This window comes from Glycomyces albidus, from assembly GCF_009451885.1.
Classification (GTDB): Bacteria; Actinomycetota; Actinomycetes; order Mycobacteriales; family Micromonosporaceae; genus Glycomyces; species Glycomyces albidus.
The window spans coordinates 1-57,671 of the sequence record NZ_WIAO01000004.1 but is presented as its reverse complement, the minus strand read 5'-3'; the positions used below and the strand labels follow the sequence as shown (position 1 = coordinate 57,671).

The 57,671-nt window shown below is 72.1% G+C and carries 45 protein-coding genes and 2 pseudogenes (1 of these 47 running past the window's edge); 27 read left to right on the top strand and 20 right to left on the bottom strand.

The genetic code is table 11. The features are described 5' to 3' along the window. The 3 genes in view from GFD30_RS04890 to GFD30_RS26170 are tightly spaced (each overlapping or abutting the next) and all read right to left on the bottom strand, a layout consistent with a single transcriptional unit that may run on beyond the window. Nucleotides 1-358, bottom strand: partial view of a hypothetical protein gene (locus GFD30_RS04890; protein WP_153024100.1) — the start only. It extends 890 nt beyond the left edge of the window; the window shows 358 of its 1,248 coding nt (coding positions 1-358); the start codon lies at nucleotides 356-358; the stop codon falls past the left edge of the window. Then, nucleotides 355-1,740: a hypothetical protein gene (locus GFD30_RS04885; protein WP_194201852.1), complete on the bottom strand. Its 1,386-nt coding sequence runs from the start codon at nucleotides 1,738-1,740 to the stop codon at nucleotides 355-357. The genes GFD30_RS04890 and GFD30_RS04885 overlap by 4 nt, the downstream gene beginning before the upstream one ends. After that, nucleotides 1,737-3,428 (bottom strand): Wzz/FepE/Etk N-terminal domain-containing protein, encoded by a 1,692-nt coding sequence (locus GFD30_RS26170; protein WP_194201851.1) that lies wholly within the window; start codon nucleotides 3,426-3,428, stop codon nucleotides 1,737-1,739. Before GFD30_RS26170 ends, GFD30_RS04885 begins: the two co-directional genes overlap by 4 nt. A 192-nt stretch (nucleotides 3,429-3,620) precedes the next feature. Here GFD30_RS26170 and GFD30_RS26165 point away from each other — a divergent pair, with 192 nt between their 5' ends. Then, nucleotides 3,621-5,525 (top strand): glycoside hydrolase family 26 protein, encoded by a 1,905-nt coding sequence (locus tag GFD30_RS26165; protein WP_194201850.1) that lies wholly within the window; start codon nucleotides 3,621-3,623, stop codon nucleotides 5,523-5,525. Nucleotides 5,526-5,537: 12 nt separating this feature from the next. Here GFD30_RS26165 and GFD30_RS04870 read toward each other — a convergent pair whose 3' ends face one another. Genes GFD30_RS04870 through GFD30_RS04860 form a run of 3 tightly spaced genes read right to left on the bottom strand, consistent with a single transcriptional unit; the run spans nucleotide 5,538 to nucleotide 6,902 of the window. Next, complete coding sequence (locus GFD30_RS04870; protein ID WP_153024267.1) at nucleotides 5,538-6,110, bottom strand: DNA-3-methyladenine glycosylase; 573 nt, start codon at nucleotides 6,108-6,110, stop codon at nucleotides 5,538-5,540. A gap of 5 nt (nucleotides 6,111-6,115) precedes the next feature. Continuing rightward, nucleotides 6,116-6,655, bottom strand: coding sequence for a DUF3515 family protein (locus GFD30_RS04865; protein WP_153024097.1), 540 nt, complete (start codon nucleotides 6,653-6,655; stop codon nucleotides 6,116-6,118). A 13-nt stretch (nucleotides 6,656-6,668) separates the two neighbouring features. Then, nucleotides 6,669-6,902: an Lrp/AsnC ligand binding domain-containing protein gene (locus tag GFD30_RS04860; protein ID WP_153024096.1), complete on the bottom strand. Its 234-nt coding sequence runs from the start codon at nucleotides 6,900-6,902 to the stop codon at nucleotides 6,669-6,671. Nucleotides 6,903-7,045: 143 nt separating this feature from the next. Between GFD30_RS04860 and GFD30_RS04855 the strand changes: the two genes are divergently transcribed. After that, nucleotides 7,046-7,996, top strand: coding sequence for a thiamine-phosphate kinase (locus GFD30_RS04855; protein ID WP_322632949.1), 951 nt, complete (start codon nucleotides 7,046-7,048; stop codon nucleotides 7,994-7,996). Nucleotides 7,997-8,073: 77 nt separating this feature from the next. Here the strand turns inward: GFD30_RS04855 and rpmB are convergent, their stop codons facing one another. After that, on the bottom strand, nucleotides 8,074-8,265 hold the full coding sequence (gene rpmB / locus GFD30_RS04850) for a 50S ribosomal protein L28 (protein WP_030157716.1): 192 nt from the start codon (nucleotides 8,263-8,265) through the stop codon (nucleotides 8,074-8,076). 273 nt (nucleotides 8,266-8,538) lie between these two features. On the opposite strand from rpmB, the gene GFD30_RS04845 reads away from it, so the two are divergent. From GFD30_RS04845 to rnc, 9 genes are all read left to right on the top strand, one after another. Beyond that, entirely contained in the window at nucleotides 8,539-9,789 is a 1,251-nt protein-coding gene (locus tag GFD30_RS04845; protein ID WP_153024094.1) for a hypothetical protein, read from the top strand. A gap of 74 nt (nucleotides 9,790-9,863) precedes the next feature. Further along, a complete protein-coding gene (locus GFD30_RS04840; protein WP_153024093.1) occupies nucleotides 9,864-11,465 on the top strand; it encodes a DAK2 domain-containing protein in 1,602 nt (533 codons plus the stop codon). Beyond that, nucleotides 11,462-13,675: an ATP-dependent DNA helicase RecG gene (recG, locus tag GFD30_RS04835; protein ID WP_153024092.1), complete on the top strand. Its 2,214-nt coding sequence runs from the start codon at nucleotides 11,462-11,464 to the stop codon at nucleotides 13,673-13,675. The genes GFD30_RS04840 and recG overlap by 4 nt, the downstream gene beginning before the upstream one ends. Before the next feature lie 31 nt (nucleotides 13,676-13,706). Beyond that, the gene (gene rsmD, locus GFD30_RS04830) at nucleotides 13,707-14,264 is read left to right on the top strand and encodes a 16S rRNA (guanine(966)-N(2))-methyltransferase RsmD (protein WP_153024091.1); all 558 of its coding nucleotides are present in this window, start codon (nucleotides 13,707-13,709) and stop codon (nucleotides 14,262-14,264) included. After that, nucleotides 14,261-14,752, top strand: coding sequence for a pantetheine-phosphate adenylyltransferase (gene coaD, locus GFD30_RS04825; protein WP_322632948.1), 492 nt, complete (start codon nucleotides 14,261-14,263; stop codon nucleotides 14,750-14,752). Before rsmD ends, coaD begins: the two co-directional genes overlap by 4 nt. Before the next feature lie 62 nt (nucleotides 14,753-14,814). Then, on the top strand, nucleotides 14,815-15,327 hold the full coding sequence (locus tag GFD30_RS04820) for an SPFH domain-containing protein (RefSeq protein WP_407648972.1): 513 nt from the start codon (nucleotides 14,815-14,817) through the stop codon (nucleotides 15,325-15,327). Between the two features lie 227 nt (nucleotides 15,328-15,554). Further along, the gene (locus tag GFD30_RS04815) at nucleotides 15,555-16,124 is read left to right on the top strand and encodes a YceD family protein (RefSeq protein WP_153024088.1); all 570 of its coding nucleotides are present in this window, start codon (nucleotides 15,555-15,557) and stop codon (nucleotides 16,122-16,124) included. Between the two features lie 27 nt (nucleotides 16,125-16,151). Next, nucleotides 16,152-16,325: a 50S ribosomal protein L32 gene (gene rpmF, locus GFD30_RS04810; protein ID WP_322632947.1), complete on the top strand. Its 174-nt coding sequence runs from the start codon at nucleotides 16,152-16,154 to the stop codon at nucleotides 16,323-16,325. Between the two features lie 12 nt (nucleotides 16,326-16,337). Next, nucleotides 16,338-17,054, top strand: a complete 717-nt coding sequence (gene rnc, locus GFD30_RS04805; RefSeq protein WP_153024086.1) for a ribonuclease III — start codon at nucleotides 16,338-16,340, stop codon at nucleotides 17,052-17,054. An 84-nt stretch (nucleotides 17,055-17,138) separates the two neighbouring features. Here rnc and mutM read toward each other — a convergent pair whose 3' ends face one another. From mutM to GFD30_RS04790, 3 genes are all read right to left on the bottom strand, one after another. Continuing rightward, a complete protein-coding gene (mutM, locus tag GFD30_RS04800; protein WP_322632946.1) occupies nucleotides 17,139-17,969 on the bottom strand; it encodes a bifunctional DNA-formamidopyrimidine glycosylase/DNA-(apurinic or apyrimidinic site) lyase in 831 nt (276 codons plus the stop codon). Between the two features lie 25 nt (nucleotides 17,970-17,994). Further along, nucleotides 17,995-18,636: a helix-turn-helix transcriptional regulator gene (locus GFD30_RS04795; protein ID WP_194201849.1), complete on the bottom strand. Its 642-nt coding sequence runs from the start codon at nucleotides 18,634-18,636 to the stop codon at nucleotides 17,995-17,997. Nucleotides 18,637-18,795: 159 nt separating this feature from the next. Next, nucleotides 18,796-19,533, bottom strand: a complete 738-nt coding sequence (locus tag GFD30_RS04790) for a CAP domain-containing protein (RefSeq protein WP_153024084.1) — start codon at nucleotides 19,531-19,533, stop codon at nucleotides 18,796-18,798. Nucleotides 19,534-19,887: 354 nt separating this feature from the next. Between GFD30_RS04790 and GFD30_RS04785 the strand changes: the two genes are divergently transcribed. The 4 genes and pseudogenes from GFD30_RS04785 (at nucleotide 19,888) to GFD30_RS04770 (ending at nucleotide 25,875) form a co-directional block, all read left to right on the top strand. Next, the gene (locus GFD30_RS04785) at nucleotides 19,888-20,076 is read left to right on the top strand and encodes a hypothetical protein (protein WP_153024083.1); all 189 of its coding nucleotides are present in this window, start codon (nucleotides 19,888-19,890) and stop codon (nucleotides 20,074-20,076) included. Nucleotides 20,077-20,274: 198 nt separating this feature from the next. Then, nucleotides 20,275-23,825, top strand: a pseudogene (gene smc, locus GFD30_RS04780) (chromosome segregation protein SMC). Between the two features lie 90 nt (nucleotides 23,826-23,915). Then, nucleotides 23,916-25,058: a signal recognition particle-docking protein FtsY gene (gene ftsY, locus GFD30_RS04775; RefSeq protein ID WP_322632945.1), complete on the top strand. Its 1,143-nt coding sequence runs from the start codon at nucleotides 23,916-23,918 to the stop codon at nucleotides 25,056-25,058. Nucleotides 25,059-25,086: 28 nt separating this feature from the next. Next, the gene (locus GFD30_RS04770; RefSeq protein ID WP_125246981.1) at nucleotides 25,087-25,875 is read left to right on the top strand and encodes a phosphotransferase enzyme family protein; all 789 of its coding nucleotides are present in this window, start codon (nucleotides 25,087-25,089) and stop codon (nucleotides 25,873-25,875) included. A 389-nt stretch (nucleotides 25,876-26,264) separates the two neighbouring features. Here the strand turns inward: GFD30_RS04770 and GFD30_RS04765 are convergent, their stop codons facing one another. Next, the gene (locus tag GFD30_RS04765; protein ID WP_153024082.1) at nucleotides 26,265-27,548 is read right to left on the bottom strand and encodes a vanadium-dependent haloperoxidase; all 1,284 of its coding nucleotides are present in this window, start codon (nucleotides 27,546-27,548) and stop codon (nucleotides 26,265-26,267) included. A gap of 826 nt (nucleotides 27,549-28,374) precedes the next feature. Further along, nucleotides 28,375-29,619, bottom strand: a complete 1,245-nt coding sequence (locus GFD30_RS04760) for a transglutaminase domain-containing protein (protein ID WP_153024081.1) — start codon at nucleotides 29,617-29,619, stop codon at nucleotides 28,375-28,377. A 149-nt stretch (nucleotides 29,620-29,768) separates the two neighbouring features. Here GFD30_RS04760 and GFD30_RS28205 point away from each other — a divergent pair. Both GFD30_RS28205 and GFD30_RS04750 read left to right on the top strand, forming a co-directional pair. Beyond that, nucleotides 29,769-30,465: pseudogene (locus GFD30_RS28205) on the top strand (alpha/beta fold hydrolase). A 224-nt stretch (nucleotides 30,466-30,689) separates the two neighbouring features. Further along, nucleotides 30,690-30,893: a hypothetical protein gene (locus tag GFD30_RS04750; RefSeq protein ID WP_153024080.1), complete on the top strand. Its 204-nt coding sequence runs from the start codon at nucleotides 30,690-30,692 to the stop codon at nucleotides 30,891-30,893. Nucleotides 30,894-30,966: 73 nt separating this feature from the next. Here the strand turns inward: GFD30_RS04750 and GFD30_RS04745 are convergent, their stop codons facing one another. Continuing rightward, nucleotides 30,967-32,385: a cellulase family glycosylhydrolase gene (locus tag GFD30_RS04745; RefSeq protein WP_227995849.1), complete on the bottom strand. Its 1,419-nt coding sequence runs from the start codon at nucleotides 32,383-32,385 to the stop codon at nucleotides 30,967-30,969. Between the two features lie 137 nt (nucleotides 32,386-32,522). Continuing rightward, a complete protein-coding gene (locus tag GFD30_RS04740; protein WP_153024079.1) occupies nucleotides 32,523-33,560 on the bottom strand; it encodes a LacI family DNA-binding transcriptional regulator in 1,038 nt (345 codons plus the stop codon). 450 nt (nucleotides 33,561-34,010) lie between these two features. Here GFD30_RS04740 and GFD30_RS04735 point away from each other — a divergent pair, with 450 nt between their 5' ends. Continuing rightward, nucleotides 34,011-36,437: a glycoside hydrolase family 2 protein gene (locus GFD30_RS04735; protein ID WP_153024078.1), complete on the top strand. Its 2,427-nt coding sequence runs from the start codon at nucleotides 34,011-34,013 to the stop codon at nucleotides 36,435-36,437. A 180-nt stretch (nucleotides 36,438-36,617) separates the two neighbouring features. Then, entirely contained in the window at nucleotides 36,618-37,574 is a 957-nt protein-coding gene (locus GFD30_RS04730; RefSeq protein WP_153024077.1) for a bile acid:sodium symporter family protein, read from the top strand. A 62-nt stretch (nucleotides 37,575-37,636) separates the two neighbouring features. Here the strand turns inward: GFD30_RS04730 and GFD30_RS04725 are convergent, their stop codons facing one another. Further along, nucleotides 37,637-38,878: a nicotinate-nucleotide--dimethylbenzimidazole phosphoribosyltransferase gene (locus GFD30_RS04725; protein WP_153024076.1), complete on the bottom strand. Its 1,242-nt coding sequence runs from the start codon at nucleotides 38,876-38,878 to the stop codon at nucleotides 37,637-37,639. A 50-nt stretch (nucleotides 38,879-38,928) separates the two neighbouring features. Here GFD30_RS04725 and dapF point away from each other — a divergent pair, with 50 nt between their 5' ends. Further along, entirely contained in the window at nucleotides 38,929-39,720 is a 792-nt protein-coding gene (gene dapF, locus GFD30_RS04720; protein ID WP_407648971.1) for a diaminopimelate epimerase, read from the top strand. A 231-nt stretch (nucleotides 39,721-39,951) separates the two neighbouring features. On the opposite strand, the gene GFD30_RS04715 is transcribed toward dapF, so the two are convergent. Beyond that, the gene (locus GFD30_RS04715; RefSeq protein WP_153024075.1) at nucleotides 39,952-41,340 is read right to left on the bottom strand and encodes an NAD-dependent malic enzyme; all 1,389 of its coding nucleotides are present in this window, start codon (nucleotides 41,338-41,340) and stop codon (nucleotides 39,952-39,954) included. A 255-nt stretch (nucleotides 41,341-41,595) separates the two neighbouring features. On the opposite strand from GFD30_RS04715, the gene hflX reads away from it, so the two are divergent. Both hflX and GFD30_RS04705 read left to right on the top strand, forming a co-directional pair. After that, the gene (hflX, locus tag GFD30_RS04710; protein ID WP_153024074.1) at nucleotides 41,596-43,020 is read left to right on the top strand and encodes a GTPase HflX; all 1,425 of its coding nucleotides are present in this window, start codon (nucleotides 41,596-41,598) and stop codon (nucleotides 43,018-43,020) included. Between the two features lie 71 nt (nucleotides 43,021-43,091). Further along, entirely contained in the window at nucleotides 43,092-44,927 is a 1,836-nt protein-coding gene (locus GFD30_RS04705; protein ID WP_153024073.1) for a nucleoporin, read from the top strand. 50 nt (nucleotides 44,928-44,977) lie between these two features. Here the strand turns inward: GFD30_RS04705 and lexA are convergent, their stop codons facing one another. Beyond that, the gene (gene lexA, locus GFD30_RS04700; protein ID WP_322632943.1) at nucleotides 44,978-45,634 is read right to left on the bottom strand and encodes a transcriptional repressor LexA; all 657 of its coding nucleotides are present in this window, start codon (nucleotides 45,632-45,634) and stop codon (nucleotides 44,978-44,980) included. A gap of 394 nt (nucleotides 45,635-46,028) precedes the next feature. Between lexA and nrdR the strand changes: the two genes are divergently transcribed. The 5 genes from nrdR (at nucleotide 46,029) to GFD30_RS04675 (ending at nucleotide 53,120) form a co-directional block, all read left to right on the top strand. After that, a complete protein-coding gene (nrdR, locus tag GFD30_RS04695; protein ID WP_106364896.1) occupies nucleotides 46,029-46,493 on the top strand; it encodes a transcriptional regulator NrdR in 465 nt (154 codons plus the stop codon). Between the two features lie 63 nt (nucleotides 46,494-46,556). After that, the gene (locus GFD30_RS04690) at nucleotides 46,557-49,430 is read left to right on the top strand and encodes a vitamin B12-dependent ribonucleotide reductase (protein WP_153024072.1); all 2,874 of its coding nucleotides are present in this window, start codon (nucleotides 46,557-46,559) and stop codon (nucleotides 49,428-49,430) included. Nucleotides 49,431-49,595: 165 nt separating this feature from the next. Next, nucleotides 49,596-51,572 carry a serine/threonine protein kinase gene (locus GFD30_RS26160; protein ID WP_194201848.1) on the top strand — a complete coding sequence of 659 codons (1,977 nt, stop codon included), beginning with the start codon at nucleotides 49,596-49,598 and terminating at the stop codon, nucleotides 51,570-51,572. A 40-nt stretch (nucleotides 51,573-51,612) separates the two neighbouring features. Further along, nucleotides 51,613-52,194 (top strand): TetR/AcrR family transcriptional regulator, encoded by a 582-nt coding sequence (locus GFD30_RS04680; protein WP_322632942.1) that lies wholly within the window; start codon nucleotides 51,613-51,615, stop codon nucleotides 52,192-52,194. A 20-nt stretch (nucleotides 52,195-52,214) separates the two neighbouring features. Then, entirely contained in the window at nucleotides 52,215-53,120 is a 906-nt protein-coding gene (locus GFD30_RS04675) for an alpha/beta fold hydrolase (RefSeq protein ID WP_153024071.1), read from the top strand. A 52-nt stretch (nucleotides 53,121-53,172) separates the two neighbouring features. Here the strand turns inward: GFD30_RS04675 and GFD30_RS04670 are convergent, their stop codons facing one another. The 3 genes from GFD30_RS04670 to GFD30_RS04660 form a co-directional block, all read right to left on the bottom strand. Further along, nucleotides 53,173-54,330: an FHA domain-containing protein gene (locus GFD30_RS04670; protein ID WP_153024070.1), complete on the bottom strand. Its 1,158-nt coding sequence runs from the start codon at nucleotides 54,328-54,330 to the stop codon at nucleotides 53,173-53,175. Beyond that, the gene (locus tag GFD30_RS04665) at nucleotides 54,327-55,394 is read right to left on the bottom strand and encodes a PP2C family protein-serine/threonine phosphatase (protein ID WP_153024069.1); all 1,068 of its coding nucleotides are present in this window, start codon (nucleotides 55,392-55,394) and stop codon (nucleotides 54,327-54,329) included. Before GFD30_RS04665 ends, GFD30_RS04670 begins: the two co-directional genes overlap by 4 nt. A 12-nt stretch (nucleotides 55,395-55,406) precedes the next feature. After that, nucleotides 55,407-57,671 (bottom strand): serine/threonine-protein kinase (locus GFD30_RS04660; protein ID WP_227995848.1); only part of this gene is annotated, 2,265 nt, incomplete at its 5' end.

Below are 57,671 nucleotides of genomic sequence, written 5' to 3'. Positions count from 1 at the left end.
CCTCGTGGCCGAGGACCGCGGCCAGGTGGTCGTCGATGCCCTCGGCGCCGCCGACCTTGACGCGGTGCGGGAGCAGGATCCGGTCGAGGCCCAGGCGCAGGGCCAGGACCGCGGCGTCGCGCTTGAGGCGGGCGCCGCGGGCGGCCGGGCGCGCGTACCGCGACAGGGCCGCGGCGGCGACCTTCCGGTCGGCGGCGGGGATGAGCACGCGGGGCCTGCGCCGCCCGGGCACGACGATGTAGGGCCGCTCGGGTGCGCCGTCCGGCCCGCCCGCGCCGGGGTAGAGCTGGTCGACCACCTCCGCGAGGTAGGTCGCCCGCCTGCGCAGGTCGTCGGCGGTGTTCAAGGCTCGACTCATCGGTTCTCCGTCTCTGGACCCGCGGCGAGGGCCCCGGGCGCTGGTGTGCTGTTGGCGGCGAGGAGGACGTAGCTGAGCAGGGTGAGCAGCAGGGGCGTGACGAGGGCGTTGTAGTAGAACATCGTCAGCAGCGAGAACCCGACGACCGCGCTCCCGGCGATGCCGACGGGGGAGTGGTCGGACCTGAATCGCCACAGGACCGCGAGCGCGAACCCGAGGTACGTGACCGTCCCGGCGATGCCGTGCGCGAACAGGACCTGCCAGAGCTGACCGTTCCCGCCGAGCGTGCGCCCGCCGCAGCGGGGGCACTCGGGGGTCGGTCCGACGGCGATCGACTCGCCGGATCCGAGGGTCTTCCTGGTGGACCCGAACCCGGTCACCGGCGAGTGCTCGACGACGAGCTCGACGGCCCGCTCGGAGGAGAACGCCCGGCCTTCGTCGGAGTGGCCGTTGTCCATCCGCGCCTGCACGACCGTGCCGAGCGGGGTGAGGACGACGAGGAGCACCGCGGCGCACCCGGCGCCGCCGAGCGCGAGCATGCCGCCGGGCCGGCCGGAGACGAGCAGCCGGAGGGCGGTGAAGACGGCGATCGCGGCGAGGCCGAGCCACAGGCCGCGGTTCATCGAGTAGACGGCGGGCACGAGCGAGACGGCCAGGAGCGCCACCGCGGCGACCCGCCACTTCGTCTTGAGCGGCATGCAGAACGCCGCGACCGTGAACCAGACGGCGGTGATCGCGAAGTTGTTGCCCCACGTGTTGGTGTAGCCCCACGGGGCGGCGGGGCGCGGCGTCTCGTAGCCGAGGAAGTCCATCGTCTGCGCCGCCGCCGGGTGCACCAGCGACTGCACGAACCCGTCCTTCGCGACCGCGTTCGGCAGCAGCGCCTCGACCGGGGAGGTGTACTCGAAGCCGCCGGCGAACGTCCCGAGCAGCCCGCCGGCGACGGTGACGGCGAACAGCCACGCGAGCAGCCGGATCAGCCGCTCGCGGCGGAGCGCCCCTTCGAGCACGAGGTTGTACGCCCACAGGGCGATCAGGGTGACGCAGCAGTAGAACCCGAACCGGTAGGTCGCGCCCGCGAGGCTCGACACGAACGTCTCGGGGATCACGCCGGGCGGGTCCACGCCGAGGTTCGCGAGGCTGAGCACCACCGCGAGCAGGAACAGCAGCCACCACCCGAACGCGGGCGGGACGGCGATCGACCTGCGCCGCACCAGCTTGACGGCCGCGACGGCGGCGACGAACGGGATCGCGAGGACCCCGAGCCCGAGCGCCCACCACAGCGGGTAGGCCGCCAGGAGCCAGAACAGCGACGCGCCTTCGCCGCGCTCGCCGCTGGGGCGCGGCCGGCCGGCCGAGCGGGCGGCCGCGAGCAGTGTCATCGCGGTTCGGCCGCCGACGGCGCGGCGCCGGCGTTCGAAGCGGCACGGTTCGCGGCGGCGCCCCCCGAAGCGGTGCGGACGGCGGGGATCACCTCGGTGGCGCCCTCGTCGACCGGTTCGAGCGAGTCGGTGGGCGTCTCGTCCTCGGTCGGCGCGGGGCGGGCGGCCGGCTCGCGCCGCGCGGTCGGCAGCGGCACGCTGTTCATCGGGCCGAGCACGGCCGGGAGCAGGACCGCGCCGAGCAGCGGCGTGTCGATCTGGCGCATGGCGACCGCGGCGGCCGCGGTCTCGGCGATCGCGTCGCGCTGCGACTGGACGGCGAGGATCACGGCGTCGGCGTGCCCGGCGAGGAGCTGCGCGTCGGCCGAGCACGACAGCGGCGGCGCGTCGACGACGACGAACCGGCCGGCCTCGGCGAGCTTCGCGAAGGTCTCGGCGGCGGCCTCGCTGGTGGGCCCGGCGGCCCGGGCCGCGGCGCCGGGGCCGATCACCGACAGGCTCGGCTGCCGCGGCGCGGCCTGGACGGTCTCGGCGAGGTCGACCCGGCCCGACCACGCGTCCGCGAGCCCCGGGACCGGGTCGGTGCCGAACAGCTCCGGCAGCCCGACGGTGGTGCTCGGGTTCGCGGCCACGGCGGTCACGCGGTCGCCCGCGCGGGCCATCGCGGTGGCGAGGTTCGCGGCGACGACGCTCGCGGCCGGCCCGGGCGCGATCCCGGCGACGACGATGACGCGCTGGTCGTGGGTGAGCTGCGAGGCGACGATGTTGCGCAGCTGCGAGAAGACGCGCCCGCCCGGGCTGTAGGCGCCGAAGACCTCGCGCCGCTGGAACTTCACGGCCGGCGGCACGGAGGCGATCACGTCGAGCTCGCACCGGTCGACCAGGTCGGCCGGGTAGGCGACCTTGCGGGCCAGGCGGTGCCTCGCCCACGCGAGCACGAGCCCGAGCGGGAGTCCGGCGCCGAGGGCCGCGGCCAGGTTGAACAGGGCGTTCGGGCTGATCGGTGCCTGCGGCAGCGGCGCCTGGTTGATGACCCGGCCGGGCGAGACGGCCTCGGCCTGGGCCTGGAGTCCCGCGATCGAGGCTTCGAGTTCGGCGGCGCGGCCGCGGAGGTCCGCCAGGTCCGACTCGAGCCCGCCCCGGCCGGAGTCGGCGCCGTCGAGCCGCTCCTCGGTGGCGGCGATCTCGGCGTTGACGGCCTCGAGTTCCACTGCGGCGGCGGTGGTCTCGCGTTCGAGGGACGCGGTGGCCCCGGCGAGCCGGTGCGCGAGGTACGCCTCGCTGAACGCGACCGTCCCCTCCTGCGCCGCCCGCGGGTCGCCGGCGCGGAAGCTGATCTCCAGCACCGCCGTGTTGGGCGGCACGGTGACCGACACCTGCGAGACGAGGTCGGCGGCCGGATCGGTCCCGAGCGCCTCGGCGGCGGCCTCGGCCACCTCGGTGGACTTGACGAGCTGCGCCTCGGTGTCCAGATTGACCTGTCCGGCGGTGCGGGCCCCTTGGACCTCGGTGTCGCCCGCGGTCGGCAGCACGAGGACCGAGGCGGTCGACTCGTACACCTCCGGGCTCAGCTCGGTGTAGGCCACGCCGGCGGCGAGCGCCGCGGCGGCGGTGCCGGCGACGAGCCACCAGGAGCGGCGGACGATGACGCCGTAGTCGGCGAGCGTGCGGGCTGCAGGGGTCCTCAACGCGAAGCCCTTTCTGGTTCTAGGGATCTCGAAGGAGTAACGAGCGACGCGTCCCTCAGGTGACGGGCGGCGACGCGCCGCGCGGGGCGAGGGTTGAGTTTGCGAGAGGAGGCGAGTAAAAACCCATTTGTTCGCTAATATGGTGATTCGCAATATTGAGTCCAGATCACATTGGACGGAAGAAGGTGGACGATGGGCGGCACCGACGCGAAGCAGCGGCACCCGCTCGCGACCGGCCGCGGGATCGTGACCGTCCTCGCGGTCCTCCCGCTGGTCCTCGCGGGCTTCGTCATCGGCTACGGCGTCGGCTCCGGCGACGACCGGTTCGGCGACGACGTCACGAACGCATGGGAGGACGGCGAGGGCGTGGTCGACCACCGGCCGCTCGCGGCCTCCTTCACGGCGACCGCCGTCGCGGACCACGCGCCCGAGTCGCCCGCGGTGCTGCCCGTCGGCTACTCCGACGACCTCGGCATCGCGGTCACCCACCTCCAGTTCGCCGTCGACGAGGCCACGGCGGGCCCCGACCGCACCGCCGAACTGCGGCTGCCGGTCGCGGTCCCGCCCGACGCCGAAGGCATGACCGTCGAGGTCGCCTCCGTCCACCCGGTGAGCTGCCTGTGCACCCTCACCGCCGCCACCGCGCCGCCCTACGGCACCGTCTGGGACACCGTCGAGGTCGACGCCGAGACGACCGAGATCGTCTTCGACGTGACCGGCGCGATCAGCGCCCCCGGCCGCTACGGCTTCGCCGTCACCAGCCCCGACCGCAAGGCCTACCTCGAACTCGCGGGCATCGCGTACCGGCAGGGCCCGGCCCTGCGCACGGTCACCGAACCGGGCGAGCCGACCGGCCCGCTCCCGCCGACCGCGCCCGGGGACCTGCCGCCGGCGCCCACAGGGGCGCCCACGGACGCGCCCTCCGGCTCGCCGGCCCCGACGGACTCGCCGCTCCCGTCCAGCCCGCCGCCGACCGACCCGCTCGCCGGTCAGACCGGACCGACCGACTCGCCGAGCCCGACCGCGTCCGCGGTCCCAGGCGCCCCCGCCGCCGAACCGACCCCGCCGCCGACGGGTCCGCCGACCGGCCCGGCCGCCGGTCCGCCGCCCGCTCCGCTCGCGGAGTACGGCCGCTCCGAAGAGCAGGCGAGCGACTGCACCACCGGCGACAAGCTCATCCCGACCTGCGGCGCCCTCGTCGGCGTCGCCCCGGCCGCGCACACGAACCGCGTCAAAGAGGACGAGCTCCTCGTCTTCGAAGAGCGCGTCCAGCACACGCAGCAGATCTACCACGCCTACGAGCGCGGCACCGGCAAGCTGTTCCCGACCGACGCGCAGATCGCGCTCACCCAGGACCCCGAGCGGCCGCGCACCCTCTTCCTCAACTGGAAGCCGTACCAGGCCACCTGGGCCGAGATCGCCGCCGGCGACCCCGGCACCGACGACTTCCTCGACCGGCTCGCCGCCCACATCACCGCGAACTTCGACAAGCCGTTCTTCTTCACCGTCCACCACGAACCCGAGAACGACGTGGTCCAGCGGGACGGCTCGGGCATGGAGGCCGCCGACTACGCCGACATGTTCCGGTACGTCATCGAGCGCCTGCGCGCCAACGGCGTCGACAACCTCGTGTCGGTCATGAACTACATGGGCTACCTCAAATGGGTCGAACAGGACTGGCACGACCAGCTCTACCCCGGCGAGGACGTCGTCGACTGGATCGGCCTCTCCGGCTACGGCCAGTCCCTCCACGACGACGGCCGCTCCGACTTCGGCGAGATCGTCGACCAGACCAAGAGCGGCACCGCCTGGCCCGGGTTCTACCACTGGATCGCCAAGGAGCACCCGGACAAGCCGATGATGCTCGCCGAATGGGGCGTCTTCCACCAGGACAAGTACCCCGACCACCAGGCCTCGGTCTTCGAGGCCGCACGCCACCAGATGGCGCACTACCCGCGCCTGAAGGCCATCGTCTACTTCGAGACGCCCGCCGACCACAAGAAGGGCCGCAACTCCGAGGTCCACCACGACGAGGCCGCGCTGGCGGCGTTCAGGGCGCTCATGCAGTCCCGGTTCTTCAAGGTCCGCCTCGAATAGCGGCGGCCCGCGCTACTCGGCCGCGGGGGCCTTCGGGTGGCGCTTGTACGGCGAGACGAAGCGGTCGCCCGGGATCGAGAACCGCCAGGCCGTGTCGGCGGCCTTCGCGACGCCGGTCCGCGGGCCCGCGACCACCGCGGTCGGCTCGCCCGCGCGGACCGCGCCGACCATGTCGCGGCCGTTGTCCGCCCGGCCCCAGCCCATCGCCTGCGCCAGGCGCGCCGGGCCCCGGGCGAGGTCGCGGTCCGCGATCTTCTCGCCGCGGCGCTCCCGAGCGAGCGCGACGCCCTCGACGACCTCGCCGGCGCGCAGGAGCACCCCGGCGCCCGTCCCGTCGGCGCCGCAGACCAGGTTCGCGCAGTAGTGCATGCCGTAGGTGAAGTACACGTACAGGAACCCGGGGGGACCGAACATGACCGCCGTGCGGCCGGTGACCCCGCGGAAGGAGTGCGAGGCCGGATCGTCCTCGCGGTACGCCTCGACCTCCGTCAACCGCACGGACACGCCGTTCGCGGTCACGATGCAGCCCAGGAGCTCCGGGGCCACGACGACCGAGTCTCGGGCGAAGAACGACCGGTCGAGCATGCGGCTCACGCGCACCCGGTCGGCGCGTCCTCGGCGGCGGGGACCTTCTCGGCGATCACCGTCGACAGGTCGTTGAGCACGTCCACCGGCTGCTCGTTCTCCTCGGGGACGGCGACCGCGACCGGTACCCGCCGGTCCAGGGTCGTCCACTCCAGACCCGCCTCGTCGGAGTACCAGCAGACGCCGTTGAGCTTGTACACCGCCGCGGTGTCCTCGACCGCGACCGCCTCGGCGCCGCAGGTCGCCACCGTCGCCGGGTCGCCGTACGCGAGCACCGACTCGGCCGCGCCGTCGCCGCCCTCGACCGGGCGCGCCTCCAGGCCGCCGGCCGTCTCCGGCGCGGTCGCCGTGAGCGCCAGGCAGATCACGGCATCCTCCTCGCTCAGCGCGGGGACCTCGACGGTCACCGGCGAGAGGTCGGCCTGCACCAGGTCCGAGTCCTCCGCGGCCGGAGCCAGCGCGTTGAAGATCAGGACGCCCGCCACGGCCGCCACCGGCACCGCCACCGCGGTCGCGATGACCGCCGGAAGCCTCGACTCGCCCACGGCGCGCCCTCCCTCAGATCTTGAGGATCGAACAGGTCAGCGTGCGGGTAATGCCCGCCACCCGCTGGACTCTACTCACCACCGCCTGCCCGAGGTGGTCGACGGTGGCGGCCTCGGTGAGCACCACCACGTCATAGGGCCCGGTCACGGTGTCGACCCGGATCACGCCGTCGATCTCGGCCACGGCCTCGGCGACCGCCGCGGCCATGCCGACCTCCGTCTGGATGAGCATGTACGCCTGCACCATCGGACCGGCCACCTCCCCGTGCCGCGGCGAGCGGACCTGGAGCCGAACCCGACACGGGTGGGCCTGACCGCTTGACGTTCGCCGCTGAGCGAAGATTACCGAGTGATCCACCGACCTTCAAGGCACCGAGGACTGATCCGACTGTGAGCGAGACCGTCGCCGAGGTCGGCGAATTCCGGCTGATCGAACGCTTCACCCGCCACTTCGGCACCACCGACGCGGTGCTGCTCGGCCCCGGCGACGACGCCGCCGTCGTGGCCGCGCCCGACGGCCGGGTCGTCGCCTGCACCGACATGCTCGTCGAGGGCAACCACTTCCGCCGCGACTGGTGCTCGGCCACCGACGTCGGCCACAAGGCCGCCGCGGTCAACCTCGCCGACATCGCGGCGATGGGCGCCCGGCCGACGGCGCTCCTCGCCGCGGTGTGCGCGCCGCAGGACACGCCCGTCGAATGGCTCGAAGGGCTCGCGGCGGGCCTCGCCGCCGAGGCCGCGGCCGCCGGAGCGGCGGTCGTCGGCGGCGACACCACCCGCGGGGAGCTCCTCACGGTCACCGTCACCGCCCTCGGCGACCTGGAGGGCCGCGAGGCGATCGCCCGCGGCGGCGCCCGGCCCGGGGACGTCGTCGCGCTCGCCGGGAAGGTCGGCTGGGCCGCCGGCGGCCTGAGCGTCCTCTCCCGCGGCTTCCGCTCCCCGGGCGCGCTCGTCGGCGCCTACCGCCGGCCGCAGCCGCCGTACGCGGCCGCGCGCCATGCCGCCCTCATGGGCGCGGACGCCATGATCGACGTCTCCGACGGGCTCCTCGCCGATCTCGGTCACATCGCGTCCGCCTCGGGGGTCGCCATCGACGTCGACACCGCCGCGCTGCCGATCCCGGAGCCGATGCGCAACGCCGCCGAAGCCCTCGGCGCGGACGCCCGCCGCTGGATCCTGACCGGCGGCGAGGACCACGCGATGGCCGCGGCCTTCCCCGCCGACGTGCTCCTCCCCGAAGGCTGGCGCCGCATCGGCGCGGTCGCCGAAGGCGCCGGCGTCACCGTCGACGGCCGCTCCTGGACCGGCCCGACCGGCTGGGACCACTTCGCGACGGCGTGAGCACCGCGGCTGCGCGGGGACGACAAAGCGCCGCCGGGGCCGAGCCCCGGCGGCGTAAGTCTTCTCGGCGTCAGCCCTTAACGGGTGACCTTGCCGGCCTTGATGCACGAGGTGCAGACCTTGGCGCGGCGCTTGTTGTCGCCGGAGCCAGTCGCGATGCGGATGGTCTGCAGGTTCGGGTTCCAACGACGACGGGTCTTCTTGTGGGACCACGGGACGTTGTTGCCGAAGCCCGGGCGCTTGGCACAGACTTCACACACGCTCGACATAATCCAAAACTCCTGCTTGACGTTCAATCGACCCGCCTGCAGGCGGGCAACCCGGTAATTCTAACGGACCCGGATGACCCCTGCCCATCCAGGTCAGGGGACCTGCGCCACAGCCGCGCCGGCGCGTCCAACCAGGACGCCTCTCCGCTGCTCTGTACTGTGGCGGCTGCCGCCGTCCGCTACCGTCGGTGACTCTAGGATGGGCGTTGATCCCGTAGGCTGGCCGCATACAGATGATGTGCCGATGCCCATAGCTTCTTTGGTGAGTCGAACATGAGCAACACCCCGCAGCAGCCTGCCGACGGTTGGCAGTCCCCGCAACAGCCCCCCGTGTACCGGCCCAACGAGCAGCCGCCGGAGGAACCCCCGCCGTGGTCGCCCGAGAGCCAGCGGATGTCGGGGATGAGCCAGCAGCAGGGCCCGATCGAAGAGGACGGGACCGTCAAGTACGTCGGCGGCCCCGGCCAGCCGTCGCCGCCCCCGTTCGGCCCGCCCCCGGGCGTCCCGATCTCCCCGTTCGACCAGCCGGCGCAGTCGCCCCAGCACATTCCTCCCCAGATGCCGCACCAGATGCCCGCGGCCGACCCGTTCGGAGGCGGCGGCGGGGTGCCCGTCTCCGGAATGCCGGTCTCGGGCATGCCGCCGGTCTCGTCGATCCCGGCTTCGGGCATGCCGGTCTCCGGTCCCGCCGGGCAGTACGGCCAGCAGCCGCCTTACGGCCAGCCGCCGTTCGGCGGCGGCCAGTTCGGCCCCCAGGGCGGCCAGCTCGTCCCGGTCTCCGGCGGCGGCGGGGCGCAGCCGTGGGGTGCGCCGGACACCATCAAGCGCAAGAAGAAGGGCGGCAAGGGCCCGATGTGGCTCCTGCTCGTCGGCGTCGTCGTCATCGCCGTCGCCCTGGGCGTGGGCGGCTTCATCCTGTTCAATCCGGGCGGCGATCCGAGCGACGAGCAGACCGGCACCATCCAGGGCACCTCGCAGGAGGCCGAGCCGTCCGGCGACGCGTCGCCCTCCGGAGACGCGTCGCCCTCGGGCGATGCCACCCCGAGCGGGGAACCGTCCTCCGAGGCTCCTGCGGCGCCCGCGGCGGACACGGTCCTCGCGAACGAGGGCTCGGGTCTGAGCATCCTCGTCCCCGAGGGTTCGACCGAGGCCGCGAGCCCGCCCGCCGCGTTCACCGACGCCACCGGCAGCACGTTCGGCGGCACCGGCCCGACCGTCTACTTCGGCACCCTCGACAACGCCGCGATCGGCGTCGCCGAGGACGTCAACCTCGAGACGCTCGGCACGAACCTCCAGAACATCGCCGCCGGGTGGGCCGGCGGCGCGGCCGAGAGCCCGACCGGCGGCCAGTACCGGGTGGACGCCCGCGCCGCGTACTTCAACACGTTCACGGTGGCCGGGAGCACGGTCATGACCGCGGTCGTCCAGAACGGGAGCAGCTACGTCGGCTTCGTCGGCGTCGCCACCCCCGAACAGGTCGAAGCCCTCGAAGCGGCCCGCACCAGCATCAGCTTCGGCCCCTGACCGAGGCGGCTCTGGGGGAGGACGCGGCACCGACCGGTACCGCATCGTCCCCCGGAGGCGTATTCTCATGGCCCGTGGTGGAAATACCTGAGACCGGACGCCAGCTCCTCGACGCGGACATCATGCGCGAATGGGCCGCGCGCGGCATCGACACGTTGACCCGCCACCGGCGCGGGGTCGACGAGTTGAACGTGTTCCCCGTCGCCGACTCCGACACCGCGACGAACATGCTCGCGACCCTCCAGGCCGCCTTCCAGGGCGCCACCCCCGGGCTCGGGCTCGAGGCGCTCCTCGACGAGGCCGCCGGGCGGGCCCTGCTGTCGGCCCGCGGGAACTCCGGGGTGATCCTCGCCCAGATGCTCCGCGGTCTCGCCGACGCCTGGAACGCCGACGCGATCGACGCGAAGGGCTTCGCCGCGGGCCTGCGCTCGGCCACGGACGCCGCGACCGGCGCCGTCGCCGTCCCCATGGCCGGCACCATCCTCACCGTCGCCGAGTCCGCCGCGTCCGCGGCCGCGAAGGCCGCGCCGTTCGGGCTCGTCTCCGCGGCCCGCGCGGCCGCCGAGGGCGCGGCTGAGGCGGTCGCGGCCACCCCCGGGCAGCTTCCCGCGCTCGCCCGCGCCGGCGTCGTCGACTCGGGGGGCCTCGCGCTCGCGCTGCTCCTGGAGGCGCTCGTCGCGACGCTCACCGGCTCGGTACCCACCGGCGCGCTCGACCTCCTCGAACGCCACCGTGTGCGCGCGGTCGAGGAGACCGAGGAGGTCCCGCGCGAGACCGGCTCCGAGGTCTTCGGCTACGAGGTCCAGTACCTGCTCGAAGCGGACGCCGAGGCCGCGTCGGACCTGCGCCACCGGCTCACCGATCTCGGCGACTCGGTCGTCATCATCGGCTCCCGCGCCGCCAGGGACGTCACCACGTTCAACGTCCACGTGCACGTCAACGACATCGGCGCGGCCATCGAGGCGGGGATCGAGCGCGGCCGGGTCCACCGGATCTCCGTGACCCGCTTCGCCGACGGCGCCGAGCACGCCCATCCGGTGCCCGAGCCGCCGCCGGTCGAACCGAGGCGGCGCACGGTCGTGGTCGTCACCGCCGCCGCCGCCGTGCGGGCGCTCCTCGCCGGAGAAGGCTGCCGGACCGCCACCGCCGCGACCGTCGCCGCCGAGCTCGCCGCCGTGCGCGACGGCGGCGCGCTGAGCGCGGTCGTCCTCGTCGACACCCACGAGGCCGCCCGCACCGCCCGCAAGGCCGCGCAGGCCGCCCGCCGCGACGGCTACCGGGTCACCGTGATCCCCACGGGCGCGGTCGTGCAGAGCCTCGCCGCGGTCGCCGTCCACGACCCCGACCGGCAATTCGACGACGACGTCACCGCGATGGCCGAAGCGGCCGCCGCCTGCCGCACCGGTGAGGTCCGCGAACGCGACGGCGGCTTCGCCGTCCTCGTGAGCGGCGAGACCGTCCGCACCGCCCCGGACGCGGCCGAGGCCGCCCGCGACCTCGCCGACCGGCTCTGCGCCGCCGGGGCCGAACTCCTCACCGTCCTGCCCGGGAGCGGTTCGAACACCGAAACTGTCACAGCCCTGAGCCATCATGTGCGCGAGGCGTGGCCGACCGTGGAGATCCAGCAGTTGGCCGCCTCGGACGACGAACCGCTGCTGCTGATCGGAGCCGAATGACCGTTGGGTTGGAGACCCGGCTGCGCGAGGTCCTGGGCAAGAAGACCGCCGAAGCCCTCGCCGACGGACTGGGCCTGGAGACCGCCGGGGACCTCCTCGCGCACTACCCGTTCCGCTACGCGCAGCGCGGCGAGCGCACCGACCTCGCCTCGCTCGGGATCGGCGACGACGTCACCGTCGCCGCCCAGGTCCGCGCCGCCGTCAAGAAGACCTTCACGCCGCGGTCGGGCCGGGGCCGCGGACGCGGCGGCCGCGGGGAGCTCCTCGAGGTCATCGTCGCCGACGAGGCCGGGCGCACCCTGACCCTCACGTTCTTCAACCAGGGCTGGCGCGCGAAGGAGCTCGTCGCCGGACGCTGGGGCCTGTTCGCCGGCAAGGTGGCCCAGTTCCGCGGCCGCCTCCAGCTCAACTCGCCCCAGTACCAGCTCCTCGCCGAGGACGCCGACGACCCCTCGAGCGCCATCGAGGAGTTCGCCGGGACGCTCATCCCGGTCTACCGGTCCACCGCCGAACTGCCGACCTGGAACATCGCCAAGGCGGTCCACACCGTCCTCGGCCTCGTCCCCGACCCGCCCGACCCGCTCCCCGCGCCGCTGCGCGAGCGCCTCGGCCTCCTCGAGTACGGGGCGGCGCTGCGCCAGATCCACCGGCCCGAGTCCCACGAGTACCTCGGCGCGGCCAAGAAGCGCCTCAAATGGCAAGAGGCCCTGGTCATGCAGACCGTGCTGGTCCGCCGCAAGGCCGAGTCCGCGGGCGAGGCGGCCAAGCCGTACCCGGAGGGCGGCGCGATCCTCGACGCCTTCGACGCGCGGCTCCCGTTCGACCTCACCGACGGGCAGCGGCAGGTCGGCGCCGAGATCGCCGCCGAACTCGCCCGCGAGCACCCGATGCACCGGCTGCTCCAAGGCGACGTCGGCTCCGGCAAGACCCTCGTGGCCCTGCGCGCGATGCTCCAGGTCGTCGCCCACGGCGGACAGGCCGCGCTCCTCGCCCCCACCGAGGTCCTCGCGGCGCAGCACCACCGGTCGATCGCCGAGATGCTCGGCGACCTCGCGAACGGCGGCCAGCTCGGCGCGCCGCCGGAGGCCACCCAGGTCGTCCTCCTCACCGGCTCGGCCACGGCCGCCCAGCGCCGCCCGGTCCTCGACGCCGTCAAGACCGGCGCCGCCGGCATCGTCATCGGCACCCACGCGCTCCTCTACGACGGCGTCGACTTCGCCGACCTCGGCCTGGTCGTCGTCGACGAGCAGCACCGCTTCGGCGTCGAGCAGCGGGACGCCCTGCGCGCCAAGGCGCAGCGGCCCCCGCACACGCTCGTCATGACCGCCACCCCGATCCCGCGCACGGTCGCCATGACCGTCTACGGCGACCTGGAGACCAGCCGCCTCACCGAACTCCCGGCCGGCCGCAGCCCCATCGCCACCCACGTCGTGCCCTACACCGACGGCCGCTGGATGCAGCGCACCTGGACCCGCATCCGCGAAGAGGTCGCCGCCGGGCGACAGGCGTACGTCGTCTGCCCCCGCGTCGGCGATGCCGACCAGAAGAACGGCGGAGGAGAGGACGCCGACGCCGTCGGCGGCGCCGACGGCGACAAGCGCCCGCCGCTCGCCGTCACCGACGTCATCGAGCAGCTGCGCGCCGACCAGCTCAGCGGCCTGCGCCTGGGCCTCCTCCACGGCCGCCTCGACGCCGACGAGAAGGACCGCGTCATGCGCGCCTACGCCGCCGGCGAGATCGACGTCCTGGTCGCCACCACCGTGATCGAAGTCGGCGTCAACGTCCCCAACGCCACCGCGATGGTCGTCCTCGACGCCGAGCGCTTCGGCATCTCCCAGCTCCACCAGCTCCGCGGCCGCGTCGGCCGCGGCAGCCACCCGGGCCTGTGCCTGCTCGTCAGCGAAGCGATGGAGGGCTCGCCGTCGCGCGAGCGCCTCGACGCCGTCGCCTCCACCACGGACGGCTTCGCGCTGGCCGAGCTCGACTTGGAGCAGCGCCGCGAAGGCGACGTCCTCGGCGCCGCCCAGTCCGGCATGAAGTCGCACGTGAAGCTGCTGTCGCTGCTGAAGGACGCGGACATCATCGCCGCGTCCCGGGCCGAGGCGACCGCCCTGATCGAGGCCGATCCGGAGCTCGAGCGCTTCCCCGACTTCGCGGCCCTCGTCGACGACCTCGCCGCCGACCGGGGCGAGTTCCTCGAGAAGGGCTGAGGCGGCCGGGGCGGTCTAGACTTGGGCGCAAATGACTAGGATCATCGCCGGCAGCCTCAAGGGCCGCCGCCTCGCCACGCCCCAGGGCGACCGCACCCGGCCGACCTCGGACCGGGTCCGCGAAGCGCTGTTCAACTCGCTCGCCCCCGGCGGCGACCTCGACGGGCTCCGCTTCGCCGACCTGTACGCCGGCTCCGGCGCGGTCGGCATCGAGGCGCTCTCCCGCGGCGCCGCCGCGGCACTGTTCGTCGAGTCGCACGCGCTCACCGCGAAGCTCCTGCGCCGCAACCTCGCCGACCTCGGCGTCACCGGCGGCGAAGTGATCTGCGCCCCGGTCGAGAAGGCGCTCCAGAGCGCCCCGGCCGAACCGTACGACATCGTCTTCGCCGACCCGCCCTACGCCGTCACCGACGCGGCGGTCGCGGGCGTGCTCGAAGCGCTGGTCGAACAGGGCTGGCTCGCCGCCGACGCCGACGTGGTCGTCGAACGCGGCGGCAAGGACGCGTCCGTCCCGTGGCCGTCCGAGATCGCAGAAGACCGCGTCCGCCGCTACGGCACCACGGCACTTTGCTACGGTCACGCCCTGTGAAACCTGAAGCCCGAATCGCCGCCTGCTCCGGGTCATTCGATCCGGTGACGTACGGTCATCTCGACATCTTCGCGCGCGCCGCCCAGCTGTACGATGAAGTGTGGGTCGCGGTCTTCCACAACGCCTCGAAGAACGCGCTCTTCAGCGTCGAGGAACGCGTGGAACTCCTCACCGAGACCACGGCGGACCTGCCCAATGTACGAGTGGCGTCCTTCCAAGGACTGGTCGTCGACTTCTGCAAGAAGCACAACGCCGGAGTGCTCGTCAGAGGCGTCCGCGCGGCCTCCGACTTCGACTACGAACTACAGATGGCCCAGATGAACTACGGTCTGGCGGGCATCGAGACGGTGTTCATCCCGACCAACCCCCTGTACTCGTTTCTGTCGTCCTCGATGGTCAAGGACGTCACGAAATGGGGCGGCGACGTCTCGTCGCACGTGCCGGAAATCGTCCAATCGCGACTGATCGAGCGCTTGCGGCAGGATTAGCCACAGTTTCCACCCTCATCCGGGACAATGTCCCCATGACAGACATCGACGGGAGCAAATCGGTGGGTGCGCTCGACCGGATCGAAGAGATCATCGCCTACGTGGAGCAGGCCAAGGCCGTACCCATGTCGCGGGCCTGCAAAGTCGACCGGGCCGAGATGATCGCCATGCTCGAAGAGCTCCAGAACGAACTCCCCGGCGACCTCCGCCGAGCCGAGGCCATGCTCCAGGAGCGCGACAACATCATCCACGCCGGCGAGCGCGAGGCCGAGCGGATCATCGCCGAGGGCGAGGCCGAGCACGCGCGCCTGGTCTCGCGCCACGAGATCACCGTCTCGGCCGAGCACGAGGGCAACCGCATCATCGCGGAGGCCCGCGGCGAGGCCCAGCGCCTGCGCGACGAGGTCGACGAGTACGTCGACACGACGCTCGCCAACTTCGAGCAGTTCCTGCACCGGGCCCTCTCGGGCGTCGAGCGCGGCCGCGACAAGATGCACACCCTGCGCGAGATCGGCAGCTTCGCGCCGTCGCAGCAGGAGCAGTTCGAGGACGAGAAGCCGCTCCCGCAGATCTAAGGCCGTACGGGGGCGAGCGCGCCGGCCTCGGCGCGGCCTCCTCCGGACGGGTCGGCTCCCCGCCCGGGCTCCGCGCTCGGGCGCGGCGGGTCCGGTCCGGGATATCGCCGAGATCACGTCCGCGCCCGGCTCCGACCTGGGTTGGGACCGGCGCCGGAGCTGATGTAGCATTACCGGTCGGCCTCGATCGAGGCGCATCTCCCTGACTGAAGGACCGCAGCACACCCATGACGACGACCGCTCCTGATCCCGCCGCGCCGCTGGTGTTCGACACCGCGGAGCTCGGGCGCAGCTCGGGCACGACGATGCACGTCGCGCTCGAGGTCCCGGCACCCGCCGGGCTCGGTCTCGCGGGGTACGCCGTCCCGGAGTCGTCCCCGCTCGACCTCGACTTCACGCTGACCGCGGTCAGCGAGGGCGTCCTCGCCGACGGCGAGGTCGCGGCGGTCGCCGAGGGCGAGTGTGCGAGGTGCCTCGCACCCGTCCAGGACGCTCTCAGGGTCCAGGTGCAGGAGCTGTACGCTTATGAAGGCTCCGTCACCGATGCGACCACCGAAGCCGACGAGATCATGCGGCTCAGTGGGGATCTGCTCGATCTGGAGCCCGCGGTTCGGGACGCGCTGGTGCTGGCAATGCCGGTCACCCCGCTGTGCCGGCCTGACTGCCCGGGGCTGTGCGCCGATTGTGGCGTCCCCTGGGACGAACTGCCCGACGACCACGCTCACGAGACCGTGGACCCCCGTTGGGCGGGTTTGGAGAAGCTTCGGCTCGCCGACACCGACGGCGAATCGAAATAGCACAGCGAATAAGTATGGAGTTCTGAAGTGGCTGTTCCGAAGCGTCGTATGTCGCGCAGCAACACCCGGCACCGTCGGTCGCAGTGGAAGGCGACGCCGACCCAGCTGGTCGAGTGCCCGCAGTGCCACGCCAAGAAGCGCGGCCACCAGGTCTGCGAGGTGTGCGGCACGTACCGTGGCCGCCAGGTCCTCGAGGCCTAAGTCCTCCCGCTTATGGGCGACAAGGCAGTACAACATTTCGAAGCGGTGTTCGGGGTCAGGGATATCGACCCCGACCTGCTGCGTCTCGCCCTGACCCACCGGTCGTACGCGTACGAGCACGGCGGGCTGCCCACGAACGAGCGCTTGGAGTTCCTCGGGGACTCCGTGCTCAGCCTCGTGGTGACCACTGCGCTCTACAAGAACCACCCGAACCTGCCCGAGGGGCAGCTCGCGCGGTTGCGCGCGTCGGTGGTCAACATGAAGGCGCTGGCCGGCGTGGCCCGCCGCATGGGCGCGGGCGGTATCGGCCCGCACCTCCTGCTCGGCAAGGGCGAGGAGACCTCGGGCGGCCGCGGCAAGAACTCGATCCTGGCGGACGCCGTGGAGGCGCTGCTCGGCGCCGTCTACCTGCAGTACGGGGTGGAGGTCGCCAAGCGGGTGGTGCACCACTTCTTCGACCCGCTCATGGAGGCCGCGGCCGGTCAGGGCGCGGCCCTGGACTGGAAGACCAGCCTCCAGGAGCTGACGGCCGACTCGGGTCTCGGCGTGCCCGAGTACCGGATCACCGAGTCCGGCCCGGACCACGCCAAGGAGTTCACTGCGTGGGCCGTGGTCGCGGGCGAGGAGTTCGGCGAGGGTTCGGGCGGTTCGAAGAAGGACGCCGAGCAGATCGCCGCCAAGCTCGCGTGGCAGGTGCTGTCGGAACGCCTCGGCGTCAAGCAGCGGTAATCGACTTCCGCGAGGGGCGGCACCGGGTCTCCGGTGCCGCCCCTCGCGCGTCGCCACGTGAACGTACGGACGGGCGGGAACCGCCTACCGCTGGCACTTCGGGCAGTAGTGCGCCGAGCGGTCGCCGATGACCTCGCGGACGATCGCGGTGCCGCAGCGCTTGCACGGCTGGCCGGCGCGGCCGTAGACGGCGAGTTCGCGGGCGAAGTAGCCGGCCTCGCCGCGCGCGTCGACGTACAGCGCGTCGAAGGAGGTCCCGCCGACGGCGAGCGATTCGGTGAGGACGTCCCGGACGTGCCCGAGCAGTTCGAGCGCTTTGCGGCGGGTGAGGGAGTCGCCGGTGCGCCGGCCGCGCAGGCGGGCGCGCCACAGGGCCTCGTCGGCGTAGATGTTCCCGACGCCGCTGATCCAGCCCTGGTCGAGCAGGGCCTTCTTGACCTCGATGCGGCGCTTGAGGAGCCGGTCGGCGCTCGCCGACGCGTCGAAGGACGCCTCGAAGACGTCGGGGGCGATGTGCCCGAGGGTCTTCGGGACGGGCCCGTCCATCTCGGCCAGCTCCCAGAACCCGAAGGTCCGCTGGTCGATGAACCACAGTTCGCGCGCGTCGGTGAACGTCATGCGCCCGCGCAGGTGCTTGTGCGCTTCCCGGCCGTCGGTGACGACGTGGAGCTGGCCGCTCATGCCGAGGTGGCACACGAGCCCGCGTCCGTCGTCCAACGCGAGCCACATGAACTTGCCGCGGCGGCCGCTGCCGGTGATCTCCACGCCCTGGAGGCTCGCCTGGAAGTCGGCGACGCCGGGGGCGTGGCGGCGCACGGTCCGCGGGTTGTAGACCTCGACGGCGCTGATGCGTCCGCCGCGGAAGGCCGCGTCGACCCCGCGGCGGACCGTCTCGACTTCGGGGAGCTCTGGCACGTTTCAAGTATGCCCGGGGGAGCGGCTAGCTCAGTTGCGGGTGCTTCTCGCGGACCGTGTCGATGCCGTAGTTGATCGCGAAGGCGATCGCGGCGAGGCGCGAGTTCACGCCGAGCTTGCCGAGCACGTTCTGGACGTGGGACCGGACCGTCGAGACGGAGACGCCCATCTGGTCGGCCATGTGGCTGGTCGGCTCGCCGCGCACGATCCGGCGCAGCACGTCGTCCTCCCGGGGCGTCAGGTGGTGCGCGAGTTCGAGCGCGTCCTGGTCCCCGAGGAGCGGCGCGGGCTGGAGCGCGGCCCGCAGGAGCTGCGGGTCGTAGTACGGCGGGCTCGCCAGGCCGGCGTCGATCGCCCGGAGCAGTTCGCTCGGCAGGATGTGGGTGTTCGCGATGCCGGCCGCCGAGACGGAGACGGCTTTGCGGAGCACCGAGCCGTCCTCGCGGTCGGTGATGAGGAAGACCGGTCGCTTGCAGTCGGTCAGGACCCGGTTCCGGGAGACCGCTTCGAGTGCGACCAGGCAGCAGTCGACCTGTGCGTCGGCGGCGGCGAGCGCCTTGGCGCTGCGGGCCTCGATGGGGAGGTCGCCGCGTCGGTGGAGCAGGGGTCGAATGCTGGCGGAGAAGACCTGATTCGGGTCGTACAGCATGACACGCACGGTTGGCACCTCATCCTTCGGGTGTTCTACGGTCGCCTCCCCAGATGCGCGCCCTTCAGGCGGCCACCCCAGCATGACTGTTGGTAATCGCCCAGTCCAGCGTTGAGTCGGATGGACGACAGAACGAGGTCCGGGGGCCGTTCACCTGCGATAATGCAGGGCCGCAGGCTAACCGAACATCTGCACCCAGTAGATGGTGCCGTCGCGGTCGTACGCGCCGATGCCGATCACGTCGTAACCGCAGTTGAGGATGTTCGCGCGGTGGCCTTCGGAGTTCATCCAGCCCTCCATGACCGCCTCGGCGTCCGGGTAGCCGTACGCGATGTTCTCGCCGACGCCGCCCTCGTAGCCCTGGGCGTTGGCCCGGTCGGTGGGGGAGCGGCCGTCCTGCGAGGTGTGGTCGAAGTAGTCGTTGACGGCCATGTCCTCGGCGTGGAGGCGCGCGGCCGTGTCGAGGCGCGAGTCGCGCTCCAGGCCGCCGCAGCCGTTCTCGCCGCGCCGGTCGTTGACGATCGAGAGGACCTCGGCCTCGGCGTCGGCGTGGGGCGCGTCGTCGCCGCCGCCTTCGTCCTCGCCGCCGCCTGAACCGCCGTCGTCCGCTTCCGCGGTGGTCGAGGGCGCTTCCGCGGCTTCGGTGGTCGGCTGCTCCTCGGCCTCCTGCGGGAGGATATCGGCTTCCTTGACGTCCGCCGGCGGCGGCGAGGCGGGGCTCTCGGCCGCGGCTTCGGCGGAGGTGACGCTCGCGGTGGGGCCGTCGACGGCCGCCTCGGTCCCGTCCAGTGGCGACGCGACCGCCCACAGTGAGGTCGCGCTGGCCGCGAGGCCGAACGACGCCAGGATGGCGATGAGCATCCGGCGGCGGCTCTCGGCGGGGTCGCGGTGGCGCCCGCCCTGGAGTCTTCGCATGGGGGTACGGCTCCGTCGCGGGGTGGAAAATACACGTGGGTAGTTCGCGTTTCCGGGGACCCTACCAGGTTCGAACCGCCCGCGCACTGAGCACGCAGTGAGCGTGCGCCTACTCCATCCCCCTTCCGGGTGTGACCCCCGTCGAATCGGGTGGGCAAAGCATGTGCAAAGCTTGACGAAGACCGCCGGAAAGGCGGAAGATAGTGGGTGACGGCCAGTGTTCACGAGCCGTGCTCCACTGGTCCGGCAAGGGGCAATCGGCCCCGGCGGCTAAAAAAATTCACTCAGCAAATGCGACGTTTTTCATGGTGCGTACGCCAACGCCACCAGACGACGTGATCGCAAGGAGAAACTATGGCGAAAGCCCTCTACGGCCACATCGGCCAGGCTCCCAACAAGCGCCTGCTCGAAGAAGTGGTCCAGCTACGTGCGCGGGTACGCAACCTCGAGACCGAGCTTGCCGAGCTCCGGTCCCGGGACGCCGAGATCGAACAGGATCAGGTCGAGGAGTTGATGCGGCTGCACGAGCCCGCGTTGACCTAGACCGTCACTCGCACAACGGAAGAAAGGCGCGCCAGCTGCCAGCAGCGGGCGCGCATTGTCATGTTCGGGAGCGATGTTCCCCCCACCCCGGTCCGGGTTCGTCCCCTTTGCGACCTTTGATCTCCCCGCCCCGGTCACAGCGGCCTTGTACGCTGGGACGGTCCCGTACCCCGACGACGCCGACAGCCGGAGCGACCGTTGTACCTCAAGAGCCTCACGCTGAAGGGATTCAAGTCCTTCGCCTCGGCCACGACCCTGCGCTTCGAACCGGGCATCACCTGCGTGGTCGGCCCCAACGGCTCCGGCAAGTCCAACGTCGTCGACGCCATCGCCTGGGTCCTCGGCGAGCAGGGCGCGAAGTCCCTGCGCGGCGGCAAGATGGAGGACGTCATCTTCGCCGGCACCACCGGCCGCCCCGCGCTCGGCCGCGCCGAGGTCACCCTCACCATCGACAACTCCGACGGCGCCATCCCCATCGACTACTCCGAAGTCTCGATCACCCGCCGCATGTTCCGCTCCGGCGAAGGCGAGTACGAGATCAACGGCGACCGCTGCCGCCTCCTCGACGTCCAGGACCTCCTCTCGGACGCGGGCATCGGCCGCGAGATGCACGTCCTCGTCGGCCAGGGCAAGCTCGACTCCTACCTCCACGCCCGCCCCGAGGACCGCCGCGCCTTCATCGAAGAGGCCGCCGGCGTCCTCAAGCACCGCAAGCGCAAGGAGAAGGCCCTCCGCAAGCTCGAAGGCATGCAGGGCAACCTCGACCGGCTCTCCGACCTCACCGGCGAGCTGCGCCGCCAGCTCAAGCCCCTCGGCCGCCAGGCCGAGCTCGCCCGCCGCGCCCAGGCCATCCAGATGGACCTGCGCGAGGCCCGCCTGCGCCTCCTCGCCGACGACCTCGCCGGGCTGCGCACCAACATCGCCAAGGACCTCGCCGACGAGGAGGCCCTCAAGGAGCGCCGCGCCGTCCTCGCCGACGAGCACGACCGCCTCGCCGCCCAGGTCGCCGAGGTCGAGGCCGCGCACGCCGCCGACAAGCCGCGCCTCGCCCGCCTCCAGGAGACCTGGTACCGGCTCCAGGCCGTCGCCGAGCGGCTCCGCTCCACCGCCCAGCTCGCCGCCGAGCGCCGCCGCTACCTCTCCGAGGAGCAGGACGACCGCACCGGGCGCGACCCCGAGGTCCTCGAGACCGAGGCCCAGCGCATCCGCGAGCAGGAGATCGAACTCCGCGAGGGCATCGCCGAGGACTCCGAGCGCCTCGCCGCCGCCGTCGAGGCCCGCGAGGAGACCGAGGCCGCGCTGGCCGAAGCCGAGCAGCGCATCGTCGGCGCCGTCAAGGCCGCCGCCGAGCGGCGCGAAGCCCTCGCCACCCTGCGCGGCCGCGTCGACTCCCTCAAGTCCCGCACCGCCGCCGCGGCCGAAGAACTCGAGCGCGCCTCGATCGCCCTCGCCGAAGCGAAGGAGCGCGCTGAGGCCGCCGCCGAGGCGCTCGCCGAGGCCGAAGCCGAGAACGAGACCGCCGAGACCGACTCCGAGTTCGACGAGGCGCTCGCCGAAGCCAAGGCCCGCACCGCCGCCGCCAAGGCCGAACTCGACCGCCTCCAGGCCGCCGAGCGCGACGCCGACCGCGAGGCCTCCCAGTGGGCCGCCCGCGAGGAGGCCCTCGCCGTCGGCCTCCGCCGCAAGGACGGCGCCGCGGCGCTCCTCGCCCGCGTGGCCGACACCGACCGCGACGACGCCGGCCTTCCCTCGGACGACGTCCTCGGGAGCGTCGCCGCGCTCCTCACCGTCCGCCCCGGCTACGAGGCCGTCCTCGCCGCCGCGCTCGGCCGCCTCGCCGACGCCGTCGCCGTCACCGGCCCGGCCGCCGCCGCCAAGGCGATCCGGCTCCTGCGGGACGAGGACGGCGGCCAGGCCGCGTTCCTGGTGAAGCACGACCCGGCCGGTGCCCAGGACCGGCCGGCCGTCCCCGGCGGACTCCTGCCGGTGGCCGACACGGTCACCGCCCCCGCCGAACTCGCCGCCACGGTCCGCGCGGTCCTCGCCGGCATGGTCGTCGCCGACGACCTCGACGAGGCCCGCGCCATCGTCGAGACCCACCCCGGGCTCACCGCCGTCACCCGCTCCGGCGACGTCCTCGGCGCCGCGACCGCCCACGGCGGGTCCGCGAAGGCCCAGTCCTACATCGAGATCCAGGCCGCCGTCGACGAGGCCCGCGACGGGAAGATCGCCGCCGAGTCGCTCGCCGCCCAGCTCCGCGAGCAACTCGAGGCCGCCCGCGACGCCCACGCCGAGGCCGAGGCCGCCGCCGAGCAGGTTCGCACCGCCCAGCGCCAGGCCCAGGCCGCGCAGAGCGTCGTCGCCCGCCGCCTCGCCGAACTCGGCGCCGCCGCGCGCGGCGCCGAAGCCGAGGTCGCCCGCCTCGCCCAGGCCAGGGACCGCGCCCAGACCGCCCGCGAAGCCGACACCGCCGGCCTCGCCGGCCTCGAAGCCCAGCTCGAAGAGCTCGAGTCCCTTCCGGCGATCGAGGAGCCCTCCACCGACGAGCGCGACGTCCTCGCCCGCGAGCTCGACGCCGCCCGCCAGAACGAGATGGAGACCCGCCTCTCCGTCCGCACCGCGGAGGAGCGCGCCTCCGCGCTCGCCGGCCGCGCCGACGCGCTCGCCCGCCAGGCCCAGTCCGACGCGCCGCGCGCGCCCGCGGCGCCGCCGTCGCCGCGCTCGTCGCCGAAGCCGCCTCCGAAGCGGGCGTCCAGCTCACCGACTCCCTCGAAGCGGCCGCCGTCGAACGCGACGCCATCGCCACCGAGCAGGCCCGCCGCGAAGCCGCGCTCGCCGACCTGCGCACCCGCGCCGCCGCCACTGCCGCCGAACTCGAGCGCATCACCTCCGCCGCCCACCGCGACGAGGTCGCCCGTGCCGAGCAGCGCCTGCGCATCGAGGCCCTCGAAGAGAAGGCCGGCGCCGAGTTCGGCGTCGACATCGAGACCCTGCTCGCCGAGTACGGCCCCGACCAGCTCGTCCCGCCCAGCGCCGAGGAGATCGCCGCCGCGGCCGAGAAGGGGCGGCCCGAGCCTGCCCCGGCCCCGTTCGACCGGGCCATCATGGAGAAGCGCGCCGCCCGCGGCGAACGCGAACTGAAGCTCCTCGGCAAGGTCAACCCCTTGGCGCTGGAGGAGTTCGCGGCCCTCGAGGAGCGCTACAAGTTCCTCAGTGAGCAGCTCGAGGACGTCAAGAAGACCCGCGCCGACCTCACCACGGTCGTCAAGGAGGTCGACGACCGGATCCAGCAGGTCTTCGCCGAGGCCTTCGCGGACACCGCCCGCGAGTTCGAGAACGTGTTCCAGACCGTCTTCCCCGGCGGCGAGGGCCGGATCCTCCTCACCGACCCCGACGACCTGCTCCACACCGGTGTCGAGGTCGAGGCCCGCCCGCCCGGCAAGAAGGTCAAGCGGCTGTCGCTCCTGTCCGGCGGCGAGCGGTCCCTGACCGCGCTGGCGCTGCTGGTCGCGATCTTCCGGGCCCGCCCCAGCCCGTTCTACCTGATGGACGAGGTCGAGGCGGCGCTCGACGACGTGAACCTGGGCCGCCTGCTCGATCTGCTGCGCCGGCTCCAGGAGAACTCGCAGCTGCTGATCATCACGCACCAGAAGCGCACCATGGAGATCGGCGACGCGCTGTACGGCGTCACCATGCGCGCGGGTGTCACGCAGGTCATCAGCCAGAAGTTCTCCCGCGAAGAGGACTGACGGCCTCCCAGTACAGTGTGGGGGTGCGCCCGGGCCACCGGGCTTTTCGCGTGCGCGCAATCGAGCAAGACCGTCGCTGGAGGGCTTTCTGTGGACAACCTGTGGATCTGGGTGGTCGCCGCCGTAGTAGCGATCGCCGTCGTGGTGGGCGTCGTACTCGCCGTGCGCGGCCGGTCGGGGTCGGCGCCCGTGGAGGCGCCCGCCGAGGAGCCGCAGGTCGAGGGCGGGAAGGCCGAGCCTGAGACGGAAGCGCCCAAGGCCGAGGCGGTGCAGGCGCCGCCGGCCGTCGAGGCTCCCGAGCCGGTCGCGGGCCGGCTGGTGCGGCTGCGGTCGCGCCTGGCCCGGTCGAACAACGCGCTCGGCAAGGGGCTGCTGGCGCTGCTGGCGAGCGACAAGCTCGACGACGACGTGTGGGACGAGGTCGAGGAGACCCTCCTGACCGCCGACGTCGGCCTGGCCGACACGACCGCGGTCGTCGAGCGTCTGCGCGAGCGGGTCAAGGTCCTCGGCACCCGCGAGCCCGAGGAGTTGCGCCGGCTGCTGAAGGCCGAGCTGACCGCGGTCCTCGAACCGGGCCTGGACCGCTCGATCGCGACGGTCGCCCCGGACGGCGGGGGCCCCGCCGTGATCCTCATGGTCGGCGTGAACGGCTCCGGCAAGACCACCACCTGCGGCCGTGTGGCCCGGGTGCTCATCGCCGAGGGCAAGACCGTCGTCATGGGCGCGGCCGACACGTTCCGCGCCGCCGCCGCCGAGCAGCTCGAGACGTGGGGCGCCCGCGTGGGCGCGAGGGTCGTGCGCCGCGGCGAGGGCGCCGATCCGGCCTCGGTGGCGTTCGACGCCGTCAAGGCCGGCGCGGAGGACGGCGCCGACGTGGTGCTCGTCGACACCGCGGGGCGCCTGCAGAACAAGGCCGGGCTGATGGACGAGCTCGGGAAGGTCAAGCGGGTCATCGAGAAGCAGGGCCCGGTGGCCGAGACGCTGCTGGTGCTCGACGCGACCACGGGCCAGAACGGCCTGCAGCAGGCGAAGGTCTTCGGCGAGGTCGTCCAGGTCACGGGCATCGTGCTGACGAAGCTCGACGGTTCCGCCAAGGGCGGGATCGTGATCGCGGTTCAGCGGCAGTTGGGGGTACCGGTTAAGCTGGTCGGACTCGGAGAAGGCCCGGACGACCTGGCCCCGTTCGAGGTCGGAGCGTTCGTCGACGCGATCGTCGACGGCACCGAAAGCTGACGAGGACGCAAGGGCACAGCGGGGACCGGTGAGCCAAGACGAGATTCCGCTTATTGGCGGCAACACGAGCACGGTCATCCGGCTGGGGGACACGGTCCGCCGGAACACGGGACCCTGGACCCCCGCGGTCCACGCCCTGCTCAGGCACCTCGACGGCGCCGGTTTCACGGGCGCGCCGAGGGTGCTCGGCATCGACGAGCACGCGCGCGAGGTCCTCTCGTTCGTGGAGGGCGAGCCGGGCAAGTATCCGCTGGCGCCGCACTGGACCACCGACGAGACGATGAGCGCGGTCGCGAAGATGCTGCGCATGTACCACGACGCGCAGTACGGCTTCCGGCCGCCGCCGGGCGCGACCTGGCGGTCCTTCGGGCCGCCGCCTCCGGACACGGAGGTCATCTGCCACCACGACGCCGCGCCGCACAACGTGGTCTGGCGTCCGGACGGGACGCTGTCGCTCATCGACTTCGACCTGGCGAGCCCGGGCGCGCGGATCTACGACGTGGCGTACGCGGCCTGGACGTGGGTGCCGATCTTCACCGACCGGGACTCGATCACCTTGGGCTGGAAGAAGCCCGACCGGCCGCGGCGGCTGCGGATGTTCGCGGACGCGTACGGGCTCTCCGACCGCGACCGCCAGCGCTTCATCAAGGTCATCCGCAAGCGGATCGTCGACCACATCGAGGGCATCCGCCGCATGGCGCAGGCCGGCGACCCGGCGTTCGAGCGGATCGTCCAGAAGGGCCATCTGCGCCGGCCGGCGCGGGACCTGCGGCTGCTGGACGCGGAGCGGTACATCCTCGACGAGGCGCTCCGCTAGATTCTCGTGTTCGCGGGCGCGAGCGCGCGTCTTTATGGGTTTCGCGTGCCTGGAACGCGTAGTCGGGCGAAGACCCGCCGACGAGCCGGGAGCCGGGGGTCTTCGCCCATTGGAGCGCTCCCAGTCGTTGCGCGGACCTGCCCGGGGAGTTCGGGTGGGCCGCGCCGGGGGGAGTGCCGAGACTTGGCGCGCGATGGATTTGAGGGAATTGGAGCAAACGTACCGTGTGAGCGCTTGCCTGTCAATACATTGGTGGCCGTCAATGTCAAGTGCCTCCAGGGGTCCGCCCCCCGAGCTCTTCTCGGTCCCTGATCCGTTGGGGCGCAAAGACGGACGCCCCGGCCGACGTTCGGTGCGGCCGGGGCGTCCGACTCCTCAGGAGCGAAGTTCTAGGCGAGCAGGTCGCCCGCCCGGCTCAGGACGTGGGCCGCGACGTTCCGGCTCAGCTCCACGCCCGCGAGGTCCGCGGAGCGGGTGTGGATGCCCGACCAGACCCGGGCGTCGACGTTCTCCGCGGTGAGCGGATTCCAGGTGGTGTAGGTGCGCGTGACGCCGGGCGCGGACGGGCTCGGGATCGTGTACGCCGCGCCGGGACCGTCCCCGACGAGCTGGGTGAGCACCTCCTCGGCCGAGCCCGAGTAGGTGTTGTGGCCGCTCGGGTAGTCCGGGTGCGACGGGGTGGTGTGGAGCGGCGTCCAGGACGGGTCCTGCACGGTCGCCGGGTCCCCGTCCTCGACGCCGCCGGCGATGGCGGTGACCGGGCGCCACCACAGGTGCGCGTACTTCGAGTCGGAGGTGGCGATCTGGGTGTCGACCGATGCGACGTGGAAGAGCGCCACCAGTTCGACCTGGGCGCGCAGCGACCCGGTGTGGTGCTCGAGGGCGGCGCGCAGCACGGGGTTGTAGAGCGTGAACGAGCTGCCGAGCCAGAACTGCGCGGTGTCGGTCTGCTCCTGGGTGCGCGCGGTGCTGTCGAGGCCGCCGTAGATTCGAACCTCCTCGAGGTCGGCGCGGTACTGCGGGGTGCCGATGGCCGGAGGCGCTTCGAGGCGGAACTGGTCGGCGCTGTCGAGCGCGAACGGCACGGCGAACCGGGTGCCGGATTGCGCCGCGGGCGCGAACGCGGGCGGGGTCGGCTGCCACACCCCCGGTGCGGCCGCCGGGGGCGTGTACGCCGGGCTCACGGAGGCCGGGTCGAGGCCGTCGCCGCTGCGTTCGCTGAGGAGGTCGTCGGCGCGCTCGACGCCGGCGGCGACGCCCTTGCGCTTGGCCCGGCCGTCGGGGACGGCATCGAGCGCCGCTTCGAGGGCCGTGTCGAGCGCGGCCTGCTGCGTCGGGGCGAGGTCGGACAGGGCGCGGTGGACGGCGGCGGCGAGCGCGGCCGTGCGGTAGTGGTTCGCGTTGACGCCGTGGGGGACCCGGCGCACGGCTCGGGCGGCCGCGAGCCAGGCGATCGCCCAGGTGCGGCTGTTGGTGACCTGTGTCGGGGCCGGCGCGGCCGTGACGGCGGCGTTGGTGGTGTCGAACCAGCTCAACACGGCTTCGCTTGCGCTCGAACCGGTCTCGGCGGCGGCCGGAGCGGCGGCCCCGACGGCGATGCCCGCTGCCGCGGCGGGCGCGGCGGCGAGAACGGTGCGGCGGGAGATGGAGGTCCGGGTGCGATCGGTGGTCATGGTGCTCCTTGCGGTGCAGTGGGACAGGGGAAGCGGGGAACGGGATGAGAGCGGTGACGGCGGAACGCGGTGACGGCGTGGGAATCCGGTGGCGGCGGGCGGCGCGAGGTAGCGCCGTCCAGAACCTGATGCGGTGCAATCGAACCGAATCGGAAGCGCCGTCCAAGGCGAAGGCCGGTGGACTGCTGGGGGAGCCGGGAAGGACTCGGGGCTCAGGGAAAGTGGAGGTCGGCGAAAGGGGCCGCCGGTCCGAGCGGCGTTCGCAGGGAGGAGCCCGCTCGGACCGGCGGGTGCCGGGTCAGCGACAGAGGGCGCTGGCGACGCGCATCTGGTCGACCTCGCGCCGCTGGGCGAATGCGTTGGCGGGCTTCATGCCTCGAATATAGCGATAATCCCATCGGAATACTAGAGATAAGTCGTCTCGTACCGATGCCTTAACCGCCCGGTAACAGGGGCGCCTATCCTCTCGCCGGGGAGCGGGGAGCGGGGAGCGGGGAGCGGGGAGCGGGGAGCGGGGAGCGGGGAGCGGGGAGCGGGGAGCGGGGAGCGGGGAGCGGGGAGCGGGGAGCGGGGAGCGGGGAGCGGGGAGCGGGGAGCCGGGAGCCGGGGGAGAAGCCCTGTGCGCGAGGCCGGTACGGGGCCCATCCGCGGCGGCGCCGCTCATCCGGGCGGGCCGGCGGTGGTGGCATCCGGCTGCGGGCGTCCACCCACCCGAGGGTGGGTTGTACACCGCCCACCTTCCCCGCCGCCACCGACAGTCTCAGCCGACCTCGTCACCTGATCGGGGCGTGATCCGCGCCGCTTGCCTGCACCGAGGTCGACGCCGTCAGGCGGCGGTCCAGCGCAGTTCGCGGCTTGCCAAGGCGCCGTAGGGTGTCAGCGCCGCCAAGTCGGCCTTGTGCTCGCCGGGGTCGCGGTCCAGGGCCCTGGTGAAGCGGCGCTCGGGCGGGCCCTTCTGCGCGGCGGCGATGGGTTCGCCGTTCCAGGCCCCGCCGGTCGCGTACGGATGCTCGGGGCGGATCAGCACCGCCGGGGCGCCGTCCTGGGCCACCACGCCGACCGCGAGGTCCGACAGGCGCGGGTAGGCGGCGGCCGGGTCGCGCAGGAGCCGGTCGGTCTCCAGCACCTGCCCGTCCTGGAACACCGGCACGTACCCGCCGGGCGCCCACGCCGCGCCGGAGACCGACGCGTGCGCGAAGTACGCCGACCACAGCGCCGGGTCCTGGATCGCCTGGCGCGATCCCACGTGGACCGGCCGGGCGGGCCGGTCGCGGGCCTGGAGTTCGGGCAGGCCCAGCGGCCGCCCGTCCTCGTCGGCCCAGTAGGCGCCGTGCTGGCCGTCGAGGAGCACCCACCGGTCGAGGTCGTCGATCCACGCCTCCGCGACGGCGTGCCCCTGGCCCACCCCGTCGTGGTAGTCGCCGCGCCGCAGCCACACCCGGCGGGCCGGGATCCGGAGCGCGTTGAGCGCCTGGGCGAGCACGATCGAGTACTCCACGCACGAGTACCGCGCGCCGTTGGCGACCTGCTCCAGGACGTCGACCGCGTCGCCGGCGTTGATCCGGGCGTTCGCGTGCCGCCACAGCGCCGACGTCCACCCCAGCAGGTCCCTCGCGGTCCGCCACGCGCCCGCCGCGGGCCGCGGGAGCCGGGTCAGGAGCTGCGCCTCGCGATGGGCCTGGATGCGGTCCAGCCACAGCGGCGCGGCCGGCGCGGGCTGGGGCCACGCGGTGATCCGCAGCGGCGGCGCCGGCACGTTCGCCTTCGCGCGTTCGAGGACCGCGGCCCAGTCCGGGTCGGCGCCGAACGCGGCCGACAGCTCCGGCTCGAACAGGTCCGTCTGGTGGAAGCCGGCGTCGATCGCCTCGTCGAGCTTCGCCCGCGCGCCCTTGAGGCCGACCTTGTGCGCCGCGATCGCCAGCGACGGCGCCCACAGGTCGCGCCAGAACTCGGCGTCGGCGCGCAGGGTCGGCTCGAGGTCGAGCAGCGTCCACCACCGCGCGCCCCGCATGGCGTCCTGTGCGACGGTCCGCACGCGGGCGAGCCGGGACGAGGTCAAGGGAGCTGCCACGAGGTCGCCTTTCAGACGGAGGAGAGGGCCGCAGGCCCTCCTGCACGGTGTCTCCGAACAGTAACGTCCGGACCCGCCGCCGGGCCAGGCCCCGTTTAGCGCCGTGCGCCCGGGGAAGACCACGCGGACCGCCGCCGAGAGAAGGACCCATGGAGCGACCACCGCAGTCCCGATCCGTCCGCCACCGCGAGCTCGACCTGGACGGCATCCGCGTCTTCTACCGCGAGGCCGGCCCCGAGGACGCGCCGGTCCTGCTGCTGCCGCACGGGTACCCGTGCTCCTCCTACCAGTACCGGAACCTCATGCCGGCCCTCGCCGACCGCTGGAGGACCGTCGCCCCCGACTTTCCCGGGTTCGGCCTCAGCGCCACGCCCGAGTCCTTCGCGTACACCTTCGACGGCTACGCGCGGTTCCTGGAGCGGTTCGCGGCCCGGCTCGGCCTCGAACGGTACGCGCTCTAGCGAGGAGGGCTTCCGCGACGAGTTCCTCAACGACGTCCGCGAAGACCTCGCCGAACGCGTCCCGCCCGACCTGTGGGTCCTCGCCCGGGAGCAGCTCGGCACACCGGAGCGCCGCGCGATCATGACCGGCCTCATGGAGGGCCTGCGCGAGAACCTCGACTGGTTCCCCCGCTACCAGCGGTACCTGCGCGAGCACCGGCCGCCGGCCCTCATCGCCTGGGGCCCGCAGGACCGCTACATGCCCGAGGAGGCCGGCCGCGCCTACCTGCGCGACCTGCCCGACGCCGAGTTCCACCTCCTCGACGGCGGCCACTGGGCGCTCGAGACCAACTTCGACGAGGTCGCGGCGCTGGTACGGGACTTCCTCGCCAGGACCGTCCGGTGACCGGGGACACCCCCCGAGAGGGCGGTCACCGCGCGACACCGCGCAATCCCCGTTGTGCCTGGCGTCCGCGCCAGCTAGAGTGAGCGGCATGATCCTTTAGAAGAGATACGGCCGCTGTGGGCGCGAGCGCCGACCGGCCGACACGATGCGTGCCACTGAGACGTCGAGCATCGCTCCGTTTCGCGCTCACGTCTCTTCAAGCTCAACCCGAGAAGGGGATCCGCATGACCGCTGAAACTCCGGAACCGCAGCAGGACACCGCCGACACCGACGCGCCGCTCAACCGCGAGGAGCGCCGGGCGCTGGCCCGCGGCAAGAAGACCGGCAAGGCCGGACACCAGGCGATCGGCGACAAGAAGTCGAAGGTCCGCTCGCAGATGCCGAAGGGCGGGCCGGGCAAGTTCCAGCTCCCCACCAAGAACGGCTGAGCCGGGGACGGCCCGAACGAGCACAGAGGCCGCCGGACCATCGGGTCCGGCGGCCTCCGCCGCGTCTCAGGCGTCAGATCGCCTCGCAGGTTACCGCCGGCGTCGCCGCCGGGGTGGACGCGATGAACCCGAAGACCTCACGCGACTGGCCCGACGCGACCGTGCCGTTCCAGCCCACGTCGGTGGCCGTCACGCCCGCGCCCGAACTGGTGACCGTCGCGTTCCACGAGGACGTGATCCGGGTGGTGCCGGCCCACGTCCAGGTGAGCCGCCAGCCGTCCAGGGCGGCGTCGGTGGCGGTCACGGTCACCTTGCCCTGCCAGCCCGAGCCCCAGTCGTTGACGATCCCCACGACCGCGGTGCAGTCGCCCTCGGTCGGCCCGCCCGTGGTCGGGTCCTCGGTCGGCGACGTGGTCGTCGGGTCCGGGTCGTCGCCGAAGACCGTCGCGCGCTCGGCGGTGTTCTGGATGCCGTACGTCGACTCGAAGATCCGCTCCCCGTACGCGGTCATCTGGTTCGGGTCGAAGTTGAGCACCTGGTCGAGGATCGGGTCGGAGTTCCCCGAGTAGGACCAGCCGATCCAGCCGATCCCGCGCGCCTCGGCCTCGGCCTGGATGGTCTGCCAGGCGACCGTGGAGCCCTGGTGCGTGTCGGCGTACTCGCCGACGATGAGCGGCAGGTTCATCGCCTCGAACGCGTCGAAGTAGTCGATCACCGTCTGCGGACTGCTGTAGACCTGGTACATGTGCACCGAGAACAGCGTGTTGCCGAGCGGGTCGGCCGCGGCCACCGTGGGCGCGTTGTCCCGCATCGTGTTGGTCCAGTCCTGGCCCCAGTTGGGGGCGTCGACGACCAGGGTGTGCTCGAAACCGATGTCGCGCATGCGGTCGACCGCGTTCACGGTCGCCTGCGTCCACTGGCCGGGGTCGGTGTTGCCGATCGGCTCGTTGCCGATGTTGATGAGGACGTACGCCTCCTCGCCCTCCAGGACGCTGTAGAGGCCCTGCCAGAAGGTGACGGCCTGATCCAGGCTGGCCGCACCCGACTGCTCGCCGTATCCGGTGGTGTCGTGGACTTCGAGGACGCAGATGACGCGCTGCGCCTTGCACTCGGCGACGATGTCGGCCACCCGGTCGGGCGTGGAGGTGCCCCAGGCGCGGTGGCCCGAGCCGAGGACGACGCGGATCGTGTTGGCGCCCAGGTCGCTGATCTCGCCGTAGCTGTCCCATTCGCCCTGGTACCAGACGTCCGGGTGGGTCGAGCCGCGCATGATGAACGGGTTCCCGTTCGCGTCGATGAGCTGCGTTCCCTCGATCGAGAACCCGCCCTGCTGGGCGCTGGCGGGGACGAGCTGCCACATGCCGGTCAGGGCCACGGCGAGCGCGGCGGCGGCCGCCGTCAGCCAGACCCGCATGCGGCCGTGCCGCTTCGGAAGCGCGCGGTGCAGCCGACGACGCCGTGCCGGGGCGGCGTCGGTGGTGCTGTGTTCCATGGGTTGAATCCCGTCTGTAGGTTCAGGTAGAGAGGTGAATCGGTTAATCCCGACCTCAACATAGAGAACCATAAATATCGATGGGGTTCAAGGCGTGCTCCGGAATTGTCCTTCCAGGAACGATGTCCGCTCGGCGGTCAGGGCCGGGCGGGACCGGTGGAACCGCGCGGGGAGAGCTGCGCGGGGCGGAACTGAACCGAGAAAGCCCGCTCGTCGATCGGGCTCGGGGCCGCGCCGATGACCGACAGGAGCACCTCGGCGCACTGCGACCCGTACGCGGTGATGTCGCGGGTGAGGGACGTGAGCGCCGGGTGCGTGAGGCGGCACAGCGGCGAGTCGTCCCAGGCCACGATGGACAACTCGTCGGGGACGCGGATGCCGAGCTCGTGGGCGACTCCGAGCCCGGCCACGGCCATGACGTCGTTGTCGAAGATGATCGCGGTGGGCCGCTTCGCCGAGGAGAGGATCCGGCGCGTGATGCGCGCGCCCTGCTCGCCGGTGTAGTCGCTGTGGAAGGTCTCCATCGCCTCGAGTTCGAGCCCGGCGGCGGTGTCGGCGTACGACCGGTCGCGGATCGCGGTGTGCAGCAGGTGCTCGAAGCCGGCGACGCGCGCGACCCGCCGGTGTCCGAGCGCGTGGAGGTACTCCAGGATCTCGCGGCACGGCTCGGCGTCGTCGTGCCAGACCGCCGGGAGGCGCGCCCCCTCGACGGGGCCGCCGACCGCGACCGCGGGCAGGCCCAGGTCGGCCACGAAGTCGAGCCGCCGGTCATCGGTGCCGACGTCGCACAGCAGCACCCCGTCGACGCGGCGCTCGGCCCACCAGCGCCGGTAGACCTCCAGCTCCACGTCGACGGTGTCGACGATCTGGAGCGTCAGCCCGAACGAGCCGGCCGAGAGGGTCGCCTCGATGCCGCTGATGAGCTCCATGAAGTACGGCTCGATGCCGAGCGTGCGGGCCGAGCGGCGCAGCGCGATGCCCACCGCCTGGGCCGAGGACACCGACAGCGACCGGGCGGCCCGGTTCGGGACGAACCCCATCTCGGCGGCGATCGCCAGGATCTTCGTGCGGGTGGTCTCGGAGACCCCGGGCCTGCCGTTGAGCGCGTAGGAGACCGCGCCCTTCGACACACCCGCCGCTGCGGCGATGTCGGCGATGGTCACACGCCTGGTCATCGGTGGTCCTCTCAATGCAGGTGTTCGGCTCGCGGGCGCGCCCGTCGGGCCGGGTCCGCGAGCGCGGCCGGTGCGGGCCTCCGGCTCGCGGGCGTCGCCGGGGAGGCCGAGAGCGGCGCCGGGTGACCGTGCGTCACCGGCTTCCAGACTGTATCTCACCCGCACCGCGAACCGGTTCAGTCGAGGCCGGGGGCTTAGGCATCCAGATATCCACAAGCATCATTTCAATCTGATCACGGTGGCGTCAAGGCATCGGCGGCGCGTGACGGGGCCGCTCAGTTCGGGTCACTTATTCGGTTAAGTGACCTGCGCCGCGAACACCGCGGTGATGGGCGTTGCGACGGCCGCCTCGATGCTGGCTACGCTGCCGACGGTGGTGTTCTTCTCCCTGTTCCAGAAGCACTTCATCGAAGGCATCGCTCCCTCCGGTATCAAGGCATAGGAGTCTTTTTGAGCGCCAAGCGAACCCTGCACGAGGGCTGGACCGTCTCCGGTGACCCCGGCGCGCCGGTCGCCGTCGATTCCATTCCCGCGTCCGTGCCCGGCGAGGTCGTGTCCGCCCTCTTGGACGCCGGCCTGGTCGAGGACCCGTACACCGACGACGCGGAGCGCGGCGTCGCGTGGGTCGGCCGCCACGACTGGACCTACCGGACCTCGTTCGCGTTCGAACCGGGCGAGTGGGACGGGATCGACCTGGTCTTCGACGGGCTCGACACCGTCGCCCGCGTCTCCCTCAACGGGACGGCCGTGGGCGAGACGGCCAACATGCACCGCCGCTACCGCTTCGACGCGCGCTCGGCGATCCGCGAGGGCGCGAACGACCTCGAAGTCGCGTTCACCTCCCCGTACGCGTACGCGGAGGCCCAGCGCGACCGGCTCGGGGACCGGCCCAACGCCTACCCCGAGCCAGGGAACTTCATCCGCAAGGCCGCCTGCAACTTCGGCTGGGACTGGGGCCCGAACCTCGCCGGTGCCGGGATCTGGCGCCCGGTGCGCCTGGAGACCTGGACGACCGCGCGCATCGCCGAAGTCGTCCCGCGCGTCTCGGTCGAGGCCGGCCTCGGCGTGGTCGAGTTCGCGGTCGACCTCCAGCGAGCCGCCGACGCGGACCTCGAACTCGTCTGCACCGCAGGCGATCAGAGCACGACCGTGGACGTCCCGGCCGGCGCCGGGGTCGCACAGGCCCGCGTCGAGGTCCCGGACCCCGAGCTGTGGTGGCCGCACGACCGCGGCGGCCAGCCGCTCTACGACGTCGCCGTCTCGCTGCGCTCCGGCGGCGAGGAGCTCGACGCCTGGTCGAGCCGGATCGGCTTCCGCACCGTCGAGCTCGACACCGAGCCCGACGCCGACGGCCGCCCGTACACGCTCAAGGTCAACGGCGAGGCCGTCTGGGTCAAGGGCGTCAACTGGATCCCGGACGAGGCCCTGTTCGGCCGGATCGACGCCGCGCGCCTGAAGCGGCGGCTGCGCCAGGCCAAGGCCGCGGGGATCGACTACATCCGGGTGTGGGGCGGCGGGACGTACGAGTCGGAGGACTTCTACCGGCTCTGCGACGAACTCGGCCTCATGGTCGGCCAGGACTTCCTGTTCGCCTGCGCCGCATACCCGGAGGAGGAGCCGTTCTGGTCCGAGGTCGAGGCGGAGGCGCGGGACAACCTGGCCCGACTGGCCCCGCATCCGAGCCTGGTCACGTGGACGGGCAACAACGAGAACATCTGGGGCTGGCACGACTGGAACTGGCAGGAGTCGCTCGGCGGGCGCACCTGGGGCGCCGGGTACTACCACGACCTGCTGCCGAAGCTGGTGGCCGAGGTCGACGGGACCCGCCCGTACTGGCCCGGCAGCCCGTACTCGGGCGTGCCGGAGCTGCACCCGAACGAGCAGGCGCACGCGTCGGTCCACATCTGGGACGTCTGGAACGACCGCGACTACGTCCACTACCGGGACTGGCGGCCGCGGTTCGTCGCGGAGTTCGGCTACCAGGCCCCGCCGACGTGGGCCACGGTGCGGCGCATGGCGACCGACGAGCCGCTGCAGGCCGAGTCGCCGAACCTGCTGTGGCACCAGAAGGCCGCTGACGGCCAGGCCAAGCTCCAGCGCGGCCTCGACGCGCATCTGCCGCCGGTGCGCGACTTCGACGACTGGCTGTACTTCACGCAGGTCAACCAGGCACGCGCGGTCCGGCTCGGCGCGGAGCACTTCCGCTCGCTCCAGCCGTACTGCACCGGCGCGGTCGTGTGGCAGCTCAACGACTGCTGGCCGGTGACCTCGTGGGCCGCGATCGACGGCGAGGGGCGCCTCAAGCCCCTGTGGTACGCGCTCCGGGACGCCTACGCCGACCGGATCGTGACGTTCCAGCCGGAGGGCGACGGCGTCAAACTGGTGGCGATCAACGACGCCGCCGAGCCCTGGAAGGGCGTGATCGGGTTCTGGAAGTGCTCGCCGCAGGGCCGCATCATCGGCCGGGCGCTCATGCAGATCCGCATCGACGCCCGCGACACCGCCGAGCTCGTCCTGGAAGGCCACGCCGTCCCGAAGGACGGCGAGTTCCTGGTGACCGGCCGCGAGCGGTTCCCGCGCGCCACCTGGTTCACCAAGGAGGACAAGGACATGGACTGGCCGGCGGCCGACTTCACCGCGGCGACCGCGCTCGTCGACGGCGGCGTGGCGGTGACGATCACGGCCGAGACCGTGCTCAGGGACGTCTGCGTCTTCGCCGACCGCCTCGACCCGGATGCGGTGGTGGACAAGGCGCTCGTCACGCTCATCCCCGGGGAGCAGGCCACGTTCACCGTCATGAGCGAGGCGATCGCGGCCTCGCCCGAGCTGACCGCGGCCCTGACGGCGAAGCCGGTGCTGCGCGCGATCAACGACTGACATCGACGAGGACGGACCTGCGGGAGCCGCCCGCAGGTCCGTTCGCATGGTGGGAACCGGATTTCCGAATCACGGCTTTCGAGTAGAGTGTCTGCCGTCGGCGCCGCCCCAACCGCCCCTTCCGCCCCTCCCGAGGTGCAGGCGCTCCCGGAAGACACGAAGAGAAAACGGTTCCCCCCGATGATCCAACGCATCAGCGCCTTCACCGGCACCTGGCTGCCCGCCATCGTCCTCGTCGCCGCGGCGGTCGCCTTCGCGACCCCCGGTACGTTCGCGCCGCTCGGCGGCCTCGTCCCGTACCTCCTCATGGTCATCATGCTCGGCATGGGCATGACGCTGCGCCCCGAGGACTTCGCGATCATCGGCAGGCGCCCGCTGCCGGTGCTCCTCGGCGTCGCCGCCCAGTACCTGGTCATGCCCTTGGCCGGCTACGGCCTGGCCCGGGCCCTCGACATGGACCCGATGCTCGCCGTCGGCATGGTCCTCGTCGGCGCCGCTCCCGGAGGGACCGCCTCGAACGTCATGGTGTTTCTATCCAAAGGGGACACCGCGCTCTCGGTGGCGATGACCTCGGTGTCGACCCTGCTCGCGCCGCTCCTGACTCCGGTGCTGGTGCTGTGGCTCGCGGGCGAGTTCCTGCCGGTCGACGCCGGCGACCTGTTCGTGTCGATCATCCAGATCGTGCTCGTGCCGGTCGTGGTCGGCCTGCTGCTGCGCCGATTCGCCGCCCGCGCCGTCGAGAAGGTCCTCGACGCGCTCCCGCTGGTCTCGGTCGTCGGCATCGCGCTCGTCGTCATGGCCGTCGTCGGCGGCAGCGCCGACGCGCTGCTCGAAGTGGGCGCCCTGGTGATCCTGGCGGTGGTGCTGCACAACGGCCTCGGCCTGGTCCTCGGCTACGGGCTGGCGAAGCTCGGCCGCCTCCCGGCCACCGGCCGCCGCGCCGTCTCGATCGAGGTCGGCATGCAGAACTCCGGTCTGGCGGCGGCCCTGGCGACCGCCCACTTCAACCCCGTCGCGGCCCTGCCTGCCGCGGTGTTCTCGGTGTGGCACAACATCTCCGGTTCGCTCCTGGCCGGATACTGGTCCCGCCGACCGGTGAGCGGGCGCGAACCGGAGCCGGCCGGCCGGGACGCCTGACCCTGCGCATGCGAACGGCCCCGCCCGAAGCCGGCGGGGCCGTCGTCGCATGCGGGACCGGCTTACGCCTTCTCGCCGGTGACCGGCTCCTCGGAGGCCGCGTCGGCGTACTCCGCGGGCGCCTCGGGGGACGCCGCCGGGGCCTCCTCGGACGCTTGCGGGGATGCCGCCGTCTCGGGCGCTGCGGCCGTGCCGTCGGCCGTCGGCTCCGGGGCCGCCGCGGCGTCGGCGAGGGCGTCCTCGCTCGCCTCCGGCGTGGGGACGCCGATGCCGCCGACGACGGGCTCGTTCGGCTCGGGTTCCGGTTCTTCCTTGACGGGCATGGGAAGCGACTGCGAGATGCGCAGGGCCGCCTGGATCAGCTCCCAGCCGAGCGGGAGCGCGGTGCCGTCCGGGAGGTCGAGGTCGAGGGCGAGGTCGTCGGCGAGGCCGGCCTGCTTGGCGAGCTTGACGACGACCGGGTGGGTCGAGCGGTTCGGCGCGTAGCACCACTTGGGGGCGGCGAGGCCGAAGTCGCGGGCGAGCATGACCGCGGCGATCGCGGCCGGGCCGTCGACGAGGACCGCGGTGGAGCGGGTGGCGGCGGTGAAGATCGCGGCGGCCATCGCGCCGAGCTGGGCGCCGCCGAGCCGCGAGATCAGCTCCTGCGGGCTGCGCTTGAAGCCGCGGTTGAACGCGAGGTGGTCGCGCAGGGCCGAGACGCGGCCCATCCAGGCGGCGTCGAAGACCGCGCCGCCGGGGGCGTGGAGCTGCGGCTGGAAGTTCGTGATCTCGTCCTTCGCGATGAACGAGCAGACCGCGACCGAGGCGGTCACGGCGCCCGCGCCGAGACCGGAGACGAGCAGCAGGTCGGCGCCTTCGTCGATGGCGCGGTCGGCGGTCTCGCGGCCGAGCCGCAGGGCCGCGTCGACCTCGGTCTCGTCCAGGAGCGGGCCCTCGGCGCCCTCGCTGGCACCGGTGCGGACCACGGTGATCGGGAGGCCCGAGCGCGCCGCCTGCTCGGCGAGCGGGCCCCGGCCCTGCTCGAGGGCCTCGGCCTGCTCGCCGACGGGCGCGTAGTCGCCGGCGTCCCAGCCTTCGGGGTACTCGCCGGCGAACAGGAGCATCCGCGGCGCGGTGAACGGCTCGGGCGCGTCGGTGGCCTGCATGCGGGCGGCCCAGCCGACGGCCGCCTGGAGGCGGCCGAGGCCCGCCCCCTCGATGAGCGCGTCCTGGAGCCGCGCGTTCGCGCGGGTGGTCCACACCCCGTTGGGGAACTTCGCTTTGAGTTCGGCGAGGGGCCCGGCGTCGGTCGTCTGTGTCACGGCACAAGGCTAGCGCGGTGGCGGTGGGGCACAATTGGCCAGTGACCACCATCGAGTTCGCCAAAGGGCACGGCACCGGGAACGACTTCGTGATCGTCCCCGACCTCGAGGACGCCCTGCCGCTGAAGGACGCCCAAGTCGCGCTCCTGTGCGACCGCCGCTTCGGGATCGGCGGGGACGGCCTGCTGCGCGTGGCGCCCTCCGACGACCCGGCGGCCGCGTGGTTCATGGACTACCGGAACGCCGACGGCTCGATCGCCGAGATGTGCGGCAACGGGGTGCGGGTCTTCGCCCGCTACCTGCTCGAGAAGGGCCTCGCCGAGGGGCCCGAGATCCGCGTGGCGACCCGCGCGGGGATCAAGACCGTCACCGTCGCCGACGGGGGCTCCGGCGAACTCCGCGTCGACATGGGCTCGGCGGCGTTCGGGCCGACGTCCCAGGCGTCCGTGGAGGGCTTCACCTGGCCCGGTCAGGCCGTCTCGATGGGCAACCCCCACCTGGTGTGCCAGTTGGGCGACGACGCCGAACTGGAGGCGCTGGAGCTGTTCCACCAGCCCCGGTACGACGCGGCCCTGTTCCCCGACGGCGTGAACGTCGAGTTCGTCGTCGGCACCGCCCCGCACGTGCGCATGCGCGTCCACGAACGCGGCGTCGGCGAGACCGCCTCGTGCGGCACCGGCGCCTGCGCGGTCGGCGCGGTCGCCCTGCGCCACGCCGGGCTCGAGACCGGGACCTGCAAAGTGGACGTCCCCGGCGGGACCCTCACGATCACGGTCACCGAGGACACGCTCTTCATGACCGGCCCGGCCGTGATCGTCGCCGAGGGCGCGTTCCGCCTCTAGCCGCGCGCCGCCCGCAGGGCGGGTGGGCGGGGTAGGAGGAGTGCCATCCCGAACCCCCACCCTCCCCGGGGGAACGGTAGGTGCGATCCTCCCGCCCGGGTCCGACAGAACGCGCCGCCCGCGGCGCCCCTGTCACCCGAAAGCGCGACAGCACGCGATGCCCGTGAGCCGGAGACTCGCACGCGGGTGCCCTGGAAGCCGGAGGCTCCCAGGGCACCCGTCACGTTCAGGTCACCGCATCACGCGCTTGACCGCGGCCGCGACCGCCGGGGCCACGTGCGGGTCGAAGACGCTCGGGACGATGTAGGTCGCGTTCACCTTGTCCTCGCCGACGCAGTCGGCGATGGCCGTGGCCGCCGCGACGGCCGCGTCGTCGTTCCAGCCGCGCGCCTGCGCGTCGAGGAGCCCCCGGAACACGCCCGGGAACGCCAGGACGTTGTTGATCTGGTTCGGCTGGTCCGAGCGGCCGGTCGCCACGATCGCCGCGTACCGCGCCGCCTCGGTGGGGGAGATCTCCGGGTCCGGGTTCGCGAGCGCGAACACGATCGGGTCCTTCGCCATCTTCGCCACGTCGGAGCCCTTGAGGATGTTCGGGGCGCTCACGCCGATGAACACGTCCGAACCCTCGACCGCGCCCGAGAGGTCCCCGGAGAAGTCCGTCTTGTTGAAGTGCTCGCCGAGCCACTTCCAGGTCTCGTTCTCGGTCTCCATCCCCGAGTGCAGCGCCCCGTCGCGGTCGACGGGGATGATGTCGCCGATCCCGGCCTTCTCCAGCAGCCGCATGATCGCGGTGCCGGCGGCGCCGCAGCCGACCACGGTCGCCCGCACGTCCTTGAAGTCCTTGCCGACCACGCGGAGCGCGTTGGTGAGCGCGGCGAGCACCACGATCGCGGTGCCGTGCTGGTCGTCGTGGAAGACGGGGATGTCGAGCCGCTCGCGCAGCCGCGCCTCGATCTCGAAGCAGCGGGGCGCGGCGATGTCCTCGAGGTTGATGCCGCCGTACGTCGGCGCGAGCGCGGCGACGATGTCGACGATCTCGTCGGTGTCCTGCGTGTCGAGGCACACCGGCCACGCGTCGACGTCGCCGAACTTCTTGAACAGGGCCGCCTTGCCCTCCATGACCGGCATCGCGGCCGCGGGGCCGATGTTGCCGAGGCCGAGGACGGCCGAGCCGTCGGTGACGACGGCGACGGTGTTGCGCTTGATGGTGAGGCGGCGGGCGTCGTCGGGGTTCTCGGCGATCGCCATGCACACGCGGGCCACGCCGGGGGTGTACGCCATCGAGAGGTCGTCGCGGTTGCGCAGCGGCACCTTCGCGTTGACCTCGATCTTGCCGCCGAGGTGCATGAGGAAGGTCCGGTCGGAGACCTTCTTCACGTCGAAGTCCGGCATCGCCTCGAGGATGTGCGTGACCTGCTCGGCGTGCGCGGCGTCGGAGGTGTCGCACGTGAGGTCGACGGTCATCCGCTTGTTGTCGGAGCCGACAACGTCGAGGGCGGTGACGATGGCGCCGGCCTGCCCCACGACGGTGGCGAGGCGACCCGCCGCGCCCGGGTCGGCCGAGAGGGCCAGTCGGACGGTGATGGAGAACCCCGCGCTGGGAAGACGGGCAGTGCTCATGCCACTCCTAATCAGTCACCACGTTGTGGACTCGAGGGTCGGTACCCATGAATCATGCCACCGCGCCCGCTCGGCCCGTTCCCGCCCGGTCGCGTCGTGACGGCTCCGACCAGCACCGACGTCCCGGCCGTTCCGGATCGCGGACTCCGGGGCCCGGTGACCAATAAGAACGAATCTCCGACCCGGTCCCGGCCGGCCGATGTCCACGGCCATAATCACTCGCCCGAGCGGGCACGGCGTGTCAAGCTTGTGGTGATGCGAGAACCGTATGAGAACACCCGAGAAGACTTCTCTTCCGACGCCCCTTCGACGGGCGAACTGGACCTGGAGGCGCGGCAGGCGCTGCGGCGCGTGGCCGGCGTCGCCTCCACCGAGCTCGAAGACGTCACCGACGCCGAGTACCGGCGCCTCCGCCTGGAGCGCGTCGTCCTCGTCGGCGTCTGGACCGAGGGCTCGATCGAGGACGCCGAGAACTCCCTCGACGAGCTCGCCCAACTGGCCGAGACGGCCGGCTCCGAGGTCGTCGACGGCCTCATCCAGCGTCGCTCCAAGCCCGACGCCGGCACCTTCATCGGCTCCGGCAAGGTCAAGGAGCTCAAGGACACCATCGAGGCGCTGGGCGCCGACACGGTGATCGCCGACGGCGAGCTGACCCCCGGCCAGCTCATCGCGCTCGAGAAGGCCGTGAACGTCAAGGTCATCGACCGCACCGCCCTGATCCTCGACATCTTCGCGCAGCACGCCAAGAGCGCCGAGGGCAAGGCCCAGGTCGAGCTCGCGCAGCTCCAGTACCTGCTGCCGCGCCTGCGCGGCTGGGGCGAGGCCATGAGCCGCCAGGCGGGCGGCCGGGCCGGCTCCAACGGCGGCGTGGGCCTGCGCGGTCCCGGTGAGACCAAGCTCGAGACCGACCGCCGGCGCATCCGCGCGAAGGTCGCGAAGCTGCGCCGCGAGCTCGCGAAGCTCACGGTCACCCGCGAGACCAAGCGCGACTCGCGCGCCCGCAACCGGGTCCCCGGCGTCGCGATCGCCGGCTACACCAACGCCGGCAAGTCGAGCCTGCTCAACGCCCTCACCGGCGCGGGCATCCTCGTCCAGGACGCCCTGTTCGCGACGCTCGACACCTCCACGAGGCGCTCGCGCACCTCCGAAGGCCGCGAGTACACCGTCACCGACACGGTCGGCTTCGTGCGGCACCTGCCGCACCAGCTCGTCGAGGCGTTCCGGTCCACGCTCGAGGAGGTCGCCGAGTCCGACCTCATCGTCCACGTCATCGATGGCTCGCACCCCGACCCGCTCGGCCAGGCCGAAGCGGTCCGCGAGGTGCTCGCCCAGGTCGGCGCCGAGGAGATCCCCGAGCTGGTCGTGGTCAACAAGCTCGACCTGGTCGACCCGGACACGATGCTGCAGCTGCGCTCCGACTGGCCCGACGCCGTGTTCGTCTCGGCCCGTTCGGGCGAGGGCATCGACAAGCTCCGCGACGCGATCGAGCGGGCGCTGCCGCAGCCGGACACCACGCTGACGGTCTGCATCCCGTACGTGCGCGGCGACCTCGTCTCCCGGCTGCGCTCGCGCGGCGAGGTCCTCTCGACCGAGCACCGCGGCGACGGCACCGTGATCACGGCCCGGGTCGACGACGCACTGGCCGGAGAATTGCGAGCGTTCGTCCTGGAAACCAACTGATTCGCAGTGGTCCTGAACATGTCTCATGGGGGTCCACGCGCTGACATGGCGTGTTCTGGAACACTTGCCTGATGCGAGAGCGCCGTGTGGGTCGTAGGCCCCTGCCTGCGCGGCTCGTCGCCGGGACGGCCGGAGTGCTCGTCCTGGCTGCGGCCGCGTCCCCCGTATACGCGCAGGACGAGGAGTCCGGCGGCGAGGTGGTGTGCAGTCTCCACGGCACCCAGGCCCCGGCGGGCATCGTCCCCGCTACCGACGGCGACGGCTGGTGGATCGTGGCCGCCGGCTCCGAGCAGGACTCGACGCTCTCGGTCGACCGGGTCGGCGAGGACTGCAACACCCGCCCGGACGACGAGGTGTTCATCGACCAGGAGCCCTGGGACCCCCAGGCGCTGGCCCTCCAGGAGGGCGGCGAGTTCCTGTGGGTCGGCGACATCGGCGAGGCGACCGACCGCGACTCGATCACCCTGAACCAGATCGATCTCGGCGACTTCTCGAACAACGTGTCCTTCAGCTACGTCTTCCCGGGCGATTCGCGCGAGATCGGGACGTTCCTGCTGCTCACCGGTAAGAAGCCGCTGTTCTTCTCCGCCGACGAGGGCGAGGCGGCGCTGTTCTCCCCGCCCGGCGAGAACGACCCTGAGGGGGACACGCCGCTCGAGGAGGTCGGCACGGTCGCCCTGCCTGAGGGCGGCTCGGTGTCCGGCGCGGCCGTGAACGCCGACGGCACCAAGGTGGCGCTGCGCACCGAGGCGGCCGTCTACGAGTGGACCGTCGAGGGCGGCGACGTGGTCGCGGCCCTGGCCGGCACGCCGGTGACGACGCCGGTCGCCGACGGCGGCACGCCCGAGGGCATCGTGTACGACGCCGAAGGCAACTTCATCACCCTCGCCTCCACCGACGGCGAGGACGGCACGTTCGGCACCCTCACCCGCTACACCCCGGCCGCGCCTCCGGCGGCCGAGGAGGACGCCGGCGGCGACGAGGCGGCCCAGCCCGCCGACGAGGGCAAGAGCCTCGTCGACCGCATCCTCGACCTCGGCTTCGGCACGATCGTGAACATCCTCGTCGTCATCGCGATCATCGGCCTGCTCGTGATGGTGATCGGCATCGTCGTGATCCGCAAGTACCGCAAGGAGAACGCCGAGAAGGACGACGACGACGGGAAGGAGCCCGGCTTCGCCGCCGAGGAGGGCTTCGCCCGCAAGGACGGCTTCCTCGCCGACGACGACCCGGTCGACCTCGGCATCGAGGCGGGCCATCCCGACCCGGACCTGAGCGAGGTCGCACGCGGCAACGTCTACGGCGCGGCCGCGGCCCGCCCGGAGCCGAGCGGCAACGTGTACGGCGCCGCCCCGGCGCGCCCGGAACCCTCCGGGAACGTCTACGGCGCCGGCCCCGCCCGTCCCGAACCCTCCGGGAACGTGTACGGCGGCAGCCCGGCGCGTCCTGAGCCGCCGAGCAACGTCTACGGCGGCAGTCCCGCCCGTCCTGAGCCGCCGAGCAACGTCTACGGCGGCAGTCCCGCCCGTCCCGAGCCCTCGGGCAACGTCTACGGCGCCGGCCCCCGGCGCGAGCCCCCGGCGGGCGGGGTCTACGGCGGGCGCGAGGAGCCCCAGTACGGCGCGTTCGAACGCGGCGGCCACGGCAGCGTCTACGACAGCGCCGGTTCCCCTCCCGGCCCCGGCCAGTCCTTCGGAGCCCGACCCGCGCCGCCCGAGCCGTCGGGCAGCGTCTACGGCGGCAGTCCGGCCCGTCCCGAGCCCTCGGGCAACGTCTACGGCGCCGGCGGGCCCGAAGCCCAGCAGGGCTCGGTCTACGGGGCCGGAAACGCCGAACGGACCCCTGACGCCGATGAAGGCTACTGGGGCCCGCCTGAAGGCGGCACGACGTACGGCCGGGGCCGCTAGGCGCGCGATATTCGCGTTCGGACCGCGCCTTCCGGCACGGCGGGTCTTGCTCAGATCTTGCGGAGCACCGCGACGACGCGGCCGAGGATCTCGGCTTCGCTGGCGTCGATCGGGTCGTAGAGCGCGTTCGCCGGCAGCAGCCACGGTTTCCCGTTCTTGCGCTTCCAGGTCTTCACGGTCGCTTCGCCGTCGATCATGGCCGCGACGATCTCGCCGTTGAGCGCGTCGGGCTGCTGGCGCACCACGACCCAGTCCCCGTCGGTGATCGCCGCCTCGACCATGGAGTCGCCCTTGACGCGCAGCAGGAAGTGCACGCCCTCGCCCACGAACTCGGCCGGCAGGGGCATGACGTCATAGTCGCGCTCCTCGGCCAGGATCGGCTGCCCCGCGGCGATCTCGCCGACCATGGGGACGTAGCGGGGGCGCGGGTGCTGGGAGCAGGTCTGGACGCCGCCCGGCGTGGACTGGCGGACCCCGACCGCGCGCGGCCGGCCGGCCAGGCGGTTGAGGTAGCCCTTCCGTTCGAGCTGCTTCATCTGGTAGGCGACGGACGAGGCGGAGGCGAGCCCGACTTCGGCGCCGATCTCGCGGACGCTGGGAGGGTAGCCCTTGTTGTTGATGAACTCCTCGATGTACTCGAGGACTTGCTGTTGACGACGCGTCAGTTTGCGCGTTTTCGGACGGGATGTCGTGGTCTCGCTAGCCACAGGAGGCTCCTGTAAGACAAATGGGACGGTATGTCTGATTCCGACAATGTACTTCACGTGCTGGGTCTAGTCAAACATTCGTGCGACATCGGCGTGTCGCCGCGCTGGTAGGAATGTGTTTCGGCGCCTTTTCACCCGAACGGGTGAACGATAATACGTCGCGGCCTGGTTGACTGATTCCCCGGGGCGCGGGCTTCCCCCGTGATCACCGGGCTTGGTTCTGCGCTATTCTTGCCACTAGATCTTGTGGTCTGCTGTATCGTCTCTCACTAGGTGTTGGGGTTCCCGCACCTGCCGCGATGGCGGGAGGGAGACTGTCCCCGGCGCGGCGGCACGCGGCGCCGCGGAAATGTCGGCGGCCCGCGAGACGATGGTCGAGAAGGAGACTCTAGCGATGCGATGCCCTTACTGTCGTCATCCCGACAGCCGAGTAGTCGACTCGCGCGAGGCCGAGGACGGCAAGATCATCCGGCGCCGCCGAGTCTGCCAGGAATGCGAGAAGCGCTTCACCACCGTCGAGGAGTCCATCCTCGCCGTCGTCAAGCGCAGCGGCGCCACCGAGCCGTTCAGCCGCGGCAAGGTCGCCAGCGGCGTCCTCAAGGCCTGCCAGGGCCGTCCCGTCGACGCCGACGACGTGGCGAAGCTCGCCCAGGCCGTCGAGGACGAGATCCGCTCGACCGGCGCGGCCGAGGTCCCCGCCCACGAAGTGGGCCTGGCCATCCTCAAGCCGCTCCGGCAGCTCGACGAGGTCGCCTACCTGCGCTTCGCCAGCGTCTACCAGGACTTCGAGTCCCTCGAGGACTTCGAGGCCGCCATCGCGCAGCTCCGCGAGGAGCACGCCGCCCGCAACGGCGGCTGAGCACCACCCCCGCAACAACCGATTCCCGAACACCGAGGCATGAGCAGACAGGGGCGAGGACACATGCCGAAGACCACCAAGGCCGCCGAAGGCGCCACGACCACGACGACCAGGGCCGCCAAGAAGACCGCGAGCGGGCCCGCCGGTGCTGCCGAGAACGGCGGCCTGACGGTCCGGCGGGTCTTCACGACCCCCGGGGTCCACCCGTACGACGAGGTCGAATGGGAGTCCCGCGACGTCGTCATGACGAACTGGCGCGACGGCTCCGTCAACTTCGAGCAGCGCGGCGTCGAGTTCCCGGCCTTCTGGAGCCAGAACGCGACCCAGATCGTCACCTCGAAGTACTTCCGCGGCGCCCTCGGCACCCCGCAGCGCGAGACCGGCCTCAAGCAGGTCATCGACCGCGTCGTGCACCAGTACCACGCGGCCGGCGAGAAGCACGGCTACTTCGCGACCGCCGAGGACGCCCAGATCTTCGCCGACGAGCTGACCTGGCTCCTGCTCCACCAGTACTTCAGCTTCAACTCCCCGGTCTGGTTCAACGTCGGCACCGCCGCGCCGCAGCAGGTCTCGGCGTGCTTCATCCTCAGCGTGGACGACACCATGGAGTCGATCCTCGACTGGTACAAGGAAGAGGGCATGATCTTCAAGGGCGGCTCCGGCGCCGGGATCAACCTCTCCAAGATCCGCTCGTCCGCCGAGCTGCTCTCCTCCGGCGGCAACGCCTCCGGCCCGATCAGCTTCATGCGCGGCGCCGACGCCTCCGCCGGCACCATCAAGTCCGGCGGCGCGACCCGCCGGGCCGCCAAGATGGTCATCCTCGACGTCGACCACCCCGACATCGAGGCGTTCATCGACACCAAGGCCCGCGAAGAGGACAAGATCCGCGCGCTGCGCGACGCCGGTTTCGACGTCGACCTCGGCGGCGAGGACATGTTCTCGGTCCAGTACCAGAACGCCAACAACTCGGTCCGCGTCACCGACGAGTTCATGACCGCCGTCGAGCAGGGCACCGACTACGCCCTCAAGGCCCGCACCACCGGCGAGGAGATCGGCCGCCGCGACGCCCGCGAGGTGTTCCGCCGCATGGCCCAGGCCGCGTGGGAGTGCGCCGACCCGGGCATCCAGTACGACGACATCATCAACGACTGGCACACCAACCCGAACACGGACCGCATCTACGCGTCCAACCCGTGCTCGGAGTACATGAGCCTCAACGACTCCTCGTGCAACCTCGCGAGCCTGAACCTCATGAAGTTCCTCGGCGAGGACGGCTCCTTCGACGTCGAGCGGTTCATCGCCACGGTCGAGTTCGTCATCACCGCCATGGAGATCTCGATCTCCTTCGCGGACTTCCCGACCGAGAAGATCGGGCAGACCACCCGCGACTACCGCCAGCTCGGCATCGGGTACTCCAACCTCGGCGCCCTGCTCATGGCCTCCGGCCACGCCTACGACTCGGAGGACGGCCGGGCCCTCGCCGCGGCGGTCACCGCGCTCATGACCGGCGTGTCCTACCGCCGCTCCGCCGAGATCGCCGGCGTCGTCGGCCCCTACGCCGGGTACGAGCGCAACGCCGAACCGCACCAGCGGGTCATGCGCAAGCACGCCGAGGCGGCCGAGCGGGTCCGCACCTTCGGCGACGTCGACGCCACCGTCCTCGACGCCGCGAAGGCCGAATGGGCCCGCGGCAACGAGATCGGCGCCGTCAACGGCTGGCGCAACGCGCAGGCGTCGGTGCTCGCGCCGACCGGCACCATCTCGTTCATGATGGACTGCGACACCACCGGCATCGAGCCGGACCTCGCGCTCGTCAAGCACAAGAAGCTCGTCGGCGGCGGCTCCATGGAGATCGTCAACCAGACCGTCCCGCGCGCGCTCGCGAACCTCGGCTACGCCGAGGACGAGCGGCAGGAGATCGTCGACCACATCGCCGAGCACGGCTCCGTGATCGACGCCCCGCACCTGAAGGAGGAGCACTACTCCGTCTTCGACTGCGCCATGGGCGAGCGGTCCATCTCCCCGATGGGCCACGTCAACATGATGGCCGCCGTGCAGCCGTTCCTGAGCGGTTCGGTCTCCAAGACCGTCAACCTGCCCGAGTCGGCCACCGTCGAGGACATCGAGGAGGTCTACTTCCAGGGCTGGAAGCTCGGCCTCAAGGCCCTGGCCGTGTACCGCGACAACTGCAAGGTCGGCCAGCCGCTCTCCGCGAAGAAGAAGGAAGTGGAGCAGGCGGTCGAGGAGGCCGTGGAGAAGGCGATCGAGACCGTGGCCGCGCACGGCCCGGTCCGCCGCAAGCTCCCGAAGAAGCGCCCGAGCCAGACCATCTCCTTCACCGTGGGCGGCGCGGAGGGCTACATGACCTCCTCGTCCTACCCGGACGACGGCCTCGGCGAGGTCTTCCTCAAGATGTCCAAGCAGGGCTCGACCCTCGCGGGCGTCATGGACGCACTGTCGGTGTCCATCTCGATCGCGCTCCAGTACGGGGTCCCGCTCGAGAAGTACGTCGAGAAGTTCACGAACATGCGCTTCGAGCCCGCCGGCATGACCGACGACCCGGACATCCGCATGGCCTCCTCGGTGGTCGACTACATCTTCCGCCGCCTGGCCCTGGACTACCTGCCGTACGAGGAGCGCGCCGCGATCGGCATCCTCACCACCGCCGAGCGCACCGCCGAGCTCAACGGCGAGGACCCCGCGAAGGTCTCGCAGCCCGAGGTCGACCTCGACGCGCTCCGCGCCTCCGCGCCCATCGAGGAGGCGGTGACCGAGAGGGTCCAGATCGAGTCGAAGCCGTCCCGCCAGGACGTCCTCAACTCGGCCCAGGCCCGCAGCGCCGACGCGCCGCTGTGCATGAACTGCGGCACCAAGATGCGCCCCGCCGGCTCCTGCTACGCCTGCGAGGGCTGCGGCGCCACCAGCGGCTGCAGCTAGCACCGCCTGATCGAGAGGGGCCGCTCCGGAACTCCGGAGCGGCCCCTTTTCGCGTGTTCTGATCCGCTTGCGCCCCAAAGGCACCCGTATTCGCGTCCACTGCACGCTGGCACAACGGCAATAGAATGGGGCCACCGCCCGCCCCTCGCTCCCCGGAGGCAACGAATGCAGCCCTTGGCTCCCGGCGATCCCGAACGGATCGGTCCCTACCGGACCATCGCCGAACTCGGCCGCGGCGCCATGGGCCGGGTGTTCCTCGCCAGCGCCCCGGACGGCCGCCCCGTGGCCGTCAAGCTCATCGCGGCCGCGCTCATCCAGGACGAGGAGTTCCGGGCCCGCTTCCGCCGCGAGGTCGCGGCCTCCAAGCAGGTCGCGGGCGTCTACACGGCGGCGGTGATCGACGCCGGGCCCGACGACCCGGTCCCGTGGCTCGCCTCGGAGTTCCTGGTCGGCCCCGACCTGAAGGACGTCGTCGAGTCCTCCGGGCCGCTCCCCGAGGCCGCCGTGCTGCGCCTCGCGGCCGGGCTCGCCTCCGCGCTCGCGGCGATCCACGCGGCCGGGATGGTCCACCGGGACCTCAAGCCCGCCAACGTGATCCTCGCCGCAGACGGCCCGCGCGTGATCGACTTCGGCATCGCCCGCGCCGTCGACAGCGCGACCGACACGAACCTGACCAAGACCGGCGGCGTCATCGGCACGCCCGGGTTCATGTCGCCCGAGCAGGCCGAGTCCGGCTCCGTGTCGGCCGCCAGCGATGTGTTCTCGCTCGGATCGGTGCTCGTGCTGGCCGCCACCGGCGCGAGCCCCTTCGCCGGGGCCTCCACTCTGGAGACGCTGAACAACGTGGTCCGGTCGCAGCCGGACCTCTCCGGGCTGTCGCCGCGGCTGCGTGCGATCGTGGAGCGCTGCCTGGTGCGCCTCCCCGGGGCCCGGCCGACCCCGGCCGAGCTGATGTCGCTCATCGGCCCGGTGGCGCCCTCCACGCGACCCTGGCCCGACTCGGTCAACGTCCTCGCCGAGCGCCAGCGCTGGCAGCTCTCGAGCCTCCTGGGGGACGCCGGCGTCTCGACCACCCTGGTCGAAGGTGCCGCCCCCGGTGCCGCTCCCGCGGCGGCGCCGAACGCGCCGACGTCGGTGTTCGACCAGCCGGGCGCGGCGCCGCCCTCGGTGTACCCGGCCTCGGCGGCGCCCGTCTCGGCGCCCGCGAACCCGGTGACCTCGCCGCCGCTGTACACGCAGCAGGCGCCCTACCAGCCGCCGTCGGCCCCGCCGCTGTCGCCGGCGCCCGGCTACGCGACCGGCCACGTCTCACCGGGCCCGGTCCCGGGTCAGTACCCGGCCGCGCCCCCCACGGCCCAGTACACGGCGCCGCCGCCCCAGTACCCCGGCCAGCCGGTGTACGCGCCGCCGTCCCCGCCGCAGCAGCCCGCCTCGAACGCGACGGCGATCGGCATCACCGTGATCGCCTCGATCCTCGTGATCGCCGTCATCGGCGGCCTGGTGTGGTTCCTGGCCGACGACGGCGACGACCCGGGCGACGACCCGAGCGCGGCGGTCTCCCAGAACGACCCGGACCCGGGCACGACCGAGCCGGACGACCCGGACACGACGACCGAGCCCGACGTGACGACCACGCCCGCTGCCGAAGCGCAGTGGAACGAGGTGTACTCCGACTACACCGTCAGCCTGACCACGACGTTCGACTCGGCGAGCACCTGCCAGTACACGATGGTCGACTTCGACGACATCAGCACGACCGGGTCGATCTACTACGAGTACCTCACCAGCGACGCGCCCGCCTCGTACACCGACCTGATCCTGAACCCCTGCGACATCGACTACGACACCAACACGGGCCTGACGAACTACCTGTACACGCCGAGCGGCGCGTACGGGACGTTCTACGACGCGGCGGTGACCCCGGACGACTGCTGGGCCGAGATCGACGCGACCTACCCGGCGCTGGAGTGGACGGTCGACCCCTGGGATCCGGGCGCGGCGCCGCTGACCGAGGGCATGATGCTGTGCCTGTACACCGGGAACCTCCAGCTCGTGCTCGCCGAGGTCACGTCCGTGTCGGCGGAGACCACCTCGAACTGGATGACCGTGGAGTTCACGACGGCGGTGTACTCGTACGCCTGACGTCTGGCTTTTTCAAGCACGGTCGTGCTATTTTGACGAGGTGCGCAAAGGCGAACTCACCAGGCAGGCCATCCTCGACGTGGCGATCCGGATGGCCCGGTACTCCGGCCTGTCCGGGGTGACCATCGGGTCGCTCGCCGCGGCCGCCGACATGTCCAAGTCCGGTGTGTACGCCCACTTCAAGTCCAAGGAAGCCCTCCAGCTCGCCTGCATGGAGCGCAACGCCGAGCAGTTCTCCGATGAGGTCTTCCGGCCCGCGCTGGCCAAGCCGCGCGGGATCACCCGCCTCCAGGCCCTGGTCGAGAACTGGATGGACTGGTACTCCCGGCCCGGCGGCTGCCTGTTCCTGGCGGCCGCGGCCGAGTTCGACGACCTGCCCGGACCCGTGCACGACCGCATGGTGGCCGAGCAGCGCCTGCTGCTCGACTCCCTCGCCCGCATCGCCGCGACGGCGGTGGCCGAGGGCGAACTCGCCGAAGACACCGACGTCTTCCAGGTGGCGCAGGAGGTCTTCGGCGTCCTGCTGTCCTACAACTGGATGAGCCGCATCCTGTCCTATCCCGACGCCGCCGACCGCGCTTGGGCGGCGTTCCACCGGCTGATCGACAGCCACCGAACATAACCAGGAAGGCCAACGCACCCATGGCGTCCACCACCCCGAGCACCGCCTCGAAAAAGAAAAGCACGACCGTTCGTGCTCCTTGGTATCTCCGCTCCGCCTTCACCGCCGCCGAGCACATCGCCCCCGGCCCTGCCGCGAAGTTCCTGTCCGAGATGTGGTTCCGGCTCCCCGCCGGCCCCGACAAGCGCCTGCGCGGCGAGGCCCCCGCCGGCTCGACCGTCTTCGAACTCGACTGCCTCGGCACCACCCTCTGGGGGTACGACTGGGCCCCCGACACCCCCGGCGACCGCCCCCTCGTCTACCTCGTCCACGGCTGGGGCGGGTCCACCGGCGACTTCACGTTCATCGCCGCGAACCTCGTCGCCTCCGGCTTCCGCGTGGTCGCCTTCGACGCCCCCAGCCACGGCAACTCAGGGCCCGGCCCGTGGGGCGACCGGCACGCCAACGGCGTCCACCTCGTCGAGGCCATGAGCGTCGTCTACGGCAAGTTCGGCGCCCCGTACGCGGTCGTCGGCCACTCCATGGGCTGCCTCAGCGCCGTCCACGGCCTGCTCATGAACGACGTGGAGCTCAAAGGCGTCCGCCTGGCGATGCTCGCGCCGTTCATCGGCGGCAAGGAGGGCTTCCGGGACACGATCGGCGCGATCGTGCCCGTGGGCCCGCGCATCATGGACCGCCTGGCGCCCCTCGGCGAGGCCAAGGCCGGCGTCAAGCTCGACGACTTCTCCCTGCGGGGCCTCGAGATCGAATCGCCCGCGCTCATCGTCCACGACCGCCGCGACCGCCCCAACCCGTTCCGCCACGGCGAGGCGCTCGCCGCCGCCTGGCCGAACGCCGAGCTCATGGCCACCGAGGGCATGGGCCACCGGAAGATCCTCGTCAGCCCGGCCGTCAGCAGCCGGGTCGCCGCGTTCCTGCGGAACTGAACCGGACGACGCGAAAGGGCCGGGTCGCGAGACCCGGCCCTTTCGCTGCGCTTTAACCCTCGTAGTGGATCGTCAGGCGCGTCCACGCGCCGATGTTGATGTAGGTGCCGTCCCCGACCGGGAACTCCACGTTCGGCGCCAGCGGCTCGTCCGAGCCGTTGAGGAACGTGCCGTTCGAGGAGCCGACGTCCATGATCGTCCACGAGCCGTCCGGCTTGGCGTACAGCCGCGCGTGCTGCGCGCTCACGCCCGGGTCCGCGACGTCGCCCGACAGGTCGATGTCCGGGGTGATGCCCCGCTTGGCGCTGTAGCGGCCGATCGTCAGGTCGCTCTTGTCGAGCGGGAAGCGGCGCGGCTTCGCGAACGACGGGTACTGGAGCTGCGAGGCCCCGTCCGAGGCCGCGACCTTGTTGAAGTAGCCCTGGTCCGCGGTCACGGCGACACCCCAGCGGGTGGCCGCCTGGCCGGGAGGCGCGTAGTTCGACGCGAGGTCGCTCGGCTGCGCGTCCGGCATCGAGAACCCGCCGGTGCCCGTCGAGGGCGGCGCGGAGGTCGGGGCGCCGAACGGCGCGGCCGGGACCCCCGGAGGCGGTCCGGGCGGAGCCGAGGTCGGCGCGTACGACTGCTGCGCGTACGGGTCCTGCCCGTACCCGCCGGGCTGCTGCCCGTACGGGTCCTGCTGCGGCTGGCCGTACGGGTCCTGCGGCTGCGACGGCTGCCCGTACGGGTCCTGGCCGTACCCGGGCTGCTGCGGCTGTCCATACGGGTCCTGCGGCTGCGGTTGGCCGTACGGGTCCTGCCCGTAGCCCTGCTGCGGCTGACCATAAGGGTCCTGCCCGTAGCCCTGCTGCTGCGGCTGTCCGTACGGGTCCTGCTGGCCGTACCCGCCGGGCTGCTGCTGCCCGTACGGGTCCTGGCCGTAGCCCTGCTGCGGCTGACCATAAGGGTCCTGCTGCTGCGGTTGCCCGTACGGGTCCTGCCCGTACCCGGGCTGCTGCGGCTGCTGTCCGTACGGGTCGGGCTGCCCGTACGGGTCGTTCGACGGGTAGCCCTGTCCGAACGCGGCAGGGGACTGCGGAGGCTGGCCTTGCTGCCACGCCGGGTTGGGGGTCCCGCACTGCTCGCAGAACTGTGCCTGCGGGAACGCCCCGCACGCGCACTGGTACCCGCCCGGCTGTGGGGCACCGCCGTAGGTCGGCTGGTAGGTCAAGGTCGTCCCCCTCCAAGCATTTGGGTGTACTCGGCCTCGCTGACGACATCAAGCAGCGGGGCGGGCCCGTTCTGCCCGTCCGGTCCGTCCTGGCCGGCGTGCTCGCGCACGCGTTCGTCGACCTGGGCCGAGCCGGGGGATTCGAGTTCCACCACCGCGACACTGATGTTGTCATGCCCGCCGTTGGCGAGCGCTTGTCGTGTCAACGCTACCGCCTTCTCGCCAACACTGCCGTCCGGCAGTGGCAGAAGGTCATGATCGTCATTGAAATAACGCGACAGACCATCGCTGCACACTACGACATGCCCGCCGCCCAGATCCACGCGGAGGAGGTTCGGGTTCAGCGTCGGCGCATCCGCTCCGAGCCACGCCAGCAGGGCTTTCGCATACGGATTCCGGTACCGCTCGTCCGACGGGTCCACGCCCTGGTACTCAAGCCGGGCCTGGATGGTGTCGTCCACCGTCAGGCACCGGGCCTCCTTCTCGCCGGCCCAGTACGCTCGCGAATCGCCCACCCAGCACAGCACCGCCTGGTTCCCCTCGACCACCGCCGAGACGTACGTCGACGACGGCGGCGAGTTCGGGTACTGCTTGCCGACCGCCGCCACCGCCGAGTGGGCCGCGCCCACCCCGCGACGCGACGCGTCCTCCGCCGAGAGCCCTTCGCCCAGCGCGGAACGGATCTCCGTCACGGCCGCTTCCACCCCTGCGAGTGAAGCGCGCTCGGAGTCCGAGGCGCCCGAGACGCCGTCGCACACCACCGCGATCTTGCGGCCGTCCTCGGCCAGTGCGATCGCGATCGAGTCCTGGTTGTAGTGGTGGCGCTTCCCGACGTCCGTCGCCGCGCCGATCCCCGGCATCTCGAACGACAGGTGGTCGTCGGAGCCCCCGGGGTGGTTCGGGTTCTCCTCGGCCGCGGCCGAGGACCGCCACGTGACGGATTCGGCGGGGACTTCGAACTCCTCCAGTTCCCCGCCGCAGTCCTCGCAGAAACGGCCGAGGTCTGCCGGCAGTCCGCAAGCGGTGCAACGCTTCGCGGCGCCCATGGTCGGTGAGGGCTGCATACGGCTCCTTCGCTACAGCATCGTGCGGGGGCGGTGGCGGTTGGCCAGGTCGAAGTAGTACACCTGGTCCTCCCGGCGGGTGCAGGCGTGGGCGAGGTCCCGGTAGGACCGCTCCAGCGCCAGGCGCAGCTCGCGCTCCTCGGGGCGGGCCCCGAAGATCGGCGGCTCGGCCGCGGGCCCGGTGCGCGCGACCGTGTCGAGCGCCAGGTGCAGGATCCTGGTCGAGACCAGGTGCCGGCGCCGCGGCTCGAGCTTGAGCTCGTCCAGGCGCCCCGCCATGTGGTGCAGGTCCAGCAGCGACGGCGGCGCGGTGCGCGAGTGCAGCGCCGTCTGGATCGCCGCGGTCTGCGCGATCCCGTACTGCGCCGAGGTCTTCGGGACCTGGTGCAGCGTCGTGATCGCGTCGGTCGAGTTGCCTTCGAGGTCGAGCAGGCGCGCCCGCCCGTACGCGGCGGACACGAACCGGTGGTCGCAGGTCCAGATCCGCGTGTAGTGCGGCAGCGCCAGGTCGGCCCGGCCGGCGAGCTCGGCGCACGCGGCGAGCGCCAGGCGCGGCGCCAGCTCTCCGGGCAGGTGCGAGTAGACCGCGTCGAAATGCGCTGCGGCCGTGGCGAAGTCGGCGGCCAGGAGCGAGATGATGCCCCGCATCCACGTCACCTGCCACGTGTTGCCCTCGCGCTGCGCGAACTGGTCCAGCACCGCCGCGGCCTGGTGCAGCTCGCCGGCGTTCACGAGGGTCCGCACCCGCCGCAGCTGCACCTCAGGGGTCTGCTGCGGCGCCGAGTTCAGCTCAGCGAGGATGCCGTTCACGTCAGTGGCCTGCTGGGTCGCCAGGAATGCGGCCATCGGGTCGGCGAGGTCCACCATCGGCGTCGGCAGCGAGTGCGCGACGTCGAACGGGTCCCCGACGGCGTGGACGTCGTACTCGACGTCCGGTTCGCCGAACACCGACTGCTCGCCGGTGAACAGCGTCGACGGCTCGAACCGCGGCTCGCCGCGCTGCACCGACTGGACCTCCTGGAGGACCCCGCGGACCTGGGTGCGCATGTCGTCGGCGTCCTGGAACCGCGAGCGCGGCTCGATGTGGCAGGCGCGCAGCAGCAGCCGGTGGAACGACCCGAACTCGGCGAACTGCGGCGCCTCCGACGCCGGCGGCAGCTTGTCCCGGTAGGTGCTGGTGAACCCCTTGAAGTCCAGGGCCAGCACGGCCATCGAGCGGCCGATCGTGTACAGGTCCGAGGTCACCGACGGGCCGACCGAGAGGATCTCGTCGTTCGGCACCGAGTACCCGGGCGTCCCGTAGATCGCCGACTCCATGTCGTCGACGTGCCGCACGGCCCCGAGGTCGATGAGCTTGAGCCAGGTCTCGACGTGGATCACGTTGTCGGGCTTGAAGTCGCAGAACAGCAGGCCCCGGTCGTGCAGGTAGCTGAACGCCGGCAGGAGCTCGGCGGTGTAGGTCAGCACCTGCTCCAGCGGCAGCGGCCTGCGCTCCCCGTTCTCGTCGACGGCGTCCCGGATGTCCCGCAGGGACTTCCCGGCGATGTACTCCATGACGATGTACGACTGGAGCTGGCCCGAGCGCGGGTCCGCGGCGGTCACGAAGTCGTGGATGTCGACCACGTTCGGGTGGTCGATCCCGACCAGGAACCGCCGCTCGTTGATCGCCGCCTCGATCGCGTCCTCGTCGGAGGTGTTGATGAGGCCCTTGATGACCACCCACCGCTGGGTGAGGTCGTCGGCGAAGTTCTTGTCGTTCGCGAGGTAGATCCAGCCGAGGCCGCCGTGCGCGATCGCGCCGAGCACCTCGTACCGGTCCGACAGGAGGTCCCCGGGGCTCAGCGAGGGCGTGAACCAGTACCTGGAGCGGCAGTACGGGCAGAAGCCCTCCACGCGCCCGGCGCGGCCCGCCTGCGGGCGCCCCACGGGCTTGCCGCACTTGGAGCAGAACCGCTTGTGCTCGGGCACCTGCGGGTTCGCCATGACCGCCTCGGCGGGGTCGCGCGGCGGCACCGGCGGCATGTCGGACAGGCCCCCGCGCTGGCGGGCGCTGGTCGTGGTCGAGCGGGTCACCGGCCCGGTGATCGGCTGCGGCAGCGGCGCGGCCGGGGCCCGGTACGGCGCGGGCGGCGGCGACACGACCGCGTTCGCGGGCACCACCTGCTGCGACTGCGCCACTTGCTGCGCCGACGCCGCGTGCTGCGCGGGCGGCGCCTGCGGCGGCCCGACGGGCGCGGTCATGCTCGGCGGCGACAGCGCCGCGGTTCCCGGCTGCGG

Bases quoted from the DNA above. Each gene is read 5' to 3' on its own strand.
- GFD30_RS04750 (WP_153024080.1), top strand. From the start codon at position 30,690: ATGACCGCTGAAACTCCGGAACCGCAGCAGGACACCGCCGACACCGAC.
- GFD30_RS04745 (WP_227995849.1), bottom strand. From the start codon at position 32,385: ATGGAACACAGCACCACCGACGCCGCCCCGGCACGGCGTCGTCGGCTG.
- GFD30_RS04665 (WP_153024069.1), bottom strand. From the start codon at position 55,394: ATGCAGCCCTCACCGACCATGGGCGCCGCGAAGCGTTGCACCGCTTGC.
- GFD30_RS04785 (WP_153024083.1), top strand. From the start codon at position 19,888: ATGGCGAAAGCCCTCTACGGCCACATCGGCCAGGCTCCCAACAAGCGC.
- nrdR (WP_106364896.1), top strand. From the start codon at position 46,029: ATGCGATGCCCTTACTGTCGTCATCCCGACAGCCGAGTAGTCGACTCG.
- GFD30_RS04675 (WP_153024071.1), top strand. From the start codon at position 52,215: ATGGCGTCCACCACCCCGAGCACCGCCTCGAAAAAGAAAAGCACGACC.
- GFD30_RS04860 (WP_153024096.1), bottom strand. From the start codon at position 6,902: ATGGTGCAGGCGTACATGCTCATCCAGACGGAGGTCGGCATGGCCGCG.
- GFD30_RS04845 (WP_153024094.1), top strand. From the start codon at position 8,539: ATGAGCAACACCCCGCAGCAGCCTGCCGACGGTTGGCAGTCCCCGCAA.
- GFD30_RS04885 (WP_194201852.1), bottom strand. From the start codon at position 1,740: ATGACACTGCTCGCGGCCGCCCGCTCGGCCGGCCGGCCGCGCCCCAGC.
- hflX (WP_153024074.1), top strand. From the start codon at position 41,596: ATGCGAGAACCGTATGAGAACACCCGAGAAGACTTCTCTTCCGACGCC.
- GFD30_RS04870 (WP_153024267.1), bottom strand. From the start codon at position 6,110: ATGCTCGACCGGTCGTTCTTCGCCCGAGACTCGGTCGTCGTGGCCCCG.
- GFD30_RS04715 (WP_153024075.1), bottom strand. From the start codon at position 41,340: ATGAGCACTGCCCGTCTTCCCAGCGCGGGGTTCTCCATCACCGTCCGA.
- GFD30_RS04740 (WP_153024079.1), bottom strand. From the start codon at position 33,560: ATGACCAGGCGTGTGACCATCGCCGACATCGCCGCAGCGGCGGGTGTG.
- GFD30_RS04815 (WP_153024088.1), top strand. From the start codon at position 15,555: ATGACGACGACCGCTCCTGATCCCGCCGCGCCGCTGGTGTTCGACACC.
- GFD30_RS04790 (WP_153024084.1), bottom strand. From the start codon at position 19,533: ATGCGAAGACTCCAGGGCGGGCGCCACCGCGACCCCGCCGAGAGCCGC.
- GFD30_RS26165 (WP_194201850.1), top strand. From the start codon at position 3,621: ATGGGCGGCACCGACGCGAAGCAGCGGCACCCGCTCGCGACCGGCCGC.
- rnc (WP_153024086.1), top strand. From the start codon at position 16,338: ATGGGCGACAAGGCAGTACAACATTTCGAAGCGGTGTTCGGGGTCAGG.
- rsmD (WP_153024091.1), top strand. From the start codon at position 13,707: ATGACTAGGATCATCGCCGGCAGCCTCAAGGGCCGCCGCCTCGCCACG.
- recG (WP_153024092.1), top strand. From the start codon at position 11,462: ATGACCGTTGGGTTGGAGACCCGGCTGCGCGAGGTCCTGGGCAAGAAG.
- GFD30_RS04690 (WP_153024072.1), top strand. From the start codon at position 46,557: ATGCCGAAGACCACCAAGGCCGCCGAAGGCGCCACGACCACGACGACC.
- rpmB (WP_030157716.1), bottom strand. From the start codon at position 8,265: ATGTCGAGCGTGTGTGAAGTCTGTGCCAAGCGCCCGGGCTTCGGCAAC.
- GFD30_RS04705 (WP_153024073.1), top strand. From the start codon at position 43,092: ATGCGAGAGCGCCGTGTGGGTCGTAGGCCCCTGCCTGCGCGGCTCGTC.
- GFD30_RS26160 (WP_194201848.1), top strand. From the start codon at position 49,596: ATGCAGCCCTTGGCTCCCGGCGATCCCGAACGGATCGGTCCCTACCGG.
- GFD30_RS04730 (WP_153024077.1), top strand. From the start codon at position 36,618: ATGATCCAACGCATCAGCGCCTTCACCGGCACCTGGCTGCCCGCCATC.
- GFD30_RS04765 (WP_153024082.1), bottom strand. From the start codon at position 27,548: ATGACCACCGATCGCACCCGGACCTCCATCTCCCGCCGCACCGTTCTC.